Origin of the sequence: Amycolatopsis palatopharyngis (assembly GCF_003385185.1) — a bacterium.
GTDB classification, from domain to species: Bacteria; Actinomycetota; Actinomycetes; order Mycobacteriales; family Pseudonocardiaceae; genus Amycolatopsis; species Amycolatopsis palatopharyngis.
Genome location: NZ_PQHZ01000002.1, coordinates 1 through 57,671 on the forward strand (window position 1 = coordinate 1; position 57,671 = coordinate 57,671).

Genomic DNA, 57,671 nt, shown 5'->3' on the forward strand with positions numbered 1-57,671 from the left:
ACAAATTCATCGACCCGAACAACGCGCCGTCCTGAAACAGCACCCCGAACAACTTCCGGGTCTCATACAGCTTGCTCTCCGAACAAGTGACGATGTCCACACCGTTGATCACACAACGGCCCCGATCGGGCTTGAGCAGACCGATCATCGACTTCAGAAAGACAGACTTTCCCGTTCCCGACGGACCCAGCATCACCGACACCTCACCCGGAGGCAGGTTCAGCGTCACGTCCCGCCAGATCGCCTGCTTACCGAAGGACTTGGTCAAGCCCTGTACTTCGACCTCCACGCCCATCACGCCTCACAGACTTCTCTGGTGATGCACCGGATGCTCAGCGTCGTGCGGAGCTCGTTGCCTGGTCCGGAGACGAGTCCGCTGAGCAGACGGTCCAGGTCCTCCCGCACACCACAGCCGTCGAACGAGGGCAGATCGAAGGTGGAGATCACCTCGGTCGGCGGCGCCTCGGGGGTCAGTCCGAGGAGGCCCTTGATCCGGATGGACGCCGGAATCCTCGTGCGGCAATGCGGTCCGGCATCCAGCGGAACACCGTCCACTTCGAGGTCCCTGAGTGCGACGAACACCTTCGCGGTGACGTCGGCGTTCGCTGCGAGACCATGTTCGCCCGGCACGATCTGCACGGTGCCCGTGGCCACACCGTCAGGAATGAGCTCCACCCTGCTGGTCACCGGCATGATGCCGAAGGTGACGAAGTATCCCTTCGCGGGTGGAAGCGACAGGTTTCCCCGCAGGGTTCCCGTCGTCTCGACGAGCGCGTCGAAGCGGCCACGGGGAACCGTGAGGGTGGAGCCCAGTTTCGCGATACGGGTGACCGAGTCCACCCAGTAACCGGCGACGATGCCGTCTCCATCGGGCGCGTCCGTGGCACCAGGGGACGGCATCGTCGATGCGGACGCGGCGGCCTGCCGTGCCTCGATCCCGGCAGCAGCGGACCCAGAGCTCAGCATGGCCCCGGTCACCCCGATGACGAGAGCGACGGCGAGCGCTCGGGGCGCGATGCCCGATCGACGTGGCTTCATCTGCCGATACCTGCCCTGGGGAAATAGGAATTGTTTCGACCGCGGCCATGATTGGCGGCGAATTCGTTACCGAGCGGTACGTTACTGATCACCAACTGGTCACACAAGAAGCGGCCACGAGCGGCCGAGGAATTCCTGGCGCAAATGCGTTTTTTGTTATCCGCAGCAGCACGACGGCAACGGAAACCACTACCGGCACAACAGCCCGGACCCCGCAAGCGACCTTCGTCGCCGAGTTCACCGCGGCATATCACCGACTTAATCGGCGCCAGGCGCATAGCGGACGGCAATTGTCACACCGATGACAAGACGGGGAAACAGATTCGGCCATCAGCGATACAAAAAGGCGCCGGTGCGCGTAACGGGAGAACGTTTCGACATCTTCCTGTCAACGAGGCCCGGCCCCGAGCCACCCGTCCTCGGCCGGAGACGCCGCCCGCTCGAGGTGGTCGAAACCCTCCTACTCTCGTCGGTTCCGCCGCAGGTTACGAAGGCGTAGGTTACCCGCCCGTAGGGCCAGCAAGCGCGATAGCGGCCGGAACAGCACGAGGTCGTTGCCCAGGCAGGGGAGGTGATCGTGTGTCCGGATACGGCGAGGCGAAACCCGCCACCGAGCACGTCGGCGAGGAGTTCCGCAGTGCCAGGCTGCTCAGCTCGCTGCCACCGGACGTTGCCACGTTCCTGCGCCCGCATGCTGGCCGCATCTCCGCGGCGATCATCCAGGAGATCCAGCAGTCGGTGCCCGCCTACGCGCAACCACTGCGTGGCACCTTCGGCAGGACGCTGGTCGAGGGAGTGGAGCAGGCGGTACTGCACTGCCTCGACTGTCTCGGCAACCCCAGCGTCGGGAACGGCAGGTGGGTTGAGTTCTTCCGCGCCAGGGGACGGTTCGAGTTCCACCACCGGCACAACATGGACGCGCTGCAGGCGGCGGCCAGGGTGGGTGGCCGTGCCGCATGGCGCTACATCTCCGCCCTGATCACTCCGCAGATCATGGAGAAGGCGCCGGACCTGGTCTCCGTCTGCGCCGAGGGCATCCTCGCCTTCGTCGACGAACTCTCGGCGACGGCGCTGGAGGGCTACCACGCGGCTCAGGCCGAGGCGTCCGGAGCCGGTGAACACAGCCGAAGACAGTTGCTGGAACTCATTCTCGCCGGGACCGTCACCGCACCACTGACCATGCAGGGCCTGGCCTGCGCGGCGGGCTGGTCACTGCCGGAGCTCGCAACGGTCGTGGTCCTGCGACGCACGAACGGCAGCGGTGACCTGGCCTGGCTCGAGCACCTCGAGGACGTGCTGAGCGATACCGACTCGATGGAGCCGATCCTGCTCACCACCGATCCGCAACGGGACCTCGCCGCATTGAGCGATGGCAGGGTCACCGGCTGGCATGCGGCGGTATCGCCGCCCGTGCCACTCGCCGAATCCCCCTCCGCGCTGCGAACCGCACGGCGCGCACTGCGTCTGCTCGGCGGCGCGGCCACCGAGACGGCTCCGGTCATCTGGTGCCAGGATCATCTCGCGACGCTCTGGATCCTCGCGGAGGACTTCTTCCCCGCCGAGGTCGCGAAGCGCAGCCTCGATCCCCTCGACGCGCTCACCGAGAAGCAGCGTGAGCGACTCGGTGACACACTGCTCGCCTGGCTGGAAACCCGCGGGGGCGCGCCGGAGATCGCCAGGCGTCTGCAGGTGCATCCGCAGACGGTGCGATCCCGGATGCACCAGCTCAAGGACCTCTTCGGTGACCGCCTTGACGACGCGGACGACCGGCTGAGTATGCACCTCGCGTTGCGGGCACAACGGTTACTGCGGACGATGGCGGAAAGCTCGCCTGAGGCTCGGAGTACGGCGCGCTGAGCTGCGATTATGCATCATTGCGAGGTGATGTATTGGGCGTATAGTTGTATAAGGCGCATGCAACTATCACGTGCGGACTACCGTTCCCACCCGGAAGGGACCATCACCATATGACCGGCGTTCCCGACGTCACACTGAACAACGGCGTTGCCATGCCGCAGCTCGGCTTCGGCGTCTTCCAGATCCCGGACAAGGAGACCACCGCAGCGGTCACCTCCGCACTACAGGCGGGCTACCGCAGCATCGACACCGCCGCGATCTACGGCAACGAGGCGGGAGTGGGGGCGGCGATCGCCGACTCCGGCCTTTCCCGGGAAGAACTGTTCGTCACCAGCAAGCTGTGGAACAGCGAGCAGGGCTACGACAGCACGCTGCGCGCATTCGACGCCAGCCTGGACAAGCTCGGGCTCGAGACGCTGGATCTCTACCTGATCCACTGGCCGACCCCCGAACGTGACCGCTACGTGGACACCTGGAAGGCGTTCGGCAAGCTCCACGCCGACGGCCGCATCAGGGCCATCGGGGTGTCCAACTTTCAGCCCGCACACCTGGACCGGATCATCACCGAAACCGGGGTCGTCCCGGCCGTGAACCAGATCGAGCTGCACCCCTTCCTGCAGCAGGCCGAACTGCGGGAATTCCATGCCAAGCACGGCATCGCGACAGAGGCCTGGAGCCCGCTGGCGCAGGGCGGCGACCTGCTCGGCAACGAGACCGTCCGCGCACTCGCGGACAAGCACGAGCGCTCCGCCGCGCAGGTGATCCTGCGCTGGCACCTGCAGCTCGGCAACGTCGTCATCCCGAAGTCCGTCACCCCGTCCCGGATCAGGGAGAACTTCGCGGTGTTCGACTTCACCCTCAACGAGGGCGACCTGGCCGCACTGTCCGAACTGGACCAGGGCAAGCGGGTTGGTCCCAACCCGGACGAGTTCAACGTCGTCTGAGCCGACCGAACGCGGCGGGGCAGGGCCATCCGGCCCTGCCCCGCTTTTTGTGCCCACACAGGGAACGCATGCGGCTTCGGATATTTGACAATGAATGTCATTAACATAATCCTGGTCATCCGATAGGGCGACAGCAGCGGAAGACGGGAGGCCGAGTGACCACCACGCAGGCCAGGCAGACCTCGTACGCGGTGGACACCCGGACCGGCCTGACGGTGACGGTCCTGGCGCTCTCGGCGGTGCTGGTCGTGTCCGTGGTGATCGCGATCGCGCTCGGACCGACGGTCGTCGGGCTACCGGACACCCTGCGCTACCTCGCCTCCGCCCTCACCGGCGGCAAGCTCGACGCGAACGACATCACCGGCTACTCGATCATCTGGCAGGTGCGCACACCTCGCGTACTGCTGGCGGTCGTGGTCGGCGCGGGTCTGAGCGCCATCGGTGTGGTCGTGCAGGCGATGGTGCGAAACGCACTGGCGGATCCGTTCATCCTCGGCGTCTCCTCCGGCGCCTCCGTCGGAGCGAGTGCCGTGGTCTCCTTCGGACTGTTCGCGGGCCTCGGTGTGTACGCGCTCTCCGCCGCGGCCTTCCTTGGCGCGCTGCTCGCCTCGGCGCTGGTCTACCTCGCAGCGCACAGCAGGGCCGGACTCAGTCCACTGCGGCTCGTCCTCACCGGCGTCGCGCTTGCCTACGGGTTTCAGGCCGTGATGAGCGTGATCGTGTTCTTCGCCCCGTTCGGCGAGGCCGCTCGCACCGTGTTGTTCTGGCTGCTCGGCAGCCTCGGCGGCGCCACCTGGGGTTCGTTGCCCGTCGCGGCGGTCGTGGTGCTCGCAACCGTGGTGCTCCTGCTCCGCCGCAGTCGTTCCCTGGACGTGCTGGCGATGGGCGACGAGACCGCCGCGAGTCTCGGTGTGGACACCACATCGCTGCGGCGGTCACTGTTCCTGCTCACCGCGATCACCACCGGAGCACTGGTCGCGGTCAGCGGCGCGATCGGTTTCGTCGGCCTGGTGATGCCGCACCTCGTGCGCATTCTGGTCGGCGCAGGTCACGCCAGGGTGCTCACGATCGCACCGCTGGCCGGCGCCATCCTCCTGGTTTGGGTGGACCTCATCTCGCGGACGCTGGTCGCCCCCAGGGAGCTACCGCTCGGCGTGATCACCGCGCTGATCGGCGTTCCGGTGTTCGTCACGCTGATGCGGCGGCGCGGCTACCTCTTCGGAGGTCGCTGAGATGCGTCTCGACCTCGAGGCGATCTCCGTCGAGATCGCCGATGCGACCCTGATCCGGGCACTGGAGCTCACCGTGGGCAGCGGCGAGATCCTCGGGCTCGTCGGTCCGAACGGCAGCGGCAAGTCCACTGCGCTGCGTTGTATCTACCGCGCCCTGAGCCCGACCACCGGCGTTGTCCGGCTGGACGGCGATGACATCGCGACGCAGTCCTTGCGCACGACCGCGCAGTCCGTCGCCGCACTCACCCAGGAGAGCCACACCGAACTCGACTTCACCGTCGCGGAAGTCGTCGCGCTCGGCCGGTTTCCGCACCTGCGTGGCAACCAGGCACTCAGCGAGTCCGAACTGGAACTGTGTCACCGAGCCATGCTGCGCACCGAGGTGACCCACCTCGCCGATCGGGGCATGCTCTCGCTCTCCGGTGGCGAACGGCAGCGCGTCCTGATCGCCAGGGCACTCGTCCAGGAACCCCGGTTGCTGGTGCTGGACGAACCGACCAACCACCTCGACGTGCACCACCAGGTGCAACTCCTGACGTTCCTGCGCGAGTGCGGACTCACGGTCGTGGTGGCCCTGCACGACCTGAACCTCGCGGCCTCGACCTGCGATCGGCTCGCGGTACTGCGCCAGGGGCGGCTCGTCGCGACGGGTACGCCCGCCGACGTGCTCGAACCCGGCCTGATCCGCCAGGTGTTCGGGGTGACGCCCTCGATCGTGCCGCATCCCCGCACCGGGGTGCCTCAACTGCTCTTCGACGTCGGCGGCCCGGCCGGCAGCAGTGCACTGTCCAGCGAACTCGCCCGCACGACCTCAATCGAGTCATGACCTACACACCAAGAAGGGATGCGCCTGTGTACAGGTTGTCCGGACATCGATTCCTCGCCGTGCCCACGCTGGTGGCCTGCCTGCTGGCCACGGCCTGCGGGGCCGAGGTCGCCGAGCGTTCCGCCGAGGGGCCCGCCCCCGTCACGATCGACAACTGCGGACAGAGCATCACCTACCCGGTGCCGCAGCGAGCGGTGGCCTACGACATGAGCAGCACGGAGAAGATGTTCGCGCTGGGACTCGCTGACCGTATGCGCGGCATCGTGATGCCGTCCACAGCGGACCCGGCCGTCGCCAGATCCCCGTGGGCCGCGGACTACCGCGCCGTCGAGACACTGAGCACCGACGTGCTCAGCAGAGAGGTGGTGGTCGACGCGGAGGCCGACTGGGTGCTGGCAGGCTGGAACTCCGGATTCAGCGAAGCCCGCGGCATCACGCCGCAGCTGCTGAACGAGGTCGGTATCCAGAGCTACCAGCACACCGAGAGCTGCTTCAACTACGGCGACAACCCGGTGCGGGTTCCGCCGCTGGAGGCGCTCTACACCGACCTGACCCAGATCGGCCAGATCTTCCGGGTCGAGGACCGGGCGCGGCAGCTGGTCGCGGACCTGCGTGAGCGGGCGGACGTGCTGCGCGCCAATCGGCCCGAGGGCACACCTGCCAGGGTTTTCATCTACGACTCCGGCACCGACCAGCCGTTCACCTCAGGCGGGCAGGGCGCTCCCGACGCGCTCGTCTCCCTCGCCGGCGGCCGCAACATCTTCACCGAGCTGCCGCAACGCTGGACCACGGTCAGCTGGGAGCCCGTGGTCGATGCCGCTCCCGAGGTCATCGCTGTCGTCGACTACGGCGACCAGCCGGTCGAGGACAAGATCGAGTTCCTGAAGTCCTCCCCCTCACTGGCCTCGAGCCCCGCGGTCCGAAATGGACATTTTTATGTCCTGGATTACGGGCAGGCGGTGAGCGGGCCGCGCAACATCGAGGGCGCGGAACAGTTCGCGAAATACCTCCGCTCCATCGGTCGCTGACCGATCCCGCCCATCCCCTGTCCCGAGGACGAGAAGAGAGGAACCATGGCACAGCCGACGGCGACCGGACGCGAGCTGCTGGAGCAGCTGCCCGGCCCGCTACCCGTCCCGCAGATCATCGCCCTCAACCAACCGAAGGTGGATCTGCACACCTACCGTGACTATCAGTGGAACGGCTGGGACTTCGAGGTGCCGCCCGGCGTCTTCCTCCCCGGAGCCACCAGCCGGATGATCCATGAGCGACTGCTCGACGGCACGATCGAAGTGCGGGACAAGGTGTACGCCGCGATGGGTGCCGGTCTCGGGGTAGAGGCCGTCGTCGCAGGCTTGCGCGGTGCGCGCGAGGTGTACGCCATCGACGTGCATCCCGGCAGTGTCGAAACGACGCGACGGCACTACGAACGGCTGGTCGGGCGGCGCGCAGGAACCAGATTCGTCCCGGTCGTCGCCGACGTGTTCGACGGTTTTCCCGACGGGGTGAAGCTGGACGTCGTCACCTTCAATCCGCCCGCCGTGAGCCAGCCGGTCAGCGAAGACCCTGACATCGTGCGCAACGTATGCGTCGGTACCCCATTGCTCATCACGTTCTTCGAACAACTGACCGGCAGGAACCTGCTCGCGCCCGGCGCGGAGGTGTTCGTGGTCGCCTCCAACACCGCGGACCTGCGCGGAATCGCGCGAGCCGCGATGGCACACGGTCTGCGTCCGGAGGTGCACCACCTGCACGAATGGGACGACGCCGTGCGGACCTACGTGTTCCGGTTGCGACAGGAAGCGCGGGCATGAGCACACGATCGACCACACCACCCCACACCGTCGCCGACCTTGCCGACCGTGTACTCGCCGGATCGGAGGGCCCCGCGCCTGCCGGTCTTGTCGGAACCAGCGTCTTCTGGCTGCACCATGGCACTCGCCTCGCGGGAGGCGACACCACCTACCGCAACCGTTACGTGCTCGTCCGCTCCGGGCGCTCCTTCGGAGCTTGCGCATTCGAGGAAGGCGAACTGGACCCGGCGATCTGCGGCGCCGCCTCCGGAAGTCCACTCGCGACACTCATCGAACAGGGGCCTGCGGCGTTGCGGATCGCGGCGCTGGACGCATACCTCGCCGAGGTGCGGCCACACCAGGCCGACTCCCGCGCGGAAACGGTCCAGTTGCCCGCGGGGGATCCACTGGTACGGGCAAAGGCACGGGACGCGGCAATCGCGGGACTGCTCGACATCGGCCCCGGGGCACGGGTCGGACTCATCGGAGTGGTCAACCCGCTGGTCGCCGCGATCCGGGAGCGCGGAGGGGAATGTCTGCCCTGCGATCTCAACCTGCGCAGTACCCAGTGGGGCGACGTGGTCACCGACTCGATGACCGAGGTGCTCGACGAAGCCGACGCGATCGTCGCCACCGGGATGACGTTGAGCAATGGCAGCTTCGACGAGATCCTGCACCGGTGCGTCGAACGCGGGATCGCCCTGATCGTCTACGCACAGACCGGCAGCGCGATCGCACGCGCGTTCCTCGGATCCGGCGTGACCGCCGTGTCCGCGGAGCCGTTCCCGTTCTCCCAGTTCAGCGCCGACCCGACGACGCTGTACCGCTACCGTGAGGCACCAGGGGAGGTGGTCCGGCGGTGAGTGGCGCACGACCCGCCGCCGCGGAGGGCGACACCGACAAGGAGCCCGCGGTGCGGGAGCCGATTCCCGGAGATCTGCGGATGACGGTGGAGCTGTGGCCGGTGCTCCTCGCCTCCGCTGTCGGCCTTGTGCCGTTCACGGTGTTCAGTACCTTCCTGGTGCCGATCGCCGAAGGTGCGGGCACCAGCGTGGCCACCATGGGCAGTCTGCGGGGCCTTGGTGGGCTGGCCGCATTGGTCGTGGGTACCGCGCTGGCCCCGCTGATCGACAGGCTGCCAAGGGAATGGACGGCAGCGGGTGGGCTGGTCCTGCTCGGTGTGTCCTCGACACTCGGCGCGCTGGGCGACCTCGTGGCGCTGGCTGCGTTCTGCCTGCTGATCGGTGCCGCGACGGCCGTGCTCAACCCGGCGCTGGGTACCGCCGCCGCCGACCACTACGGCTCGGGACCCGCCGCGGGCAGGGCGGCGACCCTGGTGACCGCGACACAGTCGCTGACGGCGATGCTCGCGGCACCGTTGCTGGCACTGCCCGCGCTGCTGTGGGGATGGCAGGGTGATCTGCTCGCGGTGGGCGGTATCGCCGTGCTGCTGGCGGTCATCCTGCTGAGCAGGCGGCGTGCCCAGCCCGCGGAAGCGTCCGAGCGACCACGGCTCGGCTACCTGGCCTCCTTCCGCGCGCTGGCCGCTGTCCGTGGAGCGGTGGCACTTGTCCTGGTCGCGGCTCTGCGAACGGCCGCGTTCATGGGCTACCTGGCATACCTGGCGGCGTTCTACGACGAGCGGTTCGCGCTTGCGCCCGAGATCTTCGCGCTGGTGTGGACACTGTCGGGAGCCGCGTTCTTCCTGGGCAATCTCCTTGTGGGAAGACTGATCAATGCCGCGGGCTCCGGCGACAGGGTGGAGCGGGTGCTGGTGATCGGCCTTCTGGTCGCCCTCGTCGCGATGATCGGCTTCTATTTCTCGCCCGCACTACCCGTGGCACTGGCACTCACCGCCGTGCTTGGGCTGAGCCACGCCACCGTGGCCGCCTGCGTGGTGAGCCTCCTGGTCCGGCGATGTGGCTCGCTGCGCGGTTCGGCGCTCAGCGTGAACGCGGCCGGAATGAGTCTGGGTGTCTTCGCCGGTGCCGGCCTCGGCGTGGTCGGCCTCGCGGCCGCGGGGTATCCTGGCGCCGCGGTGGTCTTCGCAGGCCTCACCCTCATCGCGCTCGTCGCCGCGCTCACCGTGTCCCGCACGGGTTCCACACCGGCGAGCACGAACCCGGGGAGCTGACCGTGGTACGGGGCAAAGGATTCGCGCACTGTCATCACGGCGAGATCCTGCAGGGCGTTTTTCGCGACGAGAACGGGTCGCTCTGCCGTGGACTCGTCACGCTGCCGCTGAGCGCACTCGGCACACACGCCGAGTTTCTCCGCGAGCCGGGCACGTCACCGCGAACGGTGACGGTGACACCGGCCGGCAGGACCAAGGCGTCGCTTGCTGCCACCCTCGCCGTCGAACTGTGCGGCACGCTCGGACCGCACCCACCCAGCGGCGGGCACCTGCGGCTGCGCAGCGAGATTCCGATCGGCCTGGGGATGGGTTCCTCCACCAGCGACATCCTCGCCGCGGTCCGGGCGGTGGCTTCGAGCTTCGGCGTCCGGCTCGCGCCCGCGGTCATCGCCGCACTCGCCGTGCGAGCCGAGCAGGCGTCCGACCCCCTGATGTTGCCGGACGAGCCGTTGTTGTTCGCGCAGCGGGAGGGGCGGGTGATCGAGGTGCTCGGCGAGGCACTGCCCTCGGCGCTCGTCGTCGGGTGCACCACGGGGTGCGGCGATGCCGTCGACACCCTGGCACTACCCGCTCCCGACTTCGACGGTGCGGATCTCGTCGCGTTCGAGAGGCTCAGGATCGCGCTGCGGCAAGCCATCGCCGACTCCGACGTCGCGGCGCTCGGGCGAGTCAGCACCGAGAGTGCCCGGCTCAACCAACGGGTGCTACCGAAGGCGGAGTTCGAGATCCTGACCGCGATCGCGGACGCGTCCGGGGCGGCGGGCATGCAGGTCGCGCACAGCGGCAATGTGGCGGGACTGCTGTTCGACCCGTACCTGCCACGGCTGTCCCGCCGGCTGCGCGAATGTGTACACGCACTGCGCGACAACGGAATCACGGTAACCCGGATCTTCGACAGCGGTGTCAGCGAAAGGAAATGTGCGCGTGTACGACCACATCGCGGATTCGATCGGCCTGCCGGATCTGGTGCGCGCCGGCGAACGGCTCGTCTGCCTGCGGTTCGAGACGATGAAGGTGGTCTCGGCGCTGGGCGCGGTACGGCACCTGCTCGACCGGGGCGTGGTTCGTCCCGGTGACACGCTGCTGGACAGCTCCAGCGGAATCTACGCCTACGCCCTCGCTCTGGCGTGTCACCGTTACGGCCTGCATTGCCATATCGTCGGGTCCACCACTGTCGACGCGGCACTGCGGACACAGCTGGCGATCCTCGGCGCGACACTGGACCAGATGGAGCCCTCCCGCGACCTCAAGCACGATCAGCGCAGGCGGGTCGGACGGATCCAGGAGATCCTGCGGGAGAATCCGTCCTTCCACTGGATGCGCCAGTATCACGACAGTGTCCACTATCGAGGGTACGAGGCCGTGGCCGACCTGATCCGGCAGCAGATCGGGCAGTGCGGACTGACCGTGGTCGGCGGCGTCGGCTCCGGCGCGTCGACCGGGGCGCTGGCGACATTCCTGCGCAGGCACGACCCCGGCGTCCGGCTGGTCGGCGTCCAGCCCTTCGGCAGCGTCACCTTCGGCAGTGAGCACGTCGACGACCCCGAGATCATCATCGCGGGGATCGGCAGTTCGATCCCGTTCGGCAACGTGGCACACGAGTTGTACGACGTCATCCACTGGACATCCTTCGACGCGGCACTCGCGGGCAGCATCGCCCTGTTACGTGAACACGCGATCTTCGCTGGCCTGTCCAGTGGCGCCGCGTACCTCGCCGCCAGGTGGGAACGCCGCGACGACCCGGAACGAACAGTACTGTTCGTCGCGGCCGACACCGGGCACCGATATGTCGACTCGGTGTTCGGCAGGCACGAGGAGGCACCGCACCTCGCGGCGTTGCGGCCGCACCAGGTGTCCGCCGTGGAAGAGCTGGCACTCCCCTGGTCCAGGATGACCTGGAACGGCGCGGCACCCCCCGCCACCGCCACCCTCACCCAACCGGTGTGATGTCCCCAATGTGGCATTCGGGACGCTCAAGTTCCCCAATGCGGCATTCGGGACGTTGAAGTTCCCCAATGCGGCATTCGGGACGTTGGAGTTCCCGAAAGCCACATTGGGGAACTCCCACTCAGGCCGGGGACGGGTTCGGAGCCTCCCCTTCGTCGGTACCGGTGTCGGTGCCGGTGCCGGGGTCGGGGTCGGGGTCGGGGTCGGTGTGGTTGATGCGTTCGCGGGCGATTTCCGCCATCTGTACCGCGGCCGCCGTGGCCGGGACCGCGAGGAACGCGCCGAGCACACCGAGCAGCGTCGCGCCCGCACTGATCGCGACGATCACCGCGAACGGCGGCAGCCTGACCACCCGGCCCATCACGGCGGGCTCGATGAGGTTGCCCTCCACCTGCTGCACGGCCACGACGATGCCGAGCGTGGCCAGTGCCAGTGCCGGACCGCTGTCCGCGAGTGCGACCAGGGTCGCCAGCAGGCCGGTGAGCACCGCGCCGATGAACGGCAGGTACGCGCCGAAGAACACGAGCACCGCCAGCGGCAGGGCCAGTGGAACCTGTAGCAGCGCCAGACCGAGACCGATCAGCACCGCGTCGATCAGGGCCACGATGGTCTGTCCTCGCAGGAATCCGCCAATGGTCGCCCAGAGCCGCTCGGCGACCTCCCGGGCGATCCCGCGGTGCTGCCGCGGCGCGAGCCGCAGGATCCCGTGCACCATCCGGCCACCGTCGTACAGGTAGAAGAAGAGCGCCACGATCAGGAGCACGAGCCCGGTGAGCACGTTGAGCAGGTCCCGGCCCACACCGGCCGCGAGCCCGCTCCAGCTGCCCATCACCTGTTCCGCCAGTTCCGCCAGCGAGGTGTCCGAACCGACGCCGGGCAGCTTCTGGACGGTGGGCTCCAGCCGGACGAATGCCTGCCCGACGGAATCCGCCAGTCCCGGCGCCTGCGCGATGAACGGGGGAACGATCGCCGCGAAGATGCCGGACAGCACGGCGAAGCCCCCGAGCACCACCAGGAGCGCGGACAGTGCGCGGGGGACTCCGTGCGACTTCAACCATTCCGCCGCGGGGCTCAACGCCGCGGCGGGGAACAAGGCCAGCAGCAGCGGGACCACGACGATCGACAGCCGCGACAGCACGAACCAGGCCACCACGGCGATTCCGACGATGCCGAGCGCTGCCCACGAGTGCGCGCCGACGCGGCGCAACGCCGGATGATCGAGCACGTCCGTACCGCCGATCTAGGAGATCAACTGGTCGAGCTCGGCCAGTGCGGCCTTCGCGCCCTCGTCACCACTGTCGGCCAACTCGGCGACCCGGCCGCGAACGCGATCCCGCGCCTCCTGCACATTGGCCCAGTGCTCACGGTCTGGCCGGTTCTCCAGCCCGTACTCGACGACGGTGTCATAGCCGCCCCGGTTGCAGGGCTCGATGGCATAGCGGGTGCCCTCGTGATGCCACATCCAGATGGCGGTCGTCATCGTGTCAACTCCCCGGTCGGTTCGGCCGTGCTTCCTGTCGTCGGGACTACCCGATCATCGGCCGGGTGAATCTCGACGCTGTCACTTGCCCATGCCTGGGTTTGTGTGCTGCCGATCCGGGTAGCCGGGCGGCATGAGGGATTTCGCGCAGGACCGGATCGACGCGGCGCTGACCGGCATGGTGTTCCCGTGCGAACGCCAGGCGCTGATCCGGCACGCCGCCGCCCAGGGTGCGGATGATGAGGTCCTCGGCAGGTTGTCGGTGCTGCCGGAGAACACCTACGCCGATCTCGCCGACATCCACGCCGCGCTGGAGCGCACGACGCACGACAGCGCCCCCGCCCGGAGGACCGAGGTCTGATTCCCGGCAGACCCCGGTCCGCCCACCGCGGCAACGGACTCAGAAGCTGGACCTGAGCGCAGGTAGCAGGCTGTCCCTGGCGAAGTCCAGGAATCCGTCCTGCTGGTCGCCGCCGATCTGCACGAGAGCCAGGTCGGTGAATCCCGCGTCGGCGAAGGCCCGCACCTTCTCGACGATCGGATCGACGTCCGGGCCGCAGGGAATGGCCTTCGCGACATCGTCCTTGGTGACGAACTGCGTGGCCGCCGCGAAACCGCTTGGTCCCGGCAGTTCCGAGTTGACCTTCCAGCCGCCTGCGAACCAGCGGAACTGCTCGTGGGCGCGCTCGATCGCGGCCTCCCGGTCGGTTCCCCAGCTCACCGGCAGCTGGCCGATCTTGCGCGATGGGCCCTGCTCGGCGACCCGGTGTGCGTCCCATTCCTCGCACAGCTGCTTCTCCGGCTGGACCGCGATCATCGCGTCGGCGACCGGCGCGAACCGCTGCACCGACTGCCCGCCGGACACGGCGACGCCGATCGGCGTCCTGACTTCGGGCAGGTCCCAGAGTTTCGCCGAGTCGACCCGGAAGTGTTCGCCCGCGTAGTTGACGTAACCGCCGTCGAACAGGCCGTGGATCACCTGGATGGCTTCGGCCAGCATGTCGTGCCGCACGTTGACCGCCGGCCAACCCTGCCCGACCACGTGCTCGTTGAGATTCTCCCCCGCACCGAGCCCGAGGGTGAACCGCCCGTCGGAGAGCAGTTGCGTCGTCGCGGCCTTCTGGGCGATGACCGCCGGGTGGTAGCGCATCGTCGGACAGGTCACGTAGCTCATCAGCTCGACCCGCTCGGTGGCCCAAGCCGCGGCGCCGAGCACACTCCACGCGTACGGGGAATGGCCCTGTTCCACGAGCCAGGGCGAGGTGTGGTCACTGCTCACTTCGAAGTCGAAGCCCACGTCCTCGGCGTCGATCGCGAATCGGACCAGCTCCTTCGGCCCTGCCTGCTCGGTCATCAAGGTGTACCCGAAACGCATTGCGATCCCTCCTGTTCGAGACTGCCGGACAGCGGTACTTGCTCTGGCAGTTCCGGTTGTGTGGAACCGGAAACCGGCTGTAGTGCGGTGATCGTCGGGCACCCGCGGTCGAGGAGGTAGGCATCCGTTCCCGGTTCCGCTTCGCCCCCGACGAAGGTGCTGAGGACCTCTTCCTGGCCGTCGCGTTGCTTCAGCCGGGTCTGCACCGCCCCCGCCTTCGACAACGTCGCCCTGGTCAGCGGGCCGAGTTCGGCCGCCGGAACGTCGGGAACGTTGACGTTGAGCGTCGAACCGGCAGGAGCATCCCGGATCAGCGGCAACGCGGCGTGGATGACTGGATCGGCGATCGCCCAGCGCACGTGGTCCGCGTTCTCGACCGTCAGCGACACGGCCAGCCCGCTCACTCCGTTGACCGCGGCGGTGAGCACGGCACCCACGGTGCCTGAGTGGATCACCGCACGGCCCACGTTGAGTCCCCGGTTCACACCGGACAGCACCAGTTCGGGCGGATCGCCGAAGGTGCCCTCCAACGCGGCGAGGGTGATGAACGCGGGATGCGCGGAAACGCTGAAACACGGAACCTCCGGCAGCCCCGCCACGTGTTCCTCACGCACCACCTCCCTGCCTGACTCGGCCACCACGGTCAGCCCGGCACTGGCACCACTGGCCTCCTTGTGCGGCGCGGCGATCACGACGTCGAAGCCGGCGCGGACGGCGGCCACGGCCAGCGCGGCCAGTCCCGGCGACGCGATCCCGTCGTCGTTGGTGATCAGGGTTCGAGGCCCGTGCCCCATCGGCATCCTCCTCACGGTGGTGCTGTCACGGCCCGGCCCAGGTGCGCAGATCCACAAGATCCGCGAGGTCACGCACACCTTCGCCGCTGCTCGACCCGAGGCCGTGCCTGGTGACGTTGAGTGCGCCCGCCGCGGCACCCACCTTGATCGCGTCCTGCAACGACGTACCGACGGCCAATTCGGCCGCTATGGCCCCGGTCATCGAATCCCCCGCACCACGGGGATCCACCGGGTGCAGCCGGGGCATATGCGCCTCCCACACCTCGTCCCCGGCCAGAATCAGCGCGGGTTCGCCCGCCCTGGACAGCACGACCGTCTCCGCGCCCTCCTCCCGCAGGGTGCGCATTCCGCGGACCAGTGATTCCGCGTCGTCGGACTCGGCCCTGCCGTCGTCCAGCAGTTCCTCATGACTCACCTTGACCAGCTCGAGGCCGCCCTCGAGCACCGCGTTGAGCCGCTCCCCCGCGAGGTCCGCGACGACGACGCAGCCGTTGGATCTGAGGTCCGCGGCCAGCCGCCGGTACACCTCCGCGGGCACAGTGCGGCGATCCGAAGGACCACTGAGGATGGAGACCGTGCTCTTGATGCCCTGCAACAGCGCGGTTTCGTACACCGCGTCCAGTTCGTGCCTGGAGAGCGGATCACCTGGAATGTCGGCTATCTCCTGCCGTTCGACCCCCCGCCGGTCGTGCACGTAAGCCCCGTTGCGTGCCGTGACCGGCTCCTGGACGTGCTCGATACCGCTTTCGTCCAGCAGGTGCCGCAGCACCTGCCCCACCTCACCGCCCAGTGCGGCGCACAACGCCACCGGGACCCCGAGCGAGGCGATCATCCGTGCCTGCCATACCCCCTGGCCACCCGCGTGCAGGTGCAGATCCGGCGCGCCGCCGAGATCCTCCACGGTCACGGTCAGCAGAGGCGAGGGCGCGAACACCATGACACGTCCGTCCATGACGACCGCATACCCACAGATCGCCCTGGCTAGTCATCGCGTTCTACGTACTGGCGTTCGCCTTCCGCGCCATGCGCTCACGCTGCGGCACGACCACGTACTTCGGGTCCTTGGTGGACTCGACCCCGGCCGAGTAGACACCGAACCTGGTGCACAAACCCGCGGCGAGGTACGCCGATCCCGCGATCGCTGAGGCGATCCGGTTGCGCCTGCCGAACACGGACAGTGCCGCGCCCGCCACCGTCAACGCCTTACTCGCCTTGAGCAAGGCCCCCGCCCTGCCCGTGCGGTAGGGCTCGGATACGACACCGAGCCCGTGCTCCAGCCGGGACGAGGCGACGAGTTCCGCCGCCGCACCCACAAGCCCGAGCCTGCGCGCCGGTACTGCCTCCGCTGGAGTGACGGCGAGCAGCGCCACACCCGCTCCCCCGGTCAACGCACTTCCGGCGAACAGCACGGGCAGCTGCCGGTGTCCCTCGTGCCAGGCCGGCGTCGCGGTGTCGGCGAGCAGCACGGCCGTGTAGGTGCACATCGCCGGGCCGAGCAGGCCGGCGCTCACGCCCGCGAGCGCTCCGAGCCTGGGCAGGCGGCCGGTGATCGTGCTCAGCGCGGCAGCGCTGGCCAGTCCGGAGAACGGCGCGAGTATCCACGACCCCACCGAAAGCGGTGAGGTCGGTTTGAACACGCGCAACATGTTCAGAAAACGTTCGGGCCTGCCCAGGTCGTGGATCAGCGCTGCCACGCTGGCCACCGATGTGGCACCCGCCGCCACCGTGGCCACCCTGGCCAGATTCGCGTGGCCTGCGGGTCGCGCGACGATGGCCATCGATGCGGAGGCACCGGCCACGCCGCCGAGGAAGAGGTACAGTGGAACGTCAGGCTGCTTCCACGCAGGTTCCTTGAGGATCGGTTTGCCGTAGTACGAACGGAACTCCGCGGGCTCGGCCATCTCCCGCTCGCGCCGCGGGCTCACCGGCCGGCCCCGAGGAACGACGCCACGACGGCGGCCGCGACCCCGAGTGCGGTGGCGGCGGCTCCCTTCCACATGGCAGGCAGATCCCTTGTGGTCACCACCGGGTCCGGTGGGAGTCCGTACACCTCGGGCTCGTCGAGCAGCAGGAAGAACGCGCCGTCACCGCCGACCCCGTCGTCCGGGTCGTGCCCGTACAGCCGGGCCTCACTGACCCCGGCGTCGTGCAGCGTTCGTTGCCGCTGCGCGGCCCGCTCCCGCAGTTCGTCCAGCTCCCCGAACTGGATGGAATCGGTGGGACATGCCTTGGCGCAGGCGGGTTCCATACCCGCGCCGAGCCGGTCATAGCACAGTGTGCACTTGAACGCCCTGCCATCGCTCTCCCGCTTCTCGATCACCCCGTAGGGACAGGCGGGAACGCAGTAACCGCAACCGTTGCAGATGTCCTCCTGCACCACCACCGTGCCGAACTCGGTGCGGAACAGCGAGCCTGTCGGGCAGACGTCGAGGCAGGCGGCACTGGTGCAGTGCTTACAGACGTCCGAGGACATCAGCCAGCGAACTCCGGAGTCGGCATCGACGACGTCCTGCCGGGGAGCACCGATCGTCGGCATGCCGAGATCGTCGCCGCGCACGCTCTCCGCTGTGCTCGACGACGGCGCGCCGGTGCCGGGATCGGCGGTGCCCACACTCGCGGCGGCCAGCACGTCCATGTCGTCGTGCATCGACCGGGCGGGCACCCGTTGCTCGATGAAGGCCACATGCCGCCAGCTGTTGGCGCCGAGATCGCCGGTGTTGTCGTACGAGGTGCCGAGCAGGTCCATGTCCCCCGGGCCGTCGGCGGGCACCAGGTTCCACTCCTTGCAGGCGACCTCACAGGCCTTGCAACCGATACACACCGAGGTGTCGGTGAAGAACCCCATACGAGGTTGCGGGTTCGCGTAGCCCATCTCGGTCACGTCTCGCTCCCTTCGGTTCCCGCCCGACGCTGGTACTCGTGCACCAGGTCCGGCAGGGCCGGGCCACGGGGTCGCCTGCCCGGCCGGATGTCACATGTGGCGGCCTTCGCCTCCTGGATGTGCACGTTCGGATCGAGCACCACGGAGAGCAGGTCGTTCGCCGAATCTCCTGTGGACAGTCCGTTCTGGCCCCAGTGATACGGAAGGCCCACCTGGTGCATGGTCCGGCCGCGCACCCGCAGCGGTTTCATCCGCTCGGTCACGAGCACTCTGGCCTCGATCGCCGCACGTGCCGAGACGATCGTGGCCCAGCCGAGATGTTCGAGACCGCGTTCCGTCGCGAGTTCCGGAGAAACCTCGCAAAAGAACTCGGGTTGCAGTTCGGACAAATAGGCCAGGCTCCGGCTCATTCCGCCCGCGGTGTGATGCTCGGTGAGCCGGTAGGTGGTGAACACGTACGGATACACCTCGCTGCGCGCCGGGTTGTACCGGTTGTGCGGGCCACCGAAAACCTGACGGGCGGGGTTCTCCTGCTGGCCGTACAGCGGGTTGTCGAACGGCGACTCGAACGGCTCGTAGTGGGTGGGCAGCGGACCGTCAGCGAGTCCGGCAGGCGCGAACAGCCAGGCCCGGCCGTCGGTCTGCATGATGAACGGCTCGGTCCCCGACAGTGCGTGCTGTGCCTTGGCGTCCTCCGGTGGTTCGTAGTCCGGGGACTTGGTGGCCTCGAAGTCGGGCACGTCCGCACCGACCCACTTACCCTGTTCCGCGTCCCACCAGACGTAACGCTTGCGCTCGCTCCACGGTCTGCCTTCCGGGTCGGCGGAGGCGCGATTGTACAGGATCCTGCGGTTGGCAGGCCATGCCCAGCCCCAGCCGGAGGCCACCCAGCTCTGTTCGTCCCCAGGTCGCCTATTCGCCGCGTGGTTGTGGCCGTCGGCATACACCCCGCAATAGATCCAGCAACCGCAGGAGGTCGAACCGTCCTCCTTCAGTTCCGGATACCCGGACAACGGCCCATTGGGGCCACTGCCGTTGATCTCGGCCAGCACCGATTCCGCGCTCGGCTCGGCGATCTCTCCCTCCGTCGGGTAGGACCAGGTGAGTTCCTGCACCGGCAGGTCGCGCGGATCAGTACTCGTCCGCAGCTTCTCCCGGATCATCCGGCCGAGGTGGTAGTAGAACCACAGTTCGCTGCGCGCGTCCCCGGAAGGTTCCACCGCCTTGTGGTGCCATTGCAGCAGTCGTTGCGTGTTGGTGAAGGTTCCGTCCTTCTCGGTGTGCGACGCGGCGGGCAGGAAGAAGACCTCGGTACCGATTTCCTCGGTCCGCAGCTCGCCGGTCTCGATCTCCGGTCCGTCCTTCCAGAACGTCGCGCTCTCGATCATTTGCAGGTCCCGGACCACCAGCCAGTCCAAATTGGCCATACCGAGCCGCTGCAACTTGCCGTTGGCCGACCCGACGGCAGGGTTCTCCCCGACGAGAAAGTAGCCCTTGCACTCGCCCTTGAGCTGGTTGTAGACGGTCTGGTACGTCCCGTGGTCGCCGGTTATCCGGGGCAGGTGGTCGAAGCGGAAGTCGTTGTCCGCTGTCGCGTGCTCACCCCAGTAAGCCTTGAGCAGGCTGACCACATAGGACTTCATATTGCCCCAGAAGCCGGTTTTGCCCGCGTCGGAACCGACGAACGAGTCGATGTCCAGCTCCGCCTTGGCGTGGGGCATCGGGATGTAGCCGGGCAGGATGTTGAACAGCGTCGGGATGTCGGTGGAGCCCTGAATGCTGGCGTGCCCGCGCAGGGCCAGGATTCCGCCGCCAGGCCTGCCCATGTTGCCGAGCAGCGCCTGCAGGATCGACGCGGTCCGGATGTACTGCACGCCGACCGTGTGCTGTGTCCAGCCGACGGAGTACACCCACGCCGTGGTCCGCTCGCGCCCCGAGTTCGCCGTAACCGCCTCGGCGACGTCGAGGAACTGCTCGACGGGAACGCCACAGACGTCGGCGACCACCTCCGGGGTGTAGCGGGCGAAGTGGCGCTTGAGCACCTGGTAGACGCAACGTGGGTGTTCCAGCGTCGGGTCGATCTTCGGCTTGGCGCCCACGCTCGCACCGCCACTGCCGTAGCTGTCCCCGTGCGCGGTCTGCTTGTGCTGCTGGCCGCCACCCTGTTGCTGCTGGTCGCGCCGCATCTCCTCCTCGGCCGGGATCCAGGCCTCCCGCTTACCCGCCGCGGGCGCGACCTCCGCACCTTCGTAGGACCAGCTGGCCACGTCGTACTGGCGGCCCTCAGGGTCGTAGCCGGAGAACAGCCCGTCGAGGTCCTCTGTGTCGGCGAAGTCCTCGCGCAGGATCGCCCCTGCGTTGGTGTAGGCCACGATGTAGTCGCGGAACTCGAGGCCGTTCTGCAGTACGTGGTTGATCAGGCCGCCGAGGAAGGCGATGTCACTGCCCGCGCGCAGCGCCACATGCGAGTCGGCGAGCGCACTGGTCCTGGTGAACCGCGGATCGACGTGGATGATCTTCGCCCCGCGCTTCTTCGCCTCCATCACCCATTGGAAGCCGACCGGATGACACTCGGCCATGTTCGAACCCTGGATGACGATGCAGTCGGAGTTCGCGAGGTCCTGCTGGAACGTCGTGGCGCCGCCGCGACCGAAGGAGGTCCCCAGACCGGGAACCGTGGAGGAGTGTCAAATACGGGCCTGATTCTCGATCTGTACCGCGCCGAGCGCCGTGTACAGCTTCTTCATCAGGTAGTTCTCTTCGTTGTCCAGCGTGGCCCCGCCCAGACTCGCGAAGCCCTCGGTGCGGTTGAGCCGAACCCCGTGCTCGTCGGTGTCCTGCCAGGTCTCCCTGCGCGTGGCGAGGACCCTGTCGGCGATCATCTCCATCGCATCGTCGAGCGACAGCGACTCCCAGTCGCGAGCGTAGGGACGCCGGTACAGGACGCGGTCGACACGGCTTGGACTGGTCACGAGCTGTTTGCTCGCCGCACCCTTCGGGCACAGCCTGCCGCGGGAGATCGGCGAGTCGGGATCGCCCTCGATCTGGGAGACCTCGCCGTCCTTGACGTAGATTCGCTGTCCGCAACCCACCGCGCAGTACGGGCAGATCGACTTGACGACCTTGTCCGCGTCCTCGACTCGCGCCCGCAGGTGCTGCGACCCATCGGACTTGGCCGCGGCGCCGAGACCGAGCCGGTCCTTGCCGGTGAGCTGCCGGATCACCGGCCAGCCCTCGATCCACTGCCGCACACTCATCACCGCTTCCGGTCGCCGTTCCCGCCGACCTCACCAACGTTAAGGTCTCACTGCCGCACCCGCAGTGTGGCGCTCAGCCGTCCCACTCCTGGGGCGGAGTTGCGGTACGCGACCAGCGATGGAGGCCGGCGAGGAAAGTCCTGCTGCGACAGACGGTCTCCACCGCTCGCGGATGCTCGGCCGGGGGCACACTCAGGCCGAGTGCGCCGGACAGGGCGCGGTCGACTCCGGCCACGGCAGTGCGATCCCGAGCCGTCGGTTCAGGCTCGGCGAGCTGTGCCGAGATCCGGCCATCGAGGTAGGTCTGCGCGATCGTGGACTGCAGTCGCGTGAGTGCTGAGCACAATGCCTCCGCGCTCTGGCGCAGGCCCGGCTCGTAACCGGCCGCGACCAGTGCCGTCACCGTCGCCTCGGCGACGTGCCGCAGCGCGGGCTCCGGGTCGTACTCGTGCCTGCGGGAGCGATAGGTGAAGGCGACCAGCGGATACCGGTGCACCATCTCGTCGACGGCACGCAGGTGCTCGGTCCAGCTCTGGCAGCGCTGCCTCGCCTCACCCGCGCCCGCCTCGGCGAGACAGTCGGCCAGCACAGTGACACCCCCGCCGTCCCGGACGTCGTCGTGCATGGCAAGGGTGAACCGGTTCCTGGTGGTGACACCACTGACGATCTCGATCACGTAGGTCGCCATTCCGGTGAACATGGTGAAACCGACCGCCGCACCGAATACCGAGACCAGTTGGGCGCTGGTCGACAACGGGGTCACGTCACCGTATCCGAGCACGGTGGTCGTGCCTGCCGCGAAGTACATGGCGTCGAGGAAGCTGGGCGGCCCGAGCGAGGTCTGCAACGCGAAGTCGGTGCCCAGCATGGGCCAGACCGCCAATGCGACGCCCAGGGTGCTCAGCACGATCCAGCTGAGGAAGGTGAGCGCCACGATCAGCGGCCCGGCGAGCCCGAGTACGTGCCTGCCGGAACGGGCCAGCCGCGCACTCAGCAGTGCGGTCGCCCGCCACACCGTCCGCCGTATCGTCGTGGCGACCAGCCCTTCGGCGTCCGGGTGGAGCACGGTCACGGCGGCGTCCAGCGCCACCAGCACGATCAACCCGAGGCCCAGGAGTTGTACGACGGTCATGGGAGCGAAGTACCCGTTGCGAGCGGAACTGACGCCGCTCGGCCGGCTGGCGCGGGTTCAGGCGCCCGGCGCACAGCTGCGGGTGCCGTTGGCGGCCCGCACGGTTACACCTGCCCCGTCGAGGTGCTCCAGCAGCGGCACGGCGACCCTGCGGGTGGTGTCGAGGGCCCGGCGGGCCTGACTCACGGTGAACGGCTGCTCCAGCCCTCGCAGCACCTGCGCGGCCCTGGTCACCGCGTCCGGGCCGAGCACGACGCCGTCGGCGATCCTGCACAGCCGCCCGACGCGAACGGCGGCAGCCAGCTCACGGGGACCGAGATCCAGCTCCACCAGTTCGTCGGCCTCCGGGGCACGGAAGGGCTCGGCGGCGAACCGGGACTCCAGGACACCAACCGGCCGTTCGAGCTCACGGGGCAGTCCGGCGCCCGCGCGTCGCACGACACCGCCGGAGACTTCCAGCCCGGTGTCGGCGAGCACCCGGGTGAGCAGGTCGGCGGCGGGCAGCCCGAGTTCGCGGCGCAATGCCTCAGCAGGCATCCCCGCGGTCACCGGGTCCCGCCCGTACCAGGCCCGCACGACGTCCTCCGCCCGCGCCGCCAGTTCCTTCCAGCGCGCTTCGTCGGCGAGCCAGCCGCCCACACGACGGCCGGTTTCGGGCAGACCGGCCGCTCGCAGTTCGTCCGCGCGAACGTACCCGCGCCGCTCGAGCAGCATGCGGCTCAGTTCAGCTGGTCCAGCGCCGTCGAGTTCCACTGCTCGCGCCCGCGCCGCCCCGCGCCGGTCGAGCCGGGGCGGGTCGACGTCGAGTACGTCCACACCTGCGGCGACGCGATGCTGTCCCGGATCGCGCAGCAGGCCGATATCGCCGACCCGCAGCGGCAACCGGTGCGCGAGGGTGAGCCGGGCGGTGTCCACACCGAGCGGCCGGATGCGGGCGGACGTGGCTGCCGAACCGACATGCAGCACGAGTTCGCGGGGTAACGCGGCGGATTCGTCGCCACGCAGGCGCACATCCAGCTCGCCGGTGTACGGCCACGCGCCAGGCGTGAGCAGTGCGTCGCCCCTGCCGACCCGGCCGCGGTCGGTGCCCCGCAGATTGATCGCGATCCGTGACACGGCGGCGGCTTCGGTGACGTCCGTGCCGAGCGCCTGCAGGCCGCGAACCCGGACGGTCTCCCCACTGCTCGCGACGGTCAACGAGGTACCGGCGCGCAGCGTTCCGGCCGCGAGCGTGCCGGTCACCACGGTGCCTGCCCCCCGGACTGTGAACGCCCGGTCGATCCAGAGGCGGACGCCGGCATCGCGCTCCGGTGCGGACAGCCGTCGGACGAGCGCCGCGAGTTCGGTGTGCAGATCGTCGAATCCTTCGCCGGTACGACCACTGACCACGACCGCCGGAGTCGCGCCGAGGCTCGTCGCGGCGAGCCTGCCCAGTGCCTCCTCCTTCGCGGGTCCGGGGTCCGCCCTGTCCGCCTTGGTGACGACCAGCAGGCCGTGGCGGACGCCGAGCGCGTCCACCGCGGCGAGATGCTCTTCCGACTGCGGCATCCAGCCCTCGTCCGCGGCGACCACGAACATCACCGCGGGCACGGGACCGACCCCCGCGAGCATGTTGGGCACGAACCGCTCGTGCCCAGGAACGTCCACAAAGGCCAGTGTTTCACCTTCGAGTTCGGTCCAGGCGAACCCGAGGTCGATGGTGAGCCCCCTGGCCTTTTCCTCGGCCAGCCGGTCCGGCTGCATACCGGTCAGCCGTTGAACCAATGTGGACTTTCCGTGGTCCACATGGCCCGCGGTGGCTACGACGTGCATCGGCGAACGGCCTCCAGCAGCTGCTCGTCGTACTCCTCCGGCACGGTGCGCAGGTCGAGCAGGCACCGGCCGCGCTCGATCCGGCCGACGACCGCGGGTTCCGCGACGCGCAGGACGGCGGCGTAGGTTCCTGGCAGGCTGACAGCGGCGCTGGGCAGACGCACGCCGGGGGCACCGCCCCCGCCTACGGCCGCCGTCGATTCGACGGCCACGGCGTCGACGCCCTCAGCGAGAAGCTTGTCCGCGATCCGGTCGGCCCGGTCGCGCAACGGGGTCAGCTCGGTGTCCAGCGCGGCCCGCACCGGCGGCGCCGGACCGCGCAGCGTCGCTTCCAGCGCCGCGAGGGTCAGCTTGTCCACCCGCAGGGCACGGGCGGCAGGGTGTCTGCGTAGGCGGCGCACGAGGTCGGCTTCGCCGAGCAGCAGCCCGGCCTGCGGGCCACCCAGCAACTTGTCGCCGCTGGCCGTCACCAGGTGGGCGCCCTCGCGCAACGCGCTGGTCGCGTCCGGCTCGTCGGGTAGCGCCGGATGTGGAGCCAGCAGCCCGGAGCCGATATCGGCGACGACGGGCACCCCGAGACCGCTGAGCTCGGCCAGCGGGACCTCGGAGGTGAAGCCGGAGACCAGAAAGTTCGACGGGTGCACCTTGAGCACGAACGCCGTGGCCGGGCCGATCGCATCGGCGTAGTCGGCGAGGTGTGTGCGGTTGGTCGTGCCCACCTCCCGCAGCCTGGCCCCGGTGGAGGCGAGCAGTTCGGGGATCCGGAAGCCGTCGCCGATCTCCACCAGCTCGCCCCTGCTGATCACGATCTCGCCGCCTTCGGCGGCCAGTGCGAGGGCGCAGAGCAGGAGCGCGGCGGCGTTGTTGTTCACGACGTGCACGTCGCCTGCCGACGGCACGGCCTCGGCGAGTGCCGCCAGCGCTTCCCTGCCCCGCCGTGCGCGTGTTCCGGTGCTCAGGTCGAACTCGACGTCGGTGTTGCCTGCCGAGGTCACGACCGCCTGGACCGCGGCCTGCGACAACGGCGCCCTGCCGAGGTTGGTGTGCACGAGCACCCCGGTGGCATTGAGCACCGCGCGAGCACCGGTGGCCACGGACGGCAGGGCGGCCAGCGCGGCGCCGGGCACCTCGTCCGGTGCGATCTCACCCGCTCGCGCCCTTTCCTGCGCCGTCACCACGACGGATTTCACCAGCGTCCGGCCGAGAAGCCGCTCGGCCTCGGCCAGTCCGGGATGCGCGAGCACGGCGTCGGTACGCGGGATCCGCCTGCGCGGATCGTCATCCGGCTCACCGGCCATGCGGGCATGCCTCCCGTGGGGCGGTTGGCGGAGGCGGACGGGAATCGAACCCGCCAACGGCAGTGCCTGCCGTTCAACGGTGTTGAAGACCGCGCCGGCCACCAGACCGGATACGCCTCCCTGAAAACGGACACAGCCCTGCCATCCTCGCAAGGAAGAGCGGGATGCGCGACCGATAGGGCAGCATGGGGACATGGGTTACCGACTGACGCAGTACGCGCACGGCGGTGGTTGTGCGTGCAAGATTCCGCCCGGCGAACTGGAAGATGTGGTCAGCGGCCTGTCCCGGCCCGTGCAGGGCACGGCTGCGGGCGAGTTGCTGGTCGGCCTCGAGCACGGTGACGACGCGGCTGCGGTGCGCATCGCCGACGGCATCGCGGTGATCGCCACGACAGACTTCTTCACCCCGGTGGTGGACGATCCGTACGACTGGGGCCGGATCGCGGCGGCGAACGCGTTGTCCGACGTCTACGCGATGGGCGGGCGGCCGGTAGTCGCGGTGAACCTGCTCGGCTGGCCGCGCGACGTGCTGCCGTTCGAACTGGCCGGCGAGGTGCTGCGCGGCGGTTCGGATGTATGCGCCGAAGCGGGCTGTCACCTCGCGGGCGGGCACAGCGTCGATGACCCCGAACCAAAGTACGGACTGGCGGTGACCGGCACCGCCGATCCGGAGCGGCTGCTGCGCAACGACGCGGGCAGGCCGGGCGTGCCGCTGTCGCTGACGAAGCCGCTGGGCATCGGCGTGCTCAACACCAGGCACAAGGCGACCGGTGAACGGCATGAGCAGGCGATCGAGACCATGGCTTCGCTCAACGCGGCCGCCGCGACGGCCGCGCTGGCCGCCGGGGTTCGGTGCGCCACAGACATCACCGGGTTCGGTCTGCTCGGCCACCTGCACAAGCTGGCGAGGGCCAGCGGCGTCACGGCGGTGCTGAACTCCGCCGCGGTGCCCTACCTCGACGGCGCCCGCGAGGCGCTGCGCGAAGGTCACGTCAGCGGCGGCACCCGCCGAAACCTCGACTGGGTCCGCCCGCACGTCGACCTGACGGCGATCTCCGAGGAGGAGGCCCTCCTGCTGGCCGACGCCCAAACCTCCGGCGGCCTACTGGTAGCGGGCGAAATCCCCGGCGCCCCGGTCATCGGCGAACTCATCCCGCAAACCCCCCACACCATCCAAGTCCACTGACTTAGCAGTTCCCGGGCCCGACTTAGCAGTTCCCGGGCCCGACTTAGCAGTTCCCGGGCCCGAGTTGGCAGTTCCCGGGCCCGAGTTGGCAGTTCCGGGGCCCGACTTTGCAGTTCTGGTGTCCCGGGGAAGTGGTTGCCGTGCAGAGCGACCTGCAGGGGCTGTTGGCACGGCCGGCTGACCTCAAAGGACGGCAGCGGAGGGCGGCACAGCAGGTGTTGCGGGGCGCCCGGTTGAGCAAGCCGAGGCATTGCCAGCGACGAGGCATTTACTGTCCTGAGCGAACCGGCGGAGAACGACGACACCGGCCGGATGCGGACGCGGCGTTGCTCGTCTGGGAGAAGAGGCGAGGAGCAGAGGTCGCTAACTGCGGACCCTTTGGTGCGTGGTTAGACGTCGACCAATGGCCACTCTGATTTCCTTTCCGCCGCGTGCCTGCACTTCATGCCCCATTCCACTGCCGCACGCCGCACAGCTCGGTTCCGTGAGCGGAATCCGCACACCGGGCTGCTTCTGTTTGCCAGCAAAACGGCGAGAGCGCGCGAGTTCCCAGCACCTCCGGTTCCGGCGATCGCCGGGTGACATCGAGACCAACGGCGGCCAGACCGGCCGCTGAGCCGTCCCGTGCATCCGGTCCCTTGACACGCCCACCGAACATTCATACGTTAGCTGTCACTTTGTATGAATGAGTGGAGTTGATCCGCATGCGGCTTGGCAAGACCGCCGTCGTCCTTGGCGGCAGTGCCGCCGGTCTGTGCACCGCGGGGGCGCTCGCCCCGCACTTCGACCAGGTACTGGTGCTGGACCGCGATGAGCTTCCGGCAGAGGCCGAGCACCGGCGTGGCGTGCCGCAGAGCAAACACCCGCACTTCCTGCTGAATTCGGGGCGTCGAGCGATCGGGGAGCTGTTCCCCGGTTTCGAGGACGACCTCATCGCCGCGGGCGGGCTGCATCTGATGCCGTCCATGGACGCCGCATACCTCGACGGGGAGGGCTGGTCGGCACGCAAGCGCAGCTCGATGACGATGATCTACGGTTCGCGGATCCTCATCGAGCGGGTGTTGCGCGACCAGGTGCGAGGTCTGGCCAACGTCGTCATCCGCGAAGGTGCCGCGGTGAGCGGCCTGACCGTGCGGGGTGGCGGCACCCGCGACGGGGCGGTCACCGGGGTCGACTTCGCCACGTCCACCGGCGACGAGCACGTCGACGCCGACTTCGTGGTGGACGCGATGGGCCGCGGCTCCTCGGTCGGCAAGTGGCTGGCGGCGGCGGGCTGGCCCGAGCCCGAGGTGCGGACGCTCGACGCCAAGGTCACCTACACCTCGCGCTGGTATGACCTGCCCTCACCCGCGCAGCGGCCTGGGTCCTGGTGGTGGCAGCACCTGGTGATCATGCCAACCCCGGACAAGGGTGAGCACCCCGCCGAGCACGAATTCCTGGTCAACTTCTTCCCCATCGAGGGCAACCGGGTGATCGCCTGCATGGGCTCATGGGGACTCGAGATGCCGCGCACCACCGACGCGTTCGTCGGATCGGCCCGCCGGGTGCGGACACCGTTGTTCGCGGCCGCGATGGACCAGTGCGCTCCCACCTCGGAGGTGCACCTGACCCGGTCGACCGGCAACAAGTGGCGACGCTACGACCGTCTGCGCACGCCTGCGCGGGGTCTGGTGTTCATCGGCGACTCGATCTGCGCGTTCAACCCGTTCTACGCACAGGGCATCAGCTCCGCGTCGGGTTCGGCACTGTTGCTGCGCGAGCACCTCTCCCGCGCCGAGCGGCTCGACGCGGGGTTCTTCTCGCGGTTCCTCAAAGCACAGCGCAAACTGCTCAGCGTGCCGTGGCGCCTGGTGATGGCCAGGGACCAGAGCTACGAATGTGCGGTGGGTACGGAGAAGGTGCCCGAGTGGCGACGTCGCATCCTGGCGGCCGTGTCTGTCCCGGCGTTCAGTCTCATCGTCGGTGCCGCCCGTGAGGACGATGTTGTCGATGAGCACTTCGCCAAGGTGTTCAATCTCGACGAGTCGCTGGGGGACATGCTGCGGAACCCGCGGGTGATCGCGGGACTCGTGCGTTACCGCATCCGCGCTGCGTTGGGCCGGCACCGGATCCCCTTCGGGTTCGATCCGCAAGCCGAACCACCTGCCACCGACTACTCACCGGAGGGCACCGGCAGTGCCATGACATCGACCGTCGCACGATGAGCGCCGTGTGCGGCCCGGACGCGGAGGAACTCACCCGCGACCTCGGTTTCGACTGCCACGACGTCGCCCCGGTGGTCTCGATCCGCTCCCCCTGGGAGCTCGCACACTGGACGATGCCGCTGCTCGAGCTGCTCATCATCGGCGGCGCCGTTTTCGCCCTGGTGCACGCCGTCCGCCGGCACCGCGCGGGCGATCCGGTCAACCTGGCACTGTGGTGCGCCTCGCTTGTCTACCTCTTCGTGACCGAACCACCGCTGTACTTCCCGGAGTGGTTCGGCCTGGACGAGCTGTACGGTTTCATCTTTGCCCACAACCAGTTCACCGTGCAGTTCATGGGGGACCGGCTGCCGCTCTACATCATCGCGTTCTACCCGGTGATCAGTCAGCTCGCCTACGAACTCGTGCGGTCGCTCGGAATCTTCCGGCGCCGTGGCCCGATGGCCGGGTCGGTGGCCGTCGCGTTCGTCTGCCACGTGTTCTACGAGGTTTTCGATCACCTTGGCCCACAGCTGAAGTGGTGGTCCTGGAACATGGACAACCACATCGTCAACCACCCCGCCATGGCGGCAGTGCCGCTGAACAGCATGCTGCTGTTCGCCTCCGTCTCGATGGCGGCCATGACCTATCTGGTCGTGCGTCTGACCGGTGGCCCGGCGCCCGACGGTGGCCCACGGCGCGGGTGGTCACTGGTGCTGCGCACCGCGGTGGCCGGTGTCCTCACACCGCCGACCATGGCGGTCGCCGGCATCCCGTCGAGCTTCTTCGGCGGGGACAATCCCAACACAACCGCACAGGCCTGGGTTCTCGGCGTCGAACTGGCCCTGATCTGGCTGGCCGGCGCCTGGATCGTCGTCTCGCACCTGAGGTCTCCAGACCCTGGGACGGACGAGCCCCTGTCCACCTTCGCCCGGTTCTACCCCGCCGCCTACCTGAGTGGAATGGCTGTGTTCTGGATCAGTGCCCTGCCCGCGTACTTCGCCGCGGACGACGGCATCACCGCTGACGGCACCCCGGTCGGAAGCGGGCCTTACGCGTTCGCCTGCTTCCTCGGGGCTGGCCTGTTGCTGACCGCGCTGTACCGGAAGGATCTCGCGCGCCGTTGGGCACCTGCCCCGGTGTGAGCTATCCGGGCTCGGGGGAGGATGGAGCGCATGGGGCATCACGGATGGCAGGGCAACCCGCCCGGCACCGAGGACGAGGCACGCTGTCGGATCGTCGCGGCGGCAACAACGTGCCTCGACCGCGTGGGGCTCGCCAAAACCAACCTTTCCGACGTCGCCGCCGAGGCCGGTGTGACCCGGCAGACCGTCTACCGTTACTTCCCGGGCCTGAAAGACATTCTCCGTGCCGTTGCCCTGGCCGGTGTCGAGGAGTTCGCCGAGCGGATGGAACGCCACCTGGCTTCGTCTGGCAGCCCCGCGGAAGCTGCCGCGGAATCGGTGGTGTTCGCCGTCCGGACGATTCCCGACGAGCCCTATCTGGGCCTGCTCTTGCAGGCGGGCGAGGCCGACTTCTTCACCGACGGAGTCATCTCTTCCTTGTCCTTCTCCTATGGCGCGCGGATTCTGCGCAACGTGCCGGTCGACTGGTCCGCCGTCGGCGTCACCACCGACGAGGACCTCCAGGGACTCGCCGAGGTCCTGATGCGACTCTTCATGTCCTTTCTGCAGTACCCCTCGACGCCAGCACTCAGCGAAGACGAACTGCGGACTCTCGTCCGGCGCTGGATCGGACCAGCCCTCGGCGGCTAGCCAACTCGACGGCAAAGAGCCGAGTCAGCGAACAGCTTTCCTGGGCCCGGTTCCGCGCTGCCGAGGTTATCCACAGGCGAGGTTGCCCTCCGCTATCCGTTTCCGGATCCGCGCCGTTGCGATACCCTACCCTCTTAAGAGAGTCTCTCTCACATTAAGAGGCTCTGTCTTCGGGAGGGTTCATGTTGCGCGTTGCCCGATGGGCTACCGGCGGAGTTGGCAAGGCGGCGATCGAAGCGGATCTGGGTGACGCGCGTGGCTGAATCATTGCGGGACCGGCAGAAGGCACTGATCCGTCAGGACATTCAACGGGCAGCGTTGCGACTGTTCGCCGAGCGCGGTTTCGATGCGGTGACCACCGAGGAAATCGCGGCGGCCGCAGGTATCGGGCACAGCACCTACTTCCGGTATGTGACCAGCAAAGAGGATCTGCTGTTGGGCACTCTTCGCCGGGCCGGCACGGCCCTCGTCGACAACCTGCAGGCACGGCCGCGCAGTGAGTCGCCCGAAGAAGCGCTGTGCCAGGCCAGCCTGCAGTGGAGCCGAGCGTTCATCGCCGATGAGGAGGCACTGGGCAACTGGCGCGCCGCGATTCGGGCAGCACCGCATGTACTCGACCGAGTCGCACTGATCGGCCCGTTCGAGCGCGCGCAGCTGACCAAACTCCTCGGCGACCGGATGGGCGCGGGACCCGACGAGGACCTCCGGCCCGGCCTGCTCGTCCACACAGTGCTCGCTGCCGCCGAGTTCGCCTTCCTGCGCTGGCTCGAACGCGACGATCCCCGTGGCCCGACCTTGCATCAGCTCACCGAACAAGCTCTCGAAGGAGCCCGGACCCAATGCTGGAAGTAACCGAGTCCACAGCGGCACATCCTGTTCGCAGCGCCGGTGTTCTTCGTGTCTGGATGGTGGTTGCCGCGTTCGTCGTGGCCGGCGCCGCGATACCGATCGCCCTGCATATCGCGCGATACGGCCTCAACATCGGGCAGATCATTCTGGTCACGTTCACCTGGATCAACGTGATGATCGCACTGTGGGAGATCTCGCTGAATCTGCGCATCTCACTGGTCGAGCGGCAGCACAAGCAGTTCGTCGCGGACTACCGCGGACGCGAACTCGACCGGGTGCGCGACTTCTTCACCGCGCCCATCCGACTCCGTGAGATCGCGCGGCCAAGTACCTGGGCGCAGGTCTGGTCGTCGTACTCGCTGTTCGATCCCGCCTATGCCAACCGCAAGTCGTTCGGGTTCTGGATCGACTCCGGCAACGGGTACGTGACGCTGATCCCGTCGCTGCTGTTCATTTACGGTCTCACCTTCGACATCATGCCGGCACGCACGTTGGGGATCATGGGCCTGATCGTCTTCTGGATGATGTTCTACGGCACGGTCCTCTACTACGTCGCCTACTTCTTCAACAAGGAACACGTCGGGCACACCAAACGCGACCTCGCGATCTTCATCGGCGGAACGAACAGCCTGTGGATCCTCGCACCGGCATGGGGCATGGTCGCCAGCATCATCCTGATCAACACCGACGCCTACGGATTCCTCCGATGAGCACGAACCCCACCACCACGCGTCCAAAGCCGCGCAAGCACCTCACCGAACTACGCACCCGCCGCGACGAAGCCAAAACCCCATACGTCATTTCGGCAGATGCCGAAATCCCCGGGCACCCGAAGCAAAGGCCGACAGGACTTCGGTGCGAAAGGTTCGCACTGATATGGATGGGTGGGCGCAGCAGGGTTCGAACCTGCGACCCCCTCGTTGTAAGCGAGGTGCTCTTCCGCTGAGCTATGCGCCCTGGCTGTGACGTCCGGAATGGCCGGACGTCACCTGGTACCGATCATCCCAGATCGGCGACCGCCTTCTTCCATGCCTGCTGGTCGCGGGCCTCGCCGGGCTGGTTGATCTCGGCGAACCGGACCACGCCTTCCTTGTCGATCAGGAAGGTGCCCCGGTTGGCAAGTCCCGCCTTCTCGTTGAACACGCCGTAGGCCTGCGCGACCTCGCCGTGCGGCCAGAAGTCCGACAGCAGCGGGAACTGGTACCCCTGCTGCTCGGCCCAAGCCTTCAGCGAGAACGGGGTGTCGACGGAAACGCCGAGCACCTGCACGCCCTTGTCGCTGTAGTCAGCGAACTCGTCGCGCAGCTGGCACAACTCGCCCTGGCAGATCCCACTGAACGCGAAGGGGTAGAAGACCAGTAGCACCGGCTTGTCGCCCTGGAAGGACGACAGTGTCACGTCCTGCTTGTTGAAGTCCTTGAGCGTGAAGTCCGGAGCCTGCGAACCGATCTCGACCGCCATACCGCGAATCCTCTCCCTGGTGAGCGCTGCTGCGTCCTACCGTGCCAGATCACCCTATCTCGCAGGGTTCACCCGTTGATGGCCCACTTGCTGATCGACTACTTGGACCTCGGCACCAGACGCACACCTGCCCAACTCGGGCTGATGCTCACGTTGGAGGTCAGCGAAAGGCCCACTGTGGGGACCGCTTCGGCGATATCACTCGGTTCGACGTGCCCCGGCTGCCCGGTCTTGGGTGTGAACACCCAGATCACGCCGTTGTCGTCGAGTGGTCCACGGGCGTCGACCAGCGCGTCACCGAGGTCACCGTCGTCCTCGCGCCACCACAGCAGCACGACGTCGATGACCTCGTCGGCATCCTCGTCGAGGAGTTCCGCACCGATCTGTTCCTCGATCGCTGCGCGGACGTCGTCGTCGACGTCCTCATCCCAGCCGATCTCCTGGACCACCATGTCCGGCTTGATCCCAAGCCTCTCGGCGACGCCGTTGTGTTCAGCGTCTCCCGCGGCGACCACGACTTCACTCCTCCAACTGCAGCCGAGTGCGACGTGTCACTCCAGACGGTCTGGCCGCCGCACGTTTGTACAAAGATGGGGTAAGCGAACACTGGTGAGGCCGACGACGCAACCGGCCACACCGGATCGTCGACAAGTCGTGTCTCACGCCGCGCCACGCCGGACGTCACTCGGCGGTATCAGATCCGGCCGCAGTGGCGGCTGTCCGGCGGCCCCAGCACCGGCTCGCCCGTTCCGCCGACAGCGGTCTGGCCTAGGGTGGAGGGTGTGCCCCGAACGGGGCGGGAGCAGCCGAAACGCGCCGCAGCGGGGTAGGCGAACGTTACCGCTCAGTAGCGGTGACGGGAGCCGCGTTTGCGACGACGATGGCAGGCGAACGACATTTCGCCGCCGTCGAAACGGCGACTGTGTCACGACCACAAGGCAACAGCTAGCAACACGGCTACAACCGGCGAGGAGATCCCTTGGCCCCGCAGAACAACGCCGACGGCCAGCAGGCCCCGGCTCGCGTCCGCGTCATTCGTGACGGACTGGCGGCGCACCTGCCCGACATCGACCCGGAGGAGACAGCCGAGTGGCTGGACTCCTTCGACGCCGCGCTGGCCCGCGGCGGCCAGCAGCGCGCGCGTTATCTGATGCTGCGGCTGCTGGAGCGGGCCAGGGAGAGCAGGATCGGCGTCCCGCCGCTGTCGACGACGGACTATGTCAACACGATCCCCACGGAGAACGAGCCCTGGTTCCCCGGCGACGAGGAGATCGAACGGCGCTACCGCGCGTACATCAGGTGGAACGCGGCGGTCATGGTGCACCGCGCGCAGCGGCCCGGTGTGGGCGTCGGCGGGCACATCTCGACCTACGCCTCGTCCGCCGCGCTGTACGAAGTCGGTTTCAACCACTTCTTCCGCGGCAAGGACCACTCGGGCGGTGGCGACCAGATCTTCATCCAGGGACACGCCTCCCCCGGTATCTACGCCCGTGCCTACCTCGAGGGCAGGCTCACCGCCGATCAGTTGGACGGCTTCCGCCAGGAGTACTCGCACGCGGGCCCGGGCGGCGGGTTGCCGTCCTACCCCCACCCCAGGCTGATGCCGGACTTCTGGGAGTACCCGACGGTGTCGATGGGCATCGGCCCGATGAACGCCATCTACCAGGCGCGGTTCAACCGCTACATGCACGACCGCGGCATCAAGGACACCAGTGACCAGCACGTCTGGGCGTTCCTCGGCGACGGCGAGATGGACGAGCCGGAGTCGCGCGGCCTGATCCACGTGGCCGCGGGCGAGGGCCTGGACAACCTCACGTTCGTGATCAACTGCAACCTGCAGCGCCTGGACGGGCCGGTGCGCGGCAACGGCAAGATCATTCAGGAGCTGGAGTCGTACTTCCGCGGCGCGGGCTGGAACGTGATCAAGGTCATCTGGGGCCGGGAGTGGGACGCGCTCCTGCATGCCGACCGCGACGGTGCACTAGTGAACGTGATGAACACCACACCGGACGGTGACTTCCAGACGTACAAGGCGAACGACGGCGCGTTCGTCCGCGAGCACTTCTTCGGCCGCGACCCGCGGACCAAGGAACTGGTCAAGGATCTCTCCGACGCCGACATCTGGAACCTCAAGCGCGGCGGGCACGACTACCGCAAGGTCTACGCGGCCTACAAGGCGGCGCTAGAGCACAACGGCCAGCCGACGGTGATCCTGGCGCACACCATCAAGGGCTACGGGCTCGGTTCCTCCTTCGAGGGTCGTAACGCCACGCACCAGATGAAGAAGCTGACCCTCGACGACCTCAAGCTCCTCCGCGACGCCCAGCGCATCCCGATCAGCGACGAGGAACTCGAACGCGACCCGAAGCTGCCGCCGTACTACCACCCCGGCGAGGACTCACCGGAGATCGAGTACCTGCTCAGCCGCAGGCGCACGCTCGGTGGCTTCCTGCCCGAGCGCCGCGCCAAGTCGAAGCCGCTGGTACTGCCCGGCGACTCGACGTACGACTCGATCCGCAAGGGCTCCGGCAAGCAGGAGGTCGCCACCACGATGGCGTTCGTCCGGCTGATCCGGGAACTGGCCAAGGACGCCGAGATCGGCAAGCGGATCGTGCCGATCATCCCGGACGAGGCCAGGACCTTCGGCCTCGACTCGATGTTCCCGACGGCCAAGATCTACAACCCGCACGGGCAGAGCTACACATCGGTCGACGCGCAGCTGATGCTGGCCTACAAGGAGTCCGAGCAAGGCCAGTTGCTGCACGAGGGCATCAACGAGGCCGGGTCCACGGCGTCGTTCACCGCGGTGGGCACGTCCTACGCCACCCACGGCGAGCCGATGATCCCGATCTACATCTTCTACTCGATGTTCGGCTTCCAGCGCACGGGTGACTCGCTCTACGCCGCGGCCGACCAGATGACCAGGGGATTCGTGCTCGGCGCCACCGCGGGCCGCACCACACTGACCGGTGAGGGGCTGCAGCACGCGGACGGACACTCGATCCTGCTCTCGGCGACCAACCCCGCGGCCGTGACCTATGACCCCGCGTGGTCGTTCGAAATCGCGCACATCGTGCGTGACGGACTCCGCCGGATGTACGGCGAGACCGGTCCGGACGGCAACGGCGAGAACATCTTCTACTACATCACCATCTACAACGACCCGTACCAGCACCCGGCGGAGCCGGAGAACCTGGACGTCGACGGCCTGCTGCGCGGTCTGTACCGCTACGCGGACGCTCCGGAGGGCGACGGACCCGAGGCCCAGATCATGGTCTCCGGCGTCACGATGCCCGATGCGCTGAAGGCACAGCGGATGCTGGCCGAGGAGTGGGGCGTACGGGCTTCGGTGTGGTCGGCCACGTCGTGGACCGAGCTGCGCAGGGAGGCGGTGGATGTCGACCGGGACAACCTGCTCTACCCAGGCGACACCCCGCGCGTGCCGTACGTGACCTCGGCGCTGCAGGACGTACAGGGCCCGATCGTCGCCGTGTCGGACTGGATGCGCGCGGTACCGGACCTCATCCGGCCGTGGGTGCCCACCGACATGCTGACGCTGGGCACAGACGGGTTCGGGTTCTCCGACACCCGTCCCGCGGCGCGCAGGCACTTCCTGGTCGACGCCGAGTCGATCACGGTCGGCGTGCTGACCGCGTTGGCCCGTCGAGGCGAGATCGAGCAGTCGAAGGCGGCCGAGGCAGCTCGCAAGTACCGCATCGACGACGTCTCCGCCGCTGGTCCCCAGACCTCGGATTCCGGCGTCGCCTGACCGCGGTCTCGAAGTTCCCCAATGTGGCATTGGGGACGTTGGATGTCCCCAATGCCACATTGGGGACGCTCAAGTACCCGAATGCCACATTGGGGAACAACCGACGTGGAGATGAAGGCATGACCCAGCGCCGTGTGCCCCGCCCTGCCGAGTTGGCAGAGATCCTGCGGCCCCGGCCGATCGTGCTCAACCCGACCGAGCGCAGGCTCGCGAAGGCGCACACGATCGCCGACCTACGCACGATCGCCCGTAAACGGAGCCCACGGGCGGTCTTCGACTACACCGACGGCGCGGCCGAACTCGAGGACAGCCTGCGCCGCGCCCGGCAGGCGTTCCGCAACATCGAGTTCCGGCCAAACGTGCTGCGCGGTGTCGCCGAGGTGGACACCGGTACGGACATCCTCGGGGTCCGCTCCGCCCTGCCGTTCGCCTTCGCCCCCACCGGTTTCACCCGGATGATGAACCACGAGGGAGAACGCGCGGTCGCCACGGTCGCCCAGCGCGAGGGCATTCCATACGCGTTGTCCACAATGGGCACGACGTCGATCGAGGACGTGGCCGCGGCCGCCCCGCGGGCCCGCAAGTGGTTCCAGCTCTACGTGTGGCGCGATCGCTCCGCGGGCAAGGACCTGATGCAGCGAGCCTGGGAGTCGGGCTACGACACGCTCATGCTCACCGTCGACACCCCGGTCGGCGGTGCACGGATGCGCGATGTCCGCAACGGACTGACCATCCCGCCCGCGCTGACCCTGCGCACCTTCCTCGACGGCGCCATGCACCCTGCCTGGTGGATCAACCTGCTCACCACCGAGCCGCTGACCTTCGCCTCACTGAGCTCGTGGGGTGGCACAGTGGCCGACCTGATCAACAAGATGTTCGACCCGACGCTGGACTACGAAGCACTCGACTGGGTGCGGGCGAGCTGGCCGGGCAAGCTCGTCGTCAAGGGCATCCAGAACCCCGACGACGCCGCCGAGATCGTCAAACACGGCGCCGAGGCCGTCGTACTGTCCAATCACGGAGGCCGTCAGCTGGACAGGGCGCCGACGCCGCTGGAACTGCTGCCACCGACGCTGGACGCGGTCGGCGACGACGCCGAGGTCTGGCTGGACACCGGCATCCTCTCCGGCGGGGACATCGTGGCCGCCCTCGCCAGGGGCGCACAGACCTGTCTCATCGGCCGCGCGTACCTGTACGGACTGATGGCCGGCGGCGAGCGCGGAGTACAGCGCACGGTGGACATCCTGCGTGCCGAGATCGTCCGGACGATGCAACTGCTCGGAGTGCGCTCGATCGCCGAACTAAGCCCGACCCACGCGACCCTTCGCTGACGAGCGTCCCCCGACTGGAAGTTCCCCAATGTGGCATTGGGGTCGTTGGATGTCCCCAATGCCACATTGGGGACATCCAACGACCCGGGGTCCGGAGCCGCTAGGCGATCAGACCTCTCCCCTTGGGGTGGACTCCGACGAGGTGGCCGCACTTCCGGTACCGGTGCCCACCGAGGTCCTGCCGGTCTGGTCGGCACCCTTGCCGAGCTGACCCTGCAGGTTGTTCAGCCAGCCTTCCCAGCGCTGCTGGGCCGGCTTCACCAGACCGCCGCCGAAGCCGACGACGATGACACCGCCGATAGTGGCCAGCACGGTGATCAGCACCGGCGTGGTCACCGTGGTCGCGATGTTCACCTGATTCAGTGCCGCGATGATGCCCAGCGCCATGATCAGCCAGTAGGCGATCGTGCCGAGCAGGCCGCCTGCGGGCCGTGCACCGAGTGCGCTGGTGACCATGTCGCGGACGACCTTGGCGATCGCCGCCGCCACGATGAGCAGCACGATGCCGACCACGATCCGCGGCAGGAACGCGATTACCTGGTTGAGCAGTTGGCTCACCGGATTGCTCGGCCCGAACACGCCGAAGGCGAGTTGCAGGGCGATCAGCAGAATGAAGTAATAGGCCAGCTTGCCGATGATGTTCACGGCGTCGAGGTTCGACTCCCGGAGCATCCCCTTCAGGCCCGTCTTGTCGATCAGAGTGCGGAACCCGAGCTTGCCGAGCACCATGGTCAGCGCCTTGGACACCGCCTTCGCGATGAGCCAGCCGATGAGCAGGATGATCAGGAAGCCGATGAGTTTCGGTACGAATGTCGCAACCAGACTCCAGGCCTGGCCCAGCCCGTCCTTGAGCTGCTCGCCCACTATCTCCTCCTAGGTCGAGCTGTGAGTTCTTCAGTGCCGGGATCGTTGTGCACTTGCGCCACTCCAGCAACTCGAGCACCCCACGAACGAGTGAGCCCGCTGGCGCGGAAGATCCACTCGGTCCATAGTGGAAGTACCGGTGGGGACCGGGGAGACGAGGCCGTCCGGCGCAGCGAGAACCGCAGCGCGCCGGGCGGCCTCGGGTTTTTCCCCGTGACGAGCGGCGGCACCCTCGTTCCCGGCCGAGCGACGTACGATCGACCACGTCATGACACAGACCAACTCCCGCGGTCAGGCCCCCAAACAACACGGCCTCTCGGCGAAGACACTCCGCGATCTCGAACGCGCATCGGGCAGGCTCGCCTCGGCGAGCGTGGCCGCGATGGAGGAGCGGCTTCCCTGGTTCAACCGGATGCCCGCCGATCAACGTGCGGGAGTCCTGCTGATCACTCAAACGGGTGCCGCCGGATTCGTCGGCTGGCTCCGGGATTCGAAAGAAGCACTCAACCTCACCACCGAGGCGTTCCGGGGGGCACCACAGGAACTGTCCCGGTGGATCAGCCTGCGGCAGACGGTCGGACTGGTCCGGCTGGCGATCGAGGTCTTCGAGGAGCAACTGCCGGAGTTCGCGGCGAACGAGACGGAACGGGCAGCCCTGATCGAGGGCATCCTCCGCTACGGCCGGGAGATCGCCTTCGCCGCTGCGAACTCCTACGCGGCGGCGGCCGAGGCCCGCGGAGCCTGGGACGCGCGACTCGAGGCCCTCGTGGTGGACGGCGTTGTTCGCGGTGACGCCGAGGAATCGGTGCTCTCCCGGGCCGCTGCGCTCGGCTGGGACCCGGCGGCCAAGGCGACCGTGCTCGTCGGCAACCCGCCCTCGGAAGATCCGCCGACCGTCGTGTTCGAGGTACGCAGCCGCGCCGCCCGTGTCGGCAGGCCGGTACTGCTGGGGGTACAGGGTTCCCGGCTGGTCGTCGTGGTGGCCGGCCCCACCGAGGGAACGGCGAAGGACCGCGAGATGCTGGCGTCCTTGTCGGTCGCCTTCGGCGAGGGTCCTGTGGTCGCCGGGCCGACAGCGACCAGTCTCGCCGATGCCCACCAGAGCGCGGTGGAGGCACTGTCCGGTCTGCGTGCGGTGGTCGGCTGGCCGTCCGCGCCCCGGCCCGTCCGGTCGGTGGAACTGCTACCCGAGCGCGCACTCTCCGGCGACGCCGAAGCCGAACGGCTGCTCATCGAAGAGATCGCGCGCCCGTTGGAAGAGGCAGGCCCCGCGCTGCTGCAGACCGTCGAGACCTACCTGGAGAGCGGTGGCGTGCTGGAGACCTGCGCCCGCATCCTGTTCGTCCACCCCAACACCGTCAGATACCGGCTGCGTAAGGCCGCGGAACTGACCGGCAGGCACGCCGCCGAACCACGAGACGCGCTGGTGCTGCGGATCGCGCTCACGGTCGGCAGGCTCGCGCGCGGCCGGGGCCTGTGGTGAGCTGGGTCACCGAAAACTACCCGAACCCGACAACCTGGCGTCGTTACGACCGTTCATCTCGACGTAACTTTTGTAGGATCCCTCCAATTCCACACGGCGGACTTGGTGACCGGCGGCATCACGGGAACCCCGCTTCACCGTGTTCCCTAGAGGGGTGATTGCCCTCCTCTCCCCCGGACAGGGGTCCCAGGCCCCCGGCATGTTCGCGCCCTGGCTCGAGGTCGACGGCGCACGGGCTCGTCTCGACGAGTGGTCGCAGCGCAGCGGACTCGATCTCGTCCACCTCGGCACCGAGGCGGGTGCGGAGGAAATCCAGGACACGGCCGTCGCGCAGCCCCTGATCGTCGCGCTGTCGTTGCTCGCGTTCGATCAGCTGAGCACACAGGTCGACCTCCCGGCCGACGCCCCCGTCGCAGGGCACTCCGTGGGTGAGCTCGCGGCCGCCGCCGTCGCCGGCGTGCTTTCACCGGCCGAGGCCGTCGCGCTCGCCGCGGTCCGTGGCGCGGAGATGGCGAAGGCCTGCGCGGCCGAACCGACCAGCATGGCCGCTGTAATGCTCGGCGACCCGCAGGAGGTCGTCGCCTGGCTGGAGAGCCACGGGCTGATCGCGGCGAACCAGAACGGTGCGGGTCAGATCGTCGCCTCGGGTTCCGCCGCTGCGATCGAACGCATCGTCGCCGAACCGATGGAGGGCACCAAGGTTCGCGCCCTCAAGGTCGCGGGCGCCTTCCACACCAGTTACATGGCCCCCGCCGAGGAGGCGCTGCGGGCACATGTGGCGGACATCTCCCCCGGCGACCCGACCCGGCCGCTGCTGTCCAATTCCGACGGTACGGTGGTGGACACCGGCGCGGAGTACCTGGAGCGCCTGGTCGCGCAGGTGACCCGCCCGGTCCGCTGGGATCTCACCATGCGGGGCCTCGCCTCGATGGGCGTCACCGCCACCGTGGAGCTACCGCCCGCGGGCACGCTCACCGGCCTGGTCAAACGTGAGCTCAAGGGCACGGTCACCGCGACCGTGGCGGTGAAGACACCCGAGAACCTCGGCGCGGCGGCAGAGCTGACCGACAACGATCAGGAGAACGCGCGATGAGCCCTGCACTTCGCCTCAAGCAGGGTCCCGCGGCCACTCGCGTGCTCGGTCTCGGTAGCGCGCAACCCGAGCGGATCGTCACGAACGACGACCTTTCCAAGATCATGGAGACCACCGACCAGTGGATCCGGGACAGGGTCGGCATCATCGAACGCCGATTCGCCGACAAGGACGAGTCGCTGCCGGACATGGCGGTCACCGCGGGCGTGCGGGCGCTGGCTGACGCGGGTCTCGAACCGGGCGACGTGGACACCGTGATCGTGCCGAACTGCACGATGCCCTCGCCCATCCCGAACGCCGCGGCGCAGGTCGCCGACCGGCTCGGCATCACGGCGGCAGGCGCGTTCGACCTGAACGCCGCATGCGCCGGATTCTGCTACGGCCTCGCGGTGGCATCCGACCTGATCCGTTCCGGATCCTCGGGCCGGGTGCTGGTCATCGGCGCGGAGAAACTCACCGATGTCGTCGACCCGGTGGACAGGTCCAACGCGATCATCTTCGCCGACGGTGCGGGCGCCGCCGTGGTCGGTCCTGCCGAAGAGCCAGGCATCGGGCCGGTGGCCTGGGGCAGCGCCGGTGATCTGGTGGACACGATCTACATGCGCGAACACAAGTACATTTACCAGGAGGGGCAGGCGGTGTTCCGCTGGGCGACGACGCAGATAGCGCCGATCGCCCTGCGTGCACTGGAGCTGGCCGGACTCGAGCCCGCCGACGTCGACGTGCTCGTACCGCACCAGGCGAACCTGCGCATCGTCGAGGCGATCGCCAAACGGCTGCGGGCCAAGGGAGCGCGGGAGGACATGGTGGTCGCCGACGACATCAAGTACTCCGGCAATACCTCCTCGGCCTCGATCCCGCTGGCGCTGGATCACATGCGCGCCGAGGGCAGGGCGAAGCGGGGCGACGTCGTGCTCGCGGTCGGCTCCGGCGCCGGACTGTCCTACGCGGGCCAGGTCATCATCTGCCCGTGATACCACTTACCCCGGCGGGCACCGTGCCCACCGGACCGAGCAGGACCAGTAATCAGGAAGGAACACCCCAGTGGCTGACAAGCAAGAGATCCTCTCCGGCCTCGCCGAGATCGTGGAGGAGGTCGCCGGAGTCGCACAGGACGACGTGACGACCGAGAAGTCCTTCGTGGACGACCTCGACATCGACTCGCTGTCGATGGTCGAGATCGCCGTGCAGGCGGAGGACAAGTTCGGGGTGAAGATTCCGGACGACGAGCTCGCGAACCTGAAGACGGTCGGCGACGCGGTCGACTACGTCTCCAACAACTCGAAGTAACCGAAGTAGCAAACACCGCTGGCAAACCCTCGGGGAGAATGCAATGAGCAACATCGACGTCGTGATCACCGGGCTCGGCGCCACCACGCCGCTCGGCGGAGACGTCGCGTCCACCTGGGACGGACTGCTCGACGGCCGAAGTGGTATCCGCCCGATCGAGGCCGACTGGGTCGAGCGATTCGACCTGCCGGTACGGATCGGTGCCACCCTCGCCGAGGACCCAGCGGAGAAGATCCCGCGCGTGCAGGCGCGCCGCCTGGACCGCTGCGAGCAGGTCGCGCTCATCGCCGCGCGACAGGCATGGGCGGACGCGGGCTACACCGAGCCGACGGAGGAGCACACCGACGTCGACCCGGAGCGGCTCGGCGTCTCGATCGGTACCGGCATCGGTGGCCCGCTGACCCTGCTGGCTCAGGACGATCTGCTGGAGGAGCACGGCATCCGCAAGGTGTCTCCGCTGACCGTCCCGATGCTGATGCCGAACGGCCCTGCCGCGCACGTCGGGATCGACCTCAGGGCCCGTGCCGGAGTGCACTCGCCGGCTTCGGCGTGTGCCTCCGGTGCGGAGGGGATCGCGAACGGTGTCCAGATGATCCAGTCCGGTCGCGCGGACGTGGTGATCGCGGGCGGGGCCGAGTCCTGCATCCACCCGATCACCATCGCCGGATTCGCCCAGGCCCGCACGGTCTCCACCCGCAACGACGCTCCCGAACTCGCCTCACGGCCGTTCGACACCGACCGGGACGGCTTCGTCCTCGGTGAGGGTGCGGGCGTGGTGATCCTGGAGCGCGCCGACCTCGCGGCGCAGCGCGGAGCGCGGGTGTACGCGAAGCTCGGCGGGTACGGCATCACCTCCGACGCCCACCACATCACCGGCAACCACCCGGAGGGCATCGGCCAGATCTCGGCGATGCGCAACGCCATCCGGATGGCCGGGCTCGAGGCCACCGACGTGGGCCACGTCAACGCCCACGCCACCTCGACCGTCGTCGGTGACGTAGGTGAGGCCGCCGCGATCCGTTCGGCGATCGGCAGGCATCCGGTGGTCACCGCCCCGAAGGGTGCCCTCGGCCACCTGGTCGGCGGTGCGGGTGCGGTCGAGGGAATCGCCACCATTCTGGCGCTGTACCACGGCATCGTCCCGGCGACGCTGAACCTCGAGAACCTCGACCCGAAGGTCGACCTCGACGTCGTGGCAGGCAGTCCGCGCAAGGTCGAACTGAGCGCGGCCATCAGCAACTCGTTCGGATTCGGCGGGCACAACACGGCCCTGCTGTTCACCACCGCCTGAGCACCCCTCCCTCGCACTTTCCCGGGAAAGTGCGCGGGAGCAAGCCCGTGAGCTGGGACGGGACCTCGGCGATGTCGCGCTTTCCCGGGAAAGTGCGATACCGCGCGCGTGCAACCATCGCGCTTTCCCGGGAAAGTGCGAGGGGGTCAGCAGGCCTCGCGGTGCGGGATCGTGCCCGCGGGTACCGCCGCGATCCTGAGCTGACCGTTCTCCCGTTGCAGGGGCAGGGTCAGGTTCCAGCGGATACACCCGACCGGCAGGGCCAGCGGCGCGTCCTCGGGATCCTGAGTGCTTGTGAACCCGACCAGCACCTGTAGCCGCTGGTCGGGCCTGGTCTCGATCCGCCGGACGATGATGCTGCCATCCCTGGTGGAGCGGTAGTCGACGAGCCATTCACGCCGAGGCTGCGCCTGGATCCGGTCGGCGGTCACCGTCGTCTTCCACCGCTCGTAACTGCGCCCGTTGATGGCGTCGAAGTAGGTCTGCAGCAACTGACGCACCGGCTCATGTGCCGGATGCGCCGCCGCACCGGGAGTAAGCTCGACGGTCGGCGATCCCGGCTGCTCGGCGGGGGCCAGCGAGGTGGTACTCGGCACGGTCACCGGCGGTACGGTCACGTCCGCGGGCAACCGGTACAGCTCGCGCGCCAGCAGCCCGGCGCCCACCGTCAGCGACACGACGACGATCAGCACCGGCACCAGCCATCGCGGGCGGCCCGGCACGGTCGTCGGAGTGCTGCTCACCCGCCAACCCTAAACAACCGCCTCCGTCGTGCGCGGTGCCCAGGCTCCATGGACGGATGGGTGCCGATTCGCTCAGCCCACCTGATGCAGCCAGGTCACCGGTGCGCCGTCACCGGCGTGCCGGAACGGCTCCAGCGCCTCGTCCCAATTGGCGCCGAGCAACTCGTCGAGCTTGTGCGCGAGCGCCTCACCCGCCCTGCTCCTGGCCACCAACGACCGCAACTGATCCTCGCCGACGACGATGTCTCCGTTGGCGCTGGTCCGGCCGTGCCACAGTCCGAGACCCGGCGCATAGCAGAATCGCTCACCGTCCACTCCGGGACTCGGTTCCTCGGCGACTTCGAACCGCACCATCGGCCATGCCTTCAGCGCGCCGGCGAGCTTGCCACCGGTACCTGCGGGCGCGCGCCAGCTGCACTCTGCGCGCAACTGACCGGGGGCGGCGGGTTGCGCCGTCCATTGTAGATCTGCACGGGTACCTAGGGTGCCCGAAATAGCCCACTCGACGTGCGGACATACCGCAGACGGCGACGAGTGGACGTACACCACGCCACGGGTGTTGCCACGGGTGCTCACTGCTGACCTCCGCTACTCGACGAGGGGCGTCTTCCCCTACGACCTCGCGAGCATCGGATGCACTCGTAGCGACTCCACGCACATTGTGCACCGCAATCATGCCTTTTGGCCACACGAACCCCAGAAGTCTCACTCCTGTTCGGTCCGCATAACGCCGGCGGCGACCCGGCAGCGGCATTTCGCCGCAGCGGGTCGCCGCCGGATCACACACCGTTGCCGGTCAGGAAGTGGCGCCGAGCGAGTTGGCCGCGGCGACGACGTCGACGAGGCCGGTGCCCTTGTCAAAGCTGGACGTGTACGGGCCGGCCGGTTCGTAGGCCGCGCCGTCACTGAACTTGTAGGCCGTTGACTTGAGCGCGTCCTCGATCTCCGCGGGAGTCGCGTTCGGCTTGGCCTGGAACAGTTGCGCCACGATGCCGGTGATCTGCGGTGCGGCCATCGAGGTGCCGCTGATCACGTTGTACGTCCCCAGGTCGAGCAGCCCGGGCCCGTTCTTCGGCTGCAGACCGGTCGAGCAGATCGGCAGGTAGACGCGGCAAGAGGAGAGGATCTCCTCGCCAGGAGCCGAAATGTCCGGCCAGCTCTGCTGCTCCGTGGCCGAACCGCGGGAGGAGAAGTCCGAAACGGAGCCGTCCCGGGTTCCGGTGCCCTGGTCGAAATAGGACGCCACGGACAACACGCCGGGAGTCGGGTCCTGCCCGGGCGGGTTGGACAGGTTCTGCGAGCCGTCGCCACCGTCGTTGCCGTTGGCCCAGACGGTCACCACGCCCTCGTCAGCCAGTGCTCGCTGCAGCTTGACCGTGGCCGAGTTCGGGTCGAACTCACCTCCGCCACTGGGCCCATAGGAGTTGTTCACCGCCTTGATCGGCGGGCAGGTGGTGGCGGGAACACCCGCACCACAGGGGGCGGCGTGGTTCTCCAGGACCCAGTTGAGCGCGGCGTCACTGCCGAGCACCACCAGTGCGGCACCGGTGGAGATGGAGACGATCTTCGAACCGGGGGCCGAGCCGCCGACCTTGCTGCCGTCGCTCAGAGACAGGGTGTTGCCCGCGGCGATCCCGGTGACGTGTGTGCCGTGACCACCGAGGGAAAGTGTGTCGGTGTCGACCGAGTTCGGTACCGACACGATGCAGCCGGTGTCGGTGCCCTGCTGGCAGAGGCTCTTGAGATTGCGTACGACCCGGCTGGAACCGTCGGCGCCACGGAACGCTGGGTGGGTGGGATCGACGCCGGTGTCGATGACCGCAACGGAAACACCACTGCCGTCGAGCGGGGCACCGTTCGCGCCGGTCAGCGTGCTGCGGGCCTCGGCGCTGCGGGTCGCCTCGGTGCCCGAGGTCCCGAACATGGTGATCGGGTCGTTGTTCTCCAGATAGGTCACACCGTCGGCCGCGCGCACCTGACGCACCTGGTCGGCGGTGCCCTTGGCGGCTACGACGCCGATCTTGCGGAAGCTGGTGATCCGCTGCATCCCCGCTTCGCTCACCGCTCGCTCCGCGGCGGCGAGATCGGTGCCGTGCACGAGCGTGGTCACACTGGCCGAGCCCGCCGCGGACGACAGCAGCGCGCCGAGCGTGTCCGAAACTGGAGTGAGCGATTCCTGGGTGTCGGCCGTTGCGGGCACGGCGCCCGTAACCGGGAGAACTACGACGGCGGCGGCGATCGCGAATGATCGCCGCAGCCGCGCGGATCGTGTGCGCATCTTGCGTCTCCTGTTTCTGACAGCCCCCGTGTACTGACGAGTAGCCACTCAACTAGGTGATAGCAATCACTGTCAACAACTACGTTCCGCTCATCGAACTTCTGCTACCCCTCATTCGGGTGATACCTGAGTAGGTGAGCACCTCTCTGAAGTGCGAAAAAGACCGGCGCACTAGCGTGTAGAGACAACAACCGATTTGGGAGGCTCGGGTGCGACTGGTCCGGCTCGCCCGACGATCAGCGGTGGTCTCCGAGGACGTTCGTGCCGCACTGACCGCGCTCGGGCGGGGAAGCACGGTGATCGGCGGCATCGCGCTCATCGGCGCACGCCCCGAGGGCTGTACCGAACCGGTGGACGCGATCGTGTTGCGCCCGGACGGAATCGTGATCGTGGTCGGGGTGGACCTGCCGGATCCCGCCGTCCGCCTCGACGCCCCACTGCGGGACAGGTGGAAGGCCGACGGCTGGCCGCTCGTGCGCACCGACGACGCCGTCAATCCGGCCACCGACGCCCTGGCGATCGCGGCGGCCGTCGAGGAGCGGATACGGGCGGTGGCTGGCGCCTCCCCCGCCATCGGCACGGTCGTGGCGGTCGGGCCGTACGTCGGGAAGGTGGAGCAACCCGCTGCCGACCTTGCCGGCAGAGTCCGCGTGCTGCACCCGACACCGGCCAGCATGCTGGCCGCGATCGTGTCGTTGACCACCGCGCGGGAGCCGATGCCGGTGCCCGTGGTTCGGCAACTGCTGAACACACTTGCCCCGGACACGCAGGAACAGGAAGCGAACCTGCTGATCGCCGAGGGCTTCCCCGCGCAGGCGTCGGCACAGGTTTCACATCCGGCTCCCCAGCCGCGGCCGAACGCGGAGGAGCAGGCCCCGGCGCCGGCCCCACCCGCTCCTCGTCCGCCGGGCGACCCCGCCGCCGCCACCACCTCGGCGACGCCCGGCCCATTGGCCGCTCCACGGCCACCACAACTGTCCACCCCCGGTGCCGAGAAACCCGCCATCGCGCGCTGGCTGCCGTTCGCCGCGTTCGGACTGCTCCTGGCGCTCGTGGTCGTGGCCGTCGTGCTGGCGGCCACCAGCGGTGGCGATGAGGCTGCGGATGCCTCCGACCAGCAGGCCGAACCGGTTGTGCGGATGATCGACGGTCTGCCACTGACCACGGTGGCGGTTGCCGAGTCCACCACCTGCGCGCCGCACGCGACCGGCGAACTCCAGCGAGCACTGCGCTCACAGGAGTGCGCCGGCCTGACCAGGGGGAGCTTCACCACGACGAAAAACGGCAGGCGCATCGCCGTGTCCGTCGCCGAACTCAGATTCTCCGGAGAGGTTCGGCCGGAGGAGATCAGGCGCCTGTCCGACACTCCCGGCAACGGCGCGATGGTGGACCTCGCTGCCGAGACCGGCCAGTGGGCACCACCAGAGCCGGGTTTCGCCGGCGCCGCCTACGCGAGCGAGACCGGCGCGACCGATGTGCGCATCGTTCAGGCGGGCTGGGCGGACGGTGCCTCGGACCCGCTCGACCCGGCTCTCGCGCGGGCCGCCGACGCCGGGCTCGTCGTCCCGCTCACCCCCTGAGCCCCCGGCTCCTGCCGGCACGGTCCCCTACCCTGTCCAATTAGGACACATCTCCGGCGGGACCTTCGATGTGGGCTGCCGCACCTCTGACGCGAATCCGGCTCCCCACACGGGATTCGGGAGACAGGGAGGTATCCTTTCGCAGGAAGCTGGAAATTCGGCGGTTGTACTTCGACGAGGTCGTAACCGTGCCGGTTACCATGATCAACAATCGAGCACGGGGGAGGTCTTCGTGGCCAAGAGCAAGGCGGTTCACGTCCTGGACGATCTCGACGGTGAGCCTGCCGCAGAGTCCGTCCGATTCGCACTGGACGGTGTCCAGTACGACATCGACCTCTCCGGCGCGAACGCCAAGGCGCTGCGCGCGGTGTTCGACGACTACGTCGAGCACGGAAGGCGCGTCGGTGGCCGTAAACGTGCACCGCGCGCCTACGCCAAGCCCCGCAGCCGTGGCACGCGGGCAGGCACCTCGAAGACGAGCACGGCGAAGGCGAGCACCGAAAAGCCGACGGCGAAGGCAGGGAACAAGACCGCCGCGCGCAAGTCCACAGCGGTCAAGGCCGCACCCGCGAAGACGGCCAAGAAAACCGCGTCCGTGAAGACGTCCTCAACGAAGACGTCCGCCACGAAGGCACCGGCCGCGAAAGCTCCGTCCGCGAAGGCGTCCGCCACCAAGACGTCGGCCACCAAGCGCGCCGCCACTCAGGGCGCTGCCACGAAGCCGGCCGCCAAGGACGCCAAGGCCTCGAAGACTCCGAAGGCGCCGAAGACCACGAAGGCCAGTCCCGCGAAGACCTCAAAGTCCGCAAAGGCCTCGATGTCCGCCGCGGCAACACCGGCGAAGGCGGCACAGCCGCCAAAGGCGCGGCGGACGCCCCGAAAGGCGCCGCCGGTCACCTTCTCCGCGGCGAACCTGGCCTGAGCGGCTCACTCGCTCAGGCCGGCTCCGCCGGGCGGTTCACAGGCCCTTGAGCTCCTCGACGATCTCACCGACCGAGGACTTGGCGTCCCCGAAGAGCATGCTCGTCCTGGCGTCGTAGAAGAGATCGTTGTCGATCCCGGCGAAACCGGAACTCATCGAACGCTTCAGCACGATCACCGACCTGCTGGTGTTCACCTTGAGGATCGGCATGCCGTAGATGGGCGAGCCCGGATCCGTCTCGGCCGCGGGGTTGGTCACGTCGTTGGCGCCGATCACCAGTGCGACGTCGGTCTGGGGAAACTCGGAGTTGCTCTCGTCCATCTCCTTGAGCTGGTCGTAGGGCACGTCGGCCTCGGCGAGCAACACGTTCATATGCCCCGGCATCCGGCCGGCGACCGGATGGATCGCATAGGACACCGTGATCCCCTTGGCCTCCAGCAGGTCGGCCATCTCCCGCACCGCGTGCTGCGCCTGCGCCACCGCCATCCCGTATCCGGGCACGACCACGACCCGGCCCGCGTAGGCCATCTGGATCGCGGTGTCGGCAGCGCTCGTCCGGCGAACCGGCCTGTCCTCCGTCTTGGTCCCGCCCGTCGTGCCGGTCGTTCCGCCGAAGCCACCGCCGACGATCGCCGGAATCGAACGATTCATCGCCTTGGCCATGAGATTGGTCAGGATCGAACCCGAAGCACCCACGATCATGCCGGCGACGATCAACGCAGTGTTGTCCAGCGCCAGCCCCATCGCCGCGGCCGACAGCCCGGTGAGGGCGTTGAGCAGCGAGATCACCACGGGCATGTCCGCGCCGCCGATCGGCAGCACGACCATGACGCCGAAAGCCGCTGCGGCGAGCAACAGGACGATCATCAGCAGCTCGCCGTCACCGCCTGCGGCGATCACCACCGCGCAGGCCAGTGCCGCGAGCAGCAGTAGCGCGTTGAGCGGCTGCTGCAACCTGCCGAGGGTGACGGAACGGCCGGGAATGAGCTCCTGCAGTTTGCCGAACGCGATGTTGGAGCCCCAGAAGGACACCGAGCCGACGATCGCGGCGAACAACGACGCGATGGCCACGTAGCGGGGTTCGTGCGCGTAAGCGTCGGTGGTCCGGAACTCCACCCACGCGATGAGTGCGACGGCCCCGCCGCCGACCCCGTTGAAGAGCGCCACCATCTGTGGCATCGCGGTCATCTTGACCTTACGGGCCGCGGGCACTCCGACCAGCGCACCGATCGCGATACCCAGTGCGATCAGCCACCAGTTGCCCATGCCGGGCAGCAACAGTGTGGCGATCACCGCGATGGCCATGCCCACCGCGGCTATCCAGTTGCCACGTACGGCCGTACGTGGCCCGGTCAGGCCCATCAATCCGTAGATGAACAGGGCGAACGCGATGATGTACAGGACACCGACGGCACTGCTCATGAGCCTGCCCCGTCCTCGGGCTTCTTCTGTTTGAACATCGCCAGCATCCGGTCGGTCACCAGGAACCCGCCGACGACATTAATCGTGCCGAAGGCGATCGCGATCACCAGCAACACCTTGTTCAGCACCCCCTCGGCGCCGAGTCCCAGCACGATCAACCCGCCGAGCAGCACGATCCCGTGGATCGCGTTGGTGCCCGACATCAAGGGTGTGTGCAGGGTGTTGGGCACCTTGGAGATCACGGCGAAGCCGACGAAGCCGGCCAGCACCAGGATCGCGAGATTCTGGATGAGCATCAGTCGTTCCCCTTCGTCTCGGGCACCTCGGGGGCCGCACCAGCGACACAGGCACCCGCGACGACCTCATCGGAGAAGTCCAGCGAGAGTCCGCCCTCGGCGTCGACGAGCAATTCGAGCAGCTCGGTCAGGTTCCTGGAGTACAGCTCGCTGGCGTGTTCGGGCATCTCGGCGGGCAGGTTCAGCGGCGCGCAGATCGTGACGTCATGCGCGACGATCTCGGCGCCGGGTTCGGTGAGTTCGCAGTTGCCACCGGACTCACCCGCGAGGTCGACCACGACACTGCCCGGCCGCATACCCCGCACGGCGTCGGCGGTGACCAAGGTGGGAGCCGTGCGGCCGGGAACAAGGGCAGTGGTGACGACCGCGTCGAACCCGGTGATCGCCTCGCTCAGCCTGCGCTTTTGCTCGGCTCGCTCCTCCTCGGTGAGTTCGCGGGCGTAGCCACCCTCGCCAACGGCTTCGATCCCCAGATCGAGCCACTGGGCACCCACCGAGCGCACCTGTTCGGCGACCTCCGGCCGGACGTCGTATCCGGTGGGCCGGGCACCGAGGCGTTTGGCCGTCGCGAGTGCCTGCAAACCGGCCACTCCCGCGCCGAGCACCAGTACCTTCGCCGGCGGCACGGTCCCCGCGGCTGTGGTGAGCATCGGGAAGAACCGGGGCAATCGCTGTGCGGCGAGCAGCACGGCGCGGTAGCCGGAGACACTGCTCTGTGAGGACAGGGCGTCCATCGCCTGTGCCCTGGAGATCCGTGGAATCGACTCCACCGCGAACGCGGTCACGCCCGCCTCCTCCAGAGCGCGCACCCCTTCTACATCGGACAGTGGCGCGAGGAATCCGATCAGGACGGTTCCTCGCGAAAGCTTGCCCACCTCGTCCGGGGTCGGCGGAGCGACTTTGAGCACGACGTCAGCGGCCCACGCGTCGCCGATGCTCGCCCCCGCCTGCTCGTAGAGTTCGTCCGCCAGCCGGGCACTTGCCCCCGCTCCGGACTCCACGACAATGCGAAGACCCCGGCCGCGCAGCCGTTCGACGAGTTTGGGCACGAGTGCGACGCGCGTTTCGCCCGATCTTGACTCGCGTACCACCCCGACCGTGAGCGAGCCGGTATCCACCACCACGAGACCTCCGTCACTGTAATCGCGATCACCAGGTTTACCACGACGACACCGGCTCGCGGCAGCGACTCAAGGGCTGTTTGCGAACTCTGTCAGGGCTTACTGCGCCAGCTGGCGGCGCCGAGCACGATGAGCCGGAGGCGTTTGCGGGCGGTGCGCACGATCCGTTCGTCGGTCTCCGCGTCGCGGGGCCGCGCCTCGATCAGTTCGACCACGGTCGACAGCATGGCCGTGACGATCAGGTCGGCCATCATGTGCAGGTCCTCGGTGGTCCACTCGCGCAGGTAGTCGAAGCGGGCCAGATCGACCGCGAGTTCGCTGGCGAACAGCCTGAGTTCGGTGCTGATCGCCTGCTGCACGGGACCGGCCCCGCCGTAGCGTTCCCTGGTGAGGAAGCGGAAGTGCTCCTCGTGCGCGCGGACGTGCTCGAACAGGATGGCCACGGAGGCGTGGATCAGCCCGGCGTAACTGGTGACGTCGTCGCGGGCCGCCCGGATCATCCTGCGCAGGGTCCGCATGGCCTCCTCGACCAGCGCCACGCCGAGCTCGTCCATCGACTCGAAGTGCCGGTAGAACGCGGTGGGCACGATTCCGGCCCGTTTGGTGACCTCGCGCAGGCTCAAGCTGGCGAACCCACGGTCCGCCAGCAGCTCCAGCGCCGAGTTCAGCAGCGCCTGTCTGGTGCGCTGCTTACGTTCCTGACGGCTCACGGACTCGGTGGACACGACCGCAACCGTACTTGCGGTATTGCTCACGTCACATCACCTCCCTCTCCGGTTGACAGCTGTCGTGGACATACACTCCACTAGTGAGTGTACAAGTGTTCACTGTAATACAAGGACGCCTGCCAACCCGGGCACCGATGTGGGAGATGTCATGACAGCGCTGCTGCCGAAACGGACACGGCGGGGAGCGGGCAAGCTGGCCTCGATCGCCGAGGCGCTGCTCACCCCGCACGGAATGGACCGTTACCTCGAACTCCTCGACCCGATGCTGGTGCGCAGGGAGATCCGCGGGGTCGTCACCGAGGTACGGCACCAGACGGCCGACACCGTCACCCTCACGATCCGCCCCAGCCGGGCCTGGCGCGGCTTCAGCGCGGGGCAGTACGTGCGCGTCTCGGTGGACATCGACGGTGTGCGCCGGACCCGCTGCTACTCCCCAGCCTGTTCCGAGCGGCGCCCCGACGGCAGGCTCGAACTCACGATCAAGGCGGATCCCCAGGGACTGGTCTCCCGCCACCTGCAAGAGAACGCCGCGCCAGGAATGGTCCTCGGACTCTCCCAGCCCGACGGCGGCTTCACGATGCCGCAGCCGCGACCGGAGAAGGTGCTGCTGATCAGCGGCGGCAGCGGAATCACGCCGGTGCTGTCGATGCTGCGCACACTGGTGGACGAGGGGTATCCGGGGGAGATCACCTTCCTGCACTACGCCAACACGGCCGACAACGTGCTCTACCGGCGGGAACTGGCCGCGCTGGCGACCGAGCACGGCAGGACGCGGGTCGCCATCGCCTACACCCACGCGAAGCGGGGCGCCGATCTGCACGGGTTCTTCTCCGCGCGGCATCTGCGCAGCGCCGCACCCTGGTACACCGAGGCGCAGACCTACCTGTGCGGACCCACTCCACTGATGGACTCCGTCCGCTCGGTATTCGCCAAGGAGGGTTTGAGCGAACACCTGCACACCGAAGAGTTCACCCCGCCCAAACTCATGCTCGACACCGGCGACGCCGTCGGCACGCTTCGCTTCGCCCACAGTGGCGCCGAGGCACAGAACTCCGGCAAGCCGATCCTCGAACAGGCCGAGGACGCCGGCCTCCGCCCGGAGCACGGCTGCCGGATGGGGATCTGCTTTTCCTGCACCAAGGTGAAGACCACTGGCTGCGTACGCAACGCCCTCTCCGGCGAGATGTCCGAAGAGGAGAACGAAGAGATTCAGCTGTGTATCTCCGTTCCCGTCGGGGACGTCGAGATCAACGCCTGAGTACGGCGTGGCGAGAACTGGACAGCACACCGAGTACTCGACGACGACCGACTACTGCGAAGAAGGGCCCACCATGACTGGACTGCAGGACCGACTCACCCCCGAACAGGTCGAGGAATTCGGCCGCGAACTGGACACCATCCGGCAGCGGGTCGTGGCCGACCTCGGCAAGGAGGATGTCGACTACATCCACAACGTCATCAAGACCCAGCGCGGACTGGAGATCCTCGGCAGAGGTCTGCTGTTCGCCGGCTTCTTCCCGCCCGCGTGGATCGCCGGGGTCGGCGCGCTCTCGCTGTCCAAGATCCTGGACAACATGGAGATCGGCCACAACGTCATGCACGGCCAGTACGACTGGACGCGGGACCCGGCGCTGAGTTCACAGAAGTTCGAGTGGGACACGGTGGCCCCCGCGGAGAACTGGCGGCATTCGCACAACTACATCCACCACACCTACACGAACATCCTCGACAAAGACCGCGACATCGGCTACGGCGTTCTGCGGATCGATCCCGAGCAGAAGTGGCACCCGTACTACCTCGGCAATCCGGTGTACGCGGTACTGCTCGCGGTGTTCTTCCAGTGGGGCGTCATGCTGCACGACCTGGAGTTCGAGCGGATCGTCAAGGGTGAGCGCACCTGGGCCGACACCAAGGAGGCGCGGGAGAAGATGATCCGCAAGGCCTCCCGGCAGATCGGTAAGGACTACGTCCTGTTCCCGCTGCTGACCGGCCCGCTCGCGCCGCTGACCTTCCTCGGCAACGCGACGGCGAACCTGACGCGCAACCTGTGGGCGTTCTCGATCATCTTCTGCGGCCACTTCCCCGCGGATGTCGAAAGTTTCACCGAGGAGGAGACCGAGAACGAGACACGGGGTCAGTGGTATCTCCGGCAGATTCTCGGTTCGGCCAACATTTCCGGAGGAAAGCTGTTCCACATCCTCTCCGGCAACCTCTCGCACCAGATCGAGCACCACCTGTTCCCCGACATCCCGGCACGGCGGTACCCGCAGATCGCCGACGAGGTGCGGGCGATCTGCGAGAAGTACGGCCTGCCGTACAACACCGGCTCGCTGGGCAGGCAGCTCGGCTCGGTGGCGAAGAAACTCGTCAAGCTCGCGCTGCCGGGCGTTCGCGGGAACGTCGCTCCGAGCGGACCGGACGACGCTGGCTCTACCCTGGACCGCGACAAGGCACGCACGGCTGCGTAAGGATTACGAACATGGTGGGTCGGTTCGAGAGCCAGAAGGACACCGTGCAGGAGCTGACCGAGTCGGCAGCGACGCACATCGGCAACATCGCGACCATCGTGACCGGCGCGGTCCGCGACGTCGCCAGGGAGACCGGCGACTGGCTGACCGACCTGATCGAGATGCGCGAGGCTGCTCAGCGCGCCCAAGCCGACGAGCTGCGCGCCCCTCGCGAGTCCCCCGACCAAGGCTGAGGATGTCCCCAATGTGGCATTGGGGACGTTGAAGTACCCCAATGCCACATTGGGGACATGTTCCCTACCCTAACCTACTGGCGAGTAGGTTAGGGTAGGGAGATGAGCGAGCCGTTTCCGCACCTGTCGCAGCCGCTGGATCTGGGTTTCACCACGCTGCGCAATCGCGTGGTCATGGGGTCGATGCACACCGGTCTCGAGGACCGCGCCAGGGATACCGGACGCCTCGCCGAGTACTTCGCCGAACGCGCCCGCGGCGGTACGGGGCTGATCATCACCGGCGGGTACTCCCCCAACCGCACGGGCTGGCTGCTGCCGTTCGGTGCCTCCCTGACCTCGGAGCGAGAGGCGCGGACACACCGGCGGGTGACCTCGGCCGTGCAAGCGGCGGGCGGCAAGATCGCGCTGCAGATCCTGCATGCCGGGCGATATGCCTACCACCCGCTGAGTGTTTCGGCGTCCACGGTGAAGTCCCCGATCACACCTTTTCGTCCACGAGCCCTCAGCGGGCGCGGGATCCGCGCCACGATCGCCGACTTCGCCCGCTGCGCCGCGCTGGCCAGGAAGGCCGGCTACGACGGCGTCGAGATCATGGGCTCCGAGGGGTACCTGATCAACCAGTTCCTCGCCGCCCGCACGAACCGTCGCCGCGACGAGTGGGGCGGTAGCTGGGCGAACCGGATGCGGCTGCCCGTGGAGATCGTCCGGCAGGTGCGGGCCGCGGTCGGCGAGGACTTCATCATCGTCTACCGGCTCTCCCTGCTCGACCTCGTACCCAGCGGACAGAGCTGGGACGAGGTGGTGGAGCTGGCACTGGCCGTGCAGAACGCGGGCGCCACCCTGATCAACAGCGGCATCGGCTGGCATGAGGCGAGGGTGCCGACGATCGTCACCTCCGTCCCGCGCGCCGCGTTCGCCGACCTCACCGGCAAGCTGCGCCCACACCTGTCGATCCCGGTGATCGCCTCGAACCGGATCAACATGCCGGATGTCGCCGAGGGCGTACTCGCACGCGGCGAGGCCGACCTGGTGTCGCTGGCCCGCCCGCTGCTGGCAGATCCGGAATGGGTGGCCAAGTCCACCGAGGGCCGCGCTGACGAGATCAACACGTGCATCGCCTGCAACCAGGCCTGCCTGGACCACGTTTTCCGGCACCGCACGGCGACCTGCCTGGTCAATCCCCGGGCGGCTCACGAGACACAGCTGGTGCTGCGCCCCGCGACGCCGCCGCGCCGGATCGCGGTCGTCGGCGCGGGACCCGCTGGGCTCGCCGCCGCGACCACCCTGGCGCGGCGTGGCCACACGGTGACCCTGTTCGAGGCCGCCGAGGAGATCGGCGGCCAGTTCAACCTCGCGAAACGCATTCCCGGCAAGGAGGAGTTCCACGAAACCGTGCGGTACTTCGCCAGGCAGCTGGACCTGCTCGGAGTCAGCCTGCGGCTCGGTCACAGAGTGGATACCTCGCAGCTACGCGAAGACGGTTTCGACGAGGTACTGCTCGCTACCGG

The 57,671-nt window shown here is 68.0% G+C and carries 53 protein-coding genes and 2 tRNA genes (1 of these 55 running past the window's edge); 30 read left to right on the plus strand and 25 right to left on the minus strand.

Translation table 11 applies throughout. From position 1 onward, the window contains the following. Positions 1 to 295: ATP-binding cassette domain-containing protein (locus tag D0C15_RS01355; RefSeq protein WP_116040589.1), on the minus strand; the 295-nt coding region annotated here is incomplete at its 3' end. After that, on the minus strand, positions 295 to 1,038 hold the full coding sequence (locus D0C15_RS01360) for a hypothetical protein (RefSeq protein WP_116040590.1): 744 nt from the start codon (positions 1,036 to 1,038) through the stop codon (positions 295 to 297). The genes D0C15_RS01355 and D0C15_RS01360, both read right to left, overlap by 1 nt. Positions 1,039 to 1,617: 579 nt before the next feature. Between D0C15_RS01360 and D0C15_RS01365 the strand changes: the two genes are divergently transcribed. From D0C15_RS01365 to D0C15_RS01410, 10 genes are all read left to right on the plus strand, one after another. After that, positions 1,618 to 2,895 (plus strand): PucR family transcriptional regulator, encoded by a 1,278-nt coding sequence (locus D0C15_RS01365; RefSeq protein ID WP_245975513.1) that lies wholly within the window; start codon positions 1,618 to 1,620, stop codon positions 2,893 to 2,895. 110 nt (positions 2,896 to 3,005) lie between these two features. Next, a complete protein-coding gene (locus D0C15_RS01370) occupies positions 3,006 to 3,839 on the plus strand; it encodes an aldo/keto reductase (RefSeq protein ID WP_116040592.1) in 834 nt (277 codons plus the stop codon). A gap of 209 nt (positions 3,840 to 4,048) precedes the next feature. Beyond that, a complete protein-coding gene (locus D0C15_RS01375; protein ID WP_425455355.1) occupies positions 4,049 to 5,071 on the plus strand; it encodes a FecCD family ABC transporter permease in 1,023 nt (340 codons plus the stop codon). Between the two features lies 1 nt (position 5,072). After that, positions 5,073 to 5,897 (plus strand): ABC transporter ATP-binding protein, encoded by an 825-nt coding sequence (locus D0C15_RS01380; protein WP_116040593.1) that lies wholly within the window; start codon positions 5,073 to 5,075, stop codon positions 5,895 to 5,897. A gap of 26 nt (positions 5,898 to 5,923) precedes the next feature. Next, the gene (locus D0C15_RS01385; protein WP_483964182.1) at positions 5,924 to 6,925 is read left to right on the plus strand and encodes an ABC transporter substrate-binding protein; all 1,002 of its coding nucleotides are present in this window, start codon (positions 5,924 to 5,926) and stop codon (positions 6,923 to 6,925) included. Positions 6,926 to 6,970: 45 nt separating this feature from the next. Then, positions 6,971 to 7,711 (plus strand): class I SAM-dependent methyltransferase, encoded by a 741-nt coding sequence (locus D0C15_RS33895; RefSeq protein WP_162829867.1) that lies wholly within the window; start codon positions 6,971 to 6,973, stop codon positions 7,709 to 7,711. Further along, positions 7,708 to 8,553: a Rossmann-like domain-containing protein gene (locus D0C15_RS01395; RefSeq protein ID WP_116040595.1), complete on the plus strand. Its 846-nt coding sequence runs from the start codon at positions 7,708 to 7,710 to the stop codon at positions 8,551 to 8,553. Before D0C15_RS33895 ends, D0C15_RS01395 begins: the two co-directional genes overlap by 4 nt. Then, on the plus strand, positions 8,550 to 9,824 hold the full coding sequence (locus D0C15_RS01400; protein WP_245975514.1) for an MFS transporter: 1,275 nt from the start codon (positions 8,550 to 8,552) through the stop codon (positions 9,822 to 9,824). The genes D0C15_RS01395 and D0C15_RS01400 overlap by 4 nt, the downstream gene beginning before the upstream one ends. Positions 9,825 to 9,826: 2 nt before the next feature. Further along, positions 9,827 to 10,900, plus strand: coding sequence for a GHMP family kinase ATP-binding protein (locus D0C15_RS01405; RefSeq protein WP_245975515.1), 1,074 nt, complete (start codon positions 9,827 to 9,829; stop codon positions 10,898 to 10,900). Beyond that, on the plus strand, positions 10,833 to 11,771 hold the full coding sequence (locus tag D0C15_RS01410; RefSeq protein WP_116040596.1) for a pyridoxal-phosphate dependent enzyme: 939 nt from the start codon (positions 10,833 to 10,835) through the stop codon (positions 11,769 to 11,771). Before D0C15_RS01405 ends, D0C15_RS01410 begins: the two co-directional genes overlap by 68 nt. A gap of 121 nt (positions 11,772 to 11,892) precedes the next feature. Here the strand turns inward: D0C15_RS01410 and D0C15_RS01415 are convergent, their stop codons facing one another. After that, entirely contained in the window at positions 11,893 to 12,996 is a 1,104-nt protein-coding gene (locus tag D0C15_RS01415) for an AI-2E family transporter (RefSeq protein WP_162829868.1), read from the minus strand. Between the two features lie 15 nt (positions 12,997 to 13,011). Further along, on the minus strand, positions 13,012 to 13,251 hold the full coding sequence (locus tag D0C15_RS01420; protein WP_116040598.1) for a hypothetical protein: 240 nt from the start codon (positions 13,249 to 13,251) through the stop codon (positions 13,012 to 13,014). Positions 13,252 to 13,384: 133 nt separating this feature from the next. Between D0C15_RS01420 and D0C15_RS01425 the strand changes: the two genes are divergently transcribed. Continuing rightward, complete coding sequence (locus D0C15_RS01425; RefSeq protein ID WP_116040599.1) at positions 13,385 to 13,612, plus strand: DUF2795 domain-containing protein; 228 nt, start codon at positions 13,385 to 13,387, stop codon at positions 13,610 to 13,612. 39 nt (positions 13,613 to 13,651) lie between these two features. On the opposite strand, the gene D0C15_RS01430 is transcribed toward D0C15_RS01425, so the two are convergent. From D0C15_RS01430 to D0C15_RS01480, 10 genes are all read right to left on the minus strand, one after another. Beyond that, positions 13,652 to 14,626, minus strand: a complete 975-nt coding sequence (locus tag D0C15_RS01430; RefSeq protein WP_116040600.1) for a TIGR03557 family F420-dependent LLM class oxidoreductase — start codon at positions 14,624 to 14,626, stop codon at positions 13,652 to 13,654. Then, positions 14,605 to 15,420: a 5'/3'-nucleotidase SurE gene (surE, locus tag D0C15_RS01435; RefSeq protein WP_116040601.1), complete on the minus strand. Its 816-nt coding sequence runs from the start codon at positions 15,418 to 15,420 to the stop codon at positions 14,605 to 14,607. Before surE ends, D0C15_RS01430 begins: the two co-directional genes overlap by 22 nt. A gap of 25 nt (positions 15,421 to 15,445) precedes the next feature. Continuing rightward, a complete protein-coding gene (locus tag D0C15_RS01440; protein ID WP_116040602.1) occupies positions 15,446 to 16,372 on the minus strand; it encodes a 1-phosphofructokinase family hexose kinase in 927 nt (308 codons plus the stop codon). Positions 16,373 to 16,415: 43 nt separating this feature from the next. Continuing rightward, positions 16,416 to 17,345, minus strand: coding sequence for an NrfD/PsrC family molybdoenzyme membrane anchor subunit (gene nrfD, locus D0C15_RS01445; RefSeq protein WP_245975516.1), 930 nt, complete (start codon positions 17,343 to 17,345; stop codon positions 16,416 to 16,418). Beyond that, positions 17,342 to 18,292 (minus strand): 4Fe-4S dicluster domain-containing protein, encoded by a 951-nt coding sequence (locus tag D0C15_RS01450; protein WP_116040696.1) that lies wholly within the window; start codon positions 18,290 to 18,292, stop codon positions 17,342 to 17,344. The genes nrfD and D0C15_RS01450 overlap by 4 nt, the downstream gene beginning before the upstream one ends. A gap of 5 nt (positions 18,293 to 18,297) precedes the next feature. Then, a complete protein-coding gene (gene fdh / locus D0C15_RS01455; protein ID WP_162829869.1) occupies positions 18,298 to 21,558 on the minus strand; it encodes a formate dehydrogenase in 3,261 nt (1,086 codons plus the stop codon). Positions 21,559 to 21,631: 73 nt separating this feature from the next. Beyond that, positions 21,632 to 22,690 (minus strand): potassium channel family protein, encoded by a 1,059-nt coding sequence (locus tag D0C15_RS01465; protein WP_116040606.1) that lies wholly within the window; start codon positions 22,688 to 22,690, stop codon positions 21,632 to 21,634. 57 nt (positions 22,691 to 22,747) lie between these two features. Further along, entirely contained in the window at positions 22,748 to 24,502 is a 1,755-nt protein-coding gene (selB, locus tag D0C15_RS01470) for a selenocysteine-specific translation elongation factor (RefSeq protein ID WP_116040607.1), read from the minus strand. Then, on the minus strand, positions 24,490 to 25,800 hold the full coding sequence (gene selA, locus D0C15_RS01475) for an L-seryl-tRNA(Sec) selenium transferase (protein ID WP_116040608.1): 1,311 nt from the start codon (positions 25,798 to 25,800) through the stop codon (positions 24,490 to 24,492). Before selA ends, selB begins: the two co-directional genes overlap by 13 nt. Before the next feature lie 25 nt (positions 25,801 to 25,825). Beyond that, positions 25,826 to 25,920, minus strand: a tRNA-Sec gene (locus D0C15_RS01480). A 73-nt stretch (positions 25,921 to 25,993) separates the two neighbouring features. Here D0C15_RS01480 and selD point away from each other — a divergent pair. From selD to D0C15_RS01510, 6 genes are all read left to right on the plus strand, one after another. Then, positions 25,994 to 26,986: a selenide, water dikinase SelD gene (gene selD / locus D0C15_RS01485; RefSeq protein WP_116040609.1), complete on the plus strand. Its 993-nt coding sequence runs from the start codon at positions 25,994 to 25,996 to the stop codon at positions 26,984 to 26,986. 704 nt (positions 26,987 to 27,690) lie between these two features. Further along, complete coding sequence (locus tag D0C15_RS01490) at positions 27,691 to 29,190, plus strand: FAD-dependent monooxygenase family protein (protein ID WP_116040610.1); 1,500 nt, start codon at positions 27,691 to 27,693, stop codon at positions 29,188 to 29,190. After that, entirely contained in the window at positions 29,187 to 30,311 is a 1,125-nt protein-coding gene (locus tag D0C15_RS01495; protein WP_116040611.1) for a DUF7802 domain-containing protein, read from the plus strand. The genes D0C15_RS01490 and D0C15_RS01495 overlap by 4 nt, the downstream gene beginning before the upstream one ends. 30 nt (positions 30,312 to 30,341) lie before the next feature. Next, the gene (locus tag D0C15_RS01500; protein ID WP_116040612.1) at positions 30,342 to 30,941 is read left to right on the plus strand and encodes a TetR/AcrR family transcriptional regulator; all 600 of its coding nucleotides are present in this window, start codon (positions 30,342 to 30,344) and stop codon (positions 30,939 to 30,941) included. 255 nt (positions 30,942 to 31,196) lie between these two features. After that, complete coding sequence (locus D0C15_RS01505) at positions 31,197 to 31,793, plus strand: TetR family transcriptional regulator (RefSeq protein WP_211323056.1); 597 nt, start codon at positions 31,197 to 31,199, stop codon at positions 31,791 to 31,793. Beyond that, positions 31,781 to 32,500, plus strand: a complete 720-nt coding sequence (locus D0C15_RS01510) for a hypothetical protein (RefSeq protein ID WP_116040613.1) — start codon at positions 31,781 to 31,783, stop codon at positions 32,498 to 32,500. Before D0C15_RS01505 ends, D0C15_RS01510 begins: the two co-directional genes overlap by 13 nt. Before the next feature lie 175 nt (positions 32,501 to 32,675). On the opposite strand, the gene D0C15_RS01515 is transcribed toward D0C15_RS01510, so the two are convergent. From D0C15_RS01515 to D0C15_RS01525, 3 genes are all read right to left on the minus strand, one after another. Continuing rightward, positions 32,676 to 32,747 (minus strand) — tRNA-Val (locus tag D0C15_RS01515). Positions 32,748 to 32,789: 42 nt separating this feature from the next. Continuing rightward, on the minus strand, positions 32,790 to 33,251 hold the full coding sequence (locus D0C15_RS01520) for a peroxiredoxin (RefSeq protein ID WP_116040614.1): 462 nt from the start codon (positions 33,249 to 33,251) through the stop codon (positions 32,790 to 32,792). A gap of 98 nt (positions 33,252 to 33,349) precedes the next feature. Further along, positions 33,350 to 33,766, minus strand: coding sequence for a DUF3052 domain-containing protein (locus D0C15_RS01525; protein ID WP_116040615.1), 417 nt, complete (start codon positions 33,764 to 33,766; stop codon positions 33,350 to 33,352). A 464-nt stretch (positions 33,767 to 34,230) separates the two neighbouring features. On the opposite strand from D0C15_RS01525, the gene aceE reads away from it, so the two are divergent. Both aceE and D0C15_RS01535 read left to right on the plus strand, forming a co-directional pair. Continuing rightward, positions 34,231 to 37,020 (plus strand): pyruvate dehydrogenase (acetyl-transferring), homodimeric type, encoded by a 2,790-nt coding sequence (gene aceE / locus D0C15_RS01530; RefSeq protein ID WP_116040616.1) that lies wholly within the window; start codon positions 34,231 to 34,233, stop codon positions 37,018 to 37,020. 119 nt (positions 37,021 to 37,139) lie between these two features. Further along, complete coding sequence (locus D0C15_RS01535) at positions 37,140 to 38,351, plus strand: alpha-hydroxy acid oxidase (RefSeq protein WP_116040617.1); 1,212 nt, start codon at positions 37,140 to 37,142, stop codon at positions 38,349 to 38,351. A gap of 108 nt (positions 38,352 to 38,459) precedes the next feature. Here the strand turns inward: D0C15_RS01535 and D0C15_RS01540 are convergent, their stop codons facing one another. Next, the gene (locus D0C15_RS01540; protein WP_116040618.1) at positions 38,460 to 39,215 is read right to left on the minus strand and encodes a mechanosensitive ion channel family protein; all 756 of its coding nucleotides are present in this window, start codon (positions 39,213 to 39,215) and stop codon (positions 38,460 to 38,462) included. 268 nt (positions 39,216 to 39,483) lie between these two features. On the opposite strand from D0C15_RS01540, the gene D0C15_RS01545 reads away from it, so the two are divergent. The 5 genes from D0C15_RS01545 to D0C15_RS01565 all read left to right on the plus strand — a co-directional run bounded on the left by D0C15_RS01545 (position 39,484) and on the right by D0C15_RS01565 (position 44,372). Beyond that, the gene (locus tag D0C15_RS01545) at positions 39,484 to 40,698 is read left to right on the plus strand and encodes a PucR family transcriptional regulator (protein ID WP_116040619.1); all 1,215 of its coding nucleotides are present in this window, start codon (positions 39,484 to 39,486) and stop codon (positions 40,696 to 40,698) included. A 139-nt stretch (positions 40,699 to 40,837) separates the two neighbouring features. Further along, entirely contained in the window at positions 40,838 to 41,791 is a 954-nt protein-coding gene (locus D0C15_RS01550) for an ACP S-malonyltransferase (protein ID WP_116040620.1), read from the plus strand. After that, entirely contained in the window at positions 41,788 to 42,765 is a 978-nt protein-coding gene (locus D0C15_RS01555) for a beta-ketoacyl-ACP synthase III (RefSeq protein WP_116040621.1), read from the plus strand. Before D0C15_RS01550 ends, D0C15_RS01555 begins: the two co-directional genes overlap by 4 nt. Positions 42,766 to 42,835: 70 nt before the next feature. Further along, positions 42,836 to 43,081 (plus strand): acyl carrier protein, encoded by a 246-nt coding sequence (locus tag D0C15_RS01560; protein ID WP_116040622.1) that lies wholly within the window; start codon positions 42,836 to 42,838, stop codon positions 43,079 to 43,081. Between the two features lie 43 nt (positions 43,082 to 43,124). Further along, positions 43,125 to 44,372 (plus strand): beta-ketoacyl-[acyl-carrier-protein] synthase family protein, encoded by a 1,248-nt coding sequence (locus D0C15_RS01565; RefSeq protein ID WP_116040623.1) that lies wholly within the window; start codon positions 43,125 to 43,127, stop codon positions 44,370 to 44,372. Between the two features lie 146 nt (positions 44,373 to 44,518). On the opposite strand, the gene D0C15_RS01570 is transcribed toward D0C15_RS01565, so the two are convergent. The 3 genes from D0C15_RS01570 to D0C15_RS01580 form a co-directional block, all read right to left on the minus strand. Then, positions 44,519 to 45,115 carry a hypothetical protein gene (locus D0C15_RS01570; protein WP_211323058.1) on the minus strand — a complete coding sequence of 199 codons (597 nt, stop codon included), beginning with the start codon at positions 45,113 to 45,115 and terminating at the stop codon, positions 44,519 to 44,521. A gap of 72 nt (positions 45,116 to 45,187) precedes the next feature. Then, on the minus strand, positions 45,188 to 45,691 hold the full coding sequence (locus D0C15_RS01575; RefSeq protein ID WP_116040624.1) for a DUF3145 domain-containing protein: 504 nt from the start codon (positions 45,689 to 45,691) through the stop codon (positions 45,188 to 45,190). A gap of 220 nt (positions 45,692 to 45,911) precedes the next feature. Then, entirely contained in the window at positions 45,912 to 47,393 is a 1,482-nt protein-coding gene (locus D0C15_RS01580; protein ID WP_116040625.1) for a S8 family peptidase, read from the minus strand. A 209-nt stretch (positions 47,394 to 47,602) separates the two neighbouring features. Here D0C15_RS01580 and D0C15_RS01585 point away from each other — a divergent pair, with 209 nt between their 5' ends. Then, positions 47,603 to 48,973: a hypothetical protein gene (locus D0C15_RS01585; protein WP_116040626.1), complete on the plus strand. Its 1,371-nt coding sequence runs from the start codon at positions 47,603 to 47,605 to the stop codon at positions 48,971 to 48,973. Between the two features lie 232 nt (positions 48,974 to 49,205). Beyond that, positions 49,206 to 49,895, plus strand: a complete 690-nt coding sequence (locus D0C15_RS01590; protein WP_116040627.1) for a histone-like nucleoid-structuring protein Lsr2 — start codon at positions 49,206 to 49,208, stop codon at positions 49,893 to 49,895. A 36-nt stretch (positions 49,896 to 49,931) separates the two neighbouring features. On the opposite strand, the gene D0C15_RS01595 is transcribed toward D0C15_RS01590, so the two are convergent. From D0C15_RS01595 to D0C15_RS01610, 4 genes are all read right to left on the minus strand, one after another. Continuing rightward, a complete protein-coding gene (locus D0C15_RS01595) occupies positions 49,932 to 51,317 on the minus strand; it encodes an NAD(P)(+) transhydrogenase (Re/Si-specific) subunit beta (RefSeq protein WP_116040628.1) in 1,386 nt (461 codons plus the stop codon). Continuing rightward, on the minus strand, positions 51,314 to 51,613 hold the full coding sequence (locus D0C15_RS01600; RefSeq protein WP_116040629.1) for an NAD(P) transhydrogenase subunit alpha part 2: 300 nt from the start codon (positions 51,611 to 51,613) through the stop codon (positions 51,314 to 51,316). The genes D0C15_RS01595 and D0C15_RS01600 overlap by 4 nt, the downstream gene beginning before the upstream one ends. Then, on the minus strand, positions 51,613 to 52,734 hold the full coding sequence (locus D0C15_RS01605) for a Re/Si-specific NAD(P)(+) transhydrogenase subunit alpha (RefSeq protein ID WP_211323064.1): 1,122 nt from the start codon (positions 52,732 to 52,734) through the stop codon (positions 51,613 to 51,615). The genes D0C15_RS01600 and D0C15_RS01605 overlap by 1 nt, the downstream gene beginning before the upstream one ends. Positions 52,735 to 52,826: 92 nt before the next feature. Next, positions 52,827 to 53,459, minus strand: coding sequence for a TetR family transcriptional regulator (locus tag D0C15_RS01610; RefSeq protein ID WP_116040699.1), 633 nt, complete (start codon positions 53,457 to 53,459; stop codon positions 52,827 to 52,829). A gap of 151 nt (positions 53,460 to 53,610) precedes the next feature. Between D0C15_RS01610 and D0C15_RS01615 the strand changes: the two genes are divergently transcribed. The 4 genes from D0C15_RS01615 to D0C15_RS01630 form a co-directional block, all read left to right on the plus strand. Continuing rightward, the gene (locus D0C15_RS01615) at positions 53,611 to 54,720 is read left to right on the plus strand and encodes a ferredoxin reductase (RefSeq protein WP_116040631.1); all 1,110 of its coding nucleotides are present in this window, start codon (positions 53,611 to 53,613) and stop codon (positions 54,718 to 54,720) included. A gap of 73 nt (positions 54,721 to 54,793) precedes the next feature. Next, positions 54,794 to 55,930 (plus strand): fatty acid desaturase family protein, encoded by a 1,137-nt coding sequence (locus tag D0C15_RS01620; RefSeq protein WP_116040700.1) that lies wholly within the window; start codon positions 54,794 to 54,796, stop codon positions 55,928 to 55,930. Between the two features lie 11 nt (positions 55,931 to 55,941). Then, positions 55,942 to 56,163, plus strand: coding sequence for a hypothetical protein (locus D0C15_RS01625; protein WP_116040632.1), 222 nt, complete (start codon positions 55,942 to 55,944; stop codon positions 56,161 to 56,163). Positions 56,164 to 56,265: 102 nt separating this feature from the next. Continuing rightward, positions 56,266 to 57,671 carry the 5' portion of an NADPH-dependent 2,4-dienoyl-CoA reductase gene (locus D0C15_RS01630; RefSeq protein ID WP_116040633.1) on the plus strand. The gene runs 619 nt beyond the window's last position, so only the first 1,406 of its 2,025 coding nucleotides appear in the window; it begins with the start codon at positions 56,266 to 56,268; the stop codon falls past the right edge of the window.

Coding starts and splice junctions, on each gene's coding strand:
- D0C15_RS01580 (WP_116040625.1), bottom strand. CDS start 47,393: ATGCGCACACGATCCGCGCGGCTGCGGCGATCATTCGCGATCGCCGCC.
- D0C15_RS01370 (WP_116040592.1), top strand. CDS start 3,006: ATGACCGGCGTTCCCGACGTCACACTGAACAACGGCGTTGCCATGCCG.
- D0C15_RS01395 (WP_116040595.1), top strand. CDS start 7,708: ATGAGCACACGATCGACCACACCACCCCACACCGTCGCCGACCTTGCC.
- D0C15_RS01420 (WP_116040598.1), bottom strand. CDS start 13,251: ATGACGACCGCCATCTGGATGTGGCATCACGAGGGCACCCGCTATGCC.
- D0C15_RS01545 (WP_116040619.1), top strand. CDS start 39,484: ATGACACAGACCAACTCCCGCGGTCAGGCCCCCAAACAACACGGCCTC.
- D0C15_RS01500 (WP_116040612.1), top strand. CDS start 30,342: ATGGGGCATCACGGATGGCAGGGCAACCCGCCCGGCACCGAGGACGAG.
- D0C15_RS01535 (WP_116040617.1), top strand. CDS start 37,140: ATGACCCAGCGCCGTGTGCCCCGCCCTGCCGAGTTGGCAGAGATCCTG.
- D0C15_RS01495 (WP_116040611.1), top strand. CDS start 29,187: ATGAGCGCCGTGTGCGGCCCGGACGCGGAGGAACTCACCCGCGACCTC.
- selA (WP_116040608.1), bottom strand. CDS start 25,800: ATGGCCGGTGAGCCGGATGACGATCCGCGCAGGCGGATCCCGCGTACC.
- surE (WP_116040601.1), bottom strand. CDS start 15,420: ATGGGGCACGGGCCTCGAACCCTGATCACCAACGACGACGGGATCGCG.
- D0C15_RS01520 (WP_116040614.1), bottom strand. CDS start 33,251: ATGGCGGTCGAGATCGGTTCGCAGGCTCCGGACTTCACGCTCAAGGAC.
- D0C15_RS01380 (WP_116040593.1), top strand. CDS start 5,073: ATGCGTCTCGACCTCGAGGCGATCTCCGTCGAGATCGCCGATGCGACC.
- D0C15_RS01410 (WP_116040596.1), top strand. CDS start 10,833: ATGAAGGTGGTCTCGGCGCTGGGCGCGGTACGGCACCTGCTCGACCGG.
- D0C15_RS01425 (WP_116040599.1), top strand. CDS start 13,385: ATGAGGGATTTCGCGCAGGACCGGATCGACGCGGCGCTGACCGGCATG.
- D0C15_RS01465 (WP_116040606.1), bottom strand. CDS start 22,690: ATGACCGTCGTACAACTCCTGGGCCTCGGGTTGATCGTGCTGGTGGCG.
- D0C15_RS01360 (WP_116040590.1), bottom strand. CDS start 1,038: ATGAAGCCACGTCGATCGGGCATCGCGCCCCGAGCGCTCGCCGTCGCT.
- D0C15_RS01490 (WP_116040610.1), top strand. CDS start 27,691: ATGCGGCTTGGCAAGACCGCCGTCGTCCTTGGCGGCAGTGCCGCCGGT.
- D0C15_RS01615 (WP_116040631.1), top strand. CDS start 53,611: ATGACAGCGCTGCTGCCGAAACGGACACGGCGGGGAGCGGGCAAGCTG.
- D0C15_RS01510 (WP_116040613.1), top strand. CDS start 31,781: ATGCTGGAAGTAACCGAGTCCACAGCGGCACATCCTGTTCGCAGCGCC.
- D0C15_RS01595 (WP_116040628.1), bottom strand. CDS start 51,317: ATGAGCAGTGCCGTCGGTGTCCTGTACATCATCGCGTTCGCCCTGTTC.
- D0C15_RS33895 (WP_162829867.1), top strand. CDS start 6,971: ATGGCACAGCCGACGGCGACCGGACGCGAGCTGCTGGAGCAGCTGCCC.
- D0C15_RS01600 (WP_116040629.1), bottom strand. CDS start 51,613: ATGCTCATCCAGAATCTCGCGATCCTGGTGCTGGCCGGCTTCGTCGGC.
- D0C15_RS01620 (WP_116040700.1), top strand. CDS start 54,794: ATGACTGGACTGCAGGACCGACTCACCCCCGAACAGGTCGAGGAATTC.
- D0C15_RS01555 (WP_116040621.1), top strand. CDS start 41,788: ATGAGCCCTGCACTTCGCCTCAAGCAGGGTCCCGCGGCCACTCGCGTG.
- D0C15_RS01450 (WP_116040696.1), bottom strand. CDS start 18,292: ATGGGCTACGCGAACCCGCAACCTCGTATGGGGTTCTTCACCGACACC.
- D0C15_RS01565 (WP_116040623.1), top strand. CDS start 43,125: ATGAGCAACATCGACGTCGTGATCACCGGGCTCGGCGCCACCACGCCG.
- D0C15_RS01625 (WP_116040632.1), top strand. CDS start 55,942: ATGGTGGGTCGGTTCGAGAGCCAGAAGGACACCGTGCAGGAGCTGACC.
- selB (WP_116040607.1), bottom strand. CDS start 24,502: ATGCACGTCGTAGCCACCGCGGGCCATGTGGACCACGGAAAGTCCACA.
- selD (WP_116040609.1), top strand. CDS start 25,994: ATGGGTTACCGACTGACGCAGTACGCGCACGGCGGTGGTTGTGCGTGC.
- D0C15_RS01430 (WP_116040600.1), bottom strand. CDS start 14,626: ATGCGTTTCGGGTACACCTTGATGACCGAGCAGGCAGGGCCGAAGGAG.
- D0C15_RS01440 (WP_116040602.1), bottom strand. CDS start 16,372: ATGGACGGACGTGTCATGGTGTTCGCGCCCTCGCCTCTGCTGACCGTG.